Origin of the sequence: Apilactobacillus timberlakei, assembly GCF_002993965.1 — a bacterium.
GTDB classification, from domain to species: Bacteria; Bacillota; Bacilli; order Lactobacillales; family Lactobacillaceae; genus Apilactobacillus; species Apilactobacillus timberlakei.
On the sequence record NZ_POST01000003.1, the window covers coordinates 115343 to 173013 of the forward strand.

60 protein-coding genes and 2 tRNA genes (2 of these 62 running past the window's edge) are annotated in these 57671 nt (G+C 29.7%); 20 read left to right on the forward strand and 42 right to left on the reverse strand.

Features of this window, described 5'->3' with window-relative positions; all coding sequences use genetic code 11:
* The 13 genes from C7N71_RS04415 to C7N71_RS04465 form a co-directional block, all read right to left on the reverse strand.
* Positions 1–1036, reverse strand: partial view of a sucrose-6-phosphate hydrolase gene (locus tag C7N71_RS04415; RefSeq protein WP_105987928.1) — the 5' portion only. 413 nt of this gene lie to the left of the window's left edge; only the first 1036 of its 1449 coding nucleotides appear in the window; its start codon is at positions 1034–1036; the stop codon falls past the left edge of the window.
* Between the two features lie 96 nt (positions 1037–1132).
* Entirely contained in the window at positions 1133–2125 is a 993-nt protein-coding gene (locus C7N71_RS04420; RefSeq protein WP_105987929.1) for a DUF4097 family beta strand repeat-containing protein, read from the reverse strand.
* Positions 2125–2694 carry a DUF1700 domain-containing protein gene (locus C7N71_RS04425; RefSeq protein WP_105987930.1) on the reverse strand — a complete coding sequence of 190 codons (570 nt, stop codon included), beginning with the start codon at positions 2692–2694 and terminating at the stop codon, positions 2125–2127. The genes C7N71_RS04420 and C7N71_RS04425 overlap by 1 nt, the downstream gene beginning before the upstream one ends.
* Positions 2695–2696: 2 nt before the next feature.
* Positions 2697–3005 carry a PadR family transcriptional regulator gene (locus C7N71_RS04430; protein ID WP_105964198.1) on the reverse strand — a complete coding sequence of 103 codons (309 nt, stop codon included), beginning with the start codon at positions 3003–3005 and terminating at the stop codon, positions 2697–2699.
* A 143-nt stretch (positions 3006–3148) separates the two neighbouring features.
* On the reverse strand, positions 3149–3289 hold the full coding sequence (locus C7N71_RS08035; RefSeq protein ID WP_157944353.1) for a hypothetical protein: 141 nt from the start codon (positions 3287–3289) through the stop codon (positions 3149–3151).
* A gap of 275 nt (positions 3290–3564) precedes the next feature.
* Positions 3565–3723, reverse strand: a complete 159-nt coding sequence (locus C7N71_RS08040; protein WP_157944354.1) for a hypothetical protein — start codon at positions 3721–3723, stop codon at positions 3565–3567.
* A 124-nt stretch (positions 3724–3847) separates the two neighbouring features.
* Positions 3848–4834 carry a D-alanyl-D-alanine carboxypeptidase family protein gene (locus C7N71_RS04435; protein ID WP_105987931.1) on the reverse strand — a complete coding sequence of 329 codons (987 nt, stop codon included), beginning with the start codon at positions 4832–4834 and terminating at the stop codon, positions 3848–3850.
* 85 nt (positions 4835–4919) lie between these two features.
* Positions 4920–6005, reverse strand: coding sequence for an Ldh family oxidoreductase (locus tag C7N71_RS04440; protein WP_105987932.1), 1086 nt, complete (start codon positions 6003–6005; stop codon positions 4920–4922).
* A gap of 127 nt (positions 6006–6132) precedes the next feature.
* Positions 6133–8655: a M1 family metallopeptidase gene (locus C7N71_RS04445; RefSeq protein WP_105987933.1), complete on the reverse strand. Its 2523-nt coding sequence runs from the start codon at positions 8653–8655 to the stop codon at positions 6133–6135.
* A 161-nt stretch (positions 8656–8816) separates the two neighbouring features.
* Positions 8817–9782 carry a hypothetical protein gene (locus C7N71_RS04450; protein WP_105987934.1) on the reverse strand — a complete coding sequence of 322 codons (966 nt, stop codon included), beginning with the start codon at positions 9780–9782 and terminating at the stop codon, positions 8817–8819.
* A gap of 22 nt (positions 9783–9804) precedes the next feature.
* Positions 9805–10110 carry a hypothetical protein gene (locus C7N71_RS04455; RefSeq protein WP_105987935.1) on the reverse strand — a complete coding sequence of 102 codons (306 nt, stop codon included), beginning with the start codon at positions 10108–10110 and terminating at the stop codon, positions 9805–9807.
* Between the two features lie 11 nt (positions 10111–10121).
* Positions 10122–10490, reverse strand: a complete 369-nt coding sequence (locus C7N71_RS04460) for a hypothetical protein (protein WP_140922056.1) — start codon at positions 10488–10490, stop codon at positions 10122–10124.
* A 110-nt stretch (positions 10491–10600) separates the two neighbouring features.
* Positions 10601–11155: a TetR/AcrR family transcriptional regulator gene (locus C7N71_RS04465; protein ID WP_105987937.1), complete on the reverse strand. Its 555-nt coding sequence runs from the start codon at positions 11153–11155 to the stop codon at positions 10601–10603.
* A gap of 184 nt (positions 11156–11339) precedes the next feature.
* On the opposite strand from C7N71_RS04465, the gene C7N71_RS04470 reads away from it, so the two are divergent.
* On the forward strand, positions 11340–13082 hold the full coding sequence (locus C7N71_RS04470) for an MFS transporter (protein ID WP_105987938.1): 1743 nt from the start codon (positions 11340–11342) through the stop codon (positions 13080–13082).
* 48 nt (positions 13083–13130) lie between these two features.
* Here the strand turns inward: C7N71_RS04470 and C7N71_RS04475 are convergent, their stop codons facing one another.
* The 3 genes from C7N71_RS04475 to C7N71_RS04485 all read right to left on the reverse strand — a co-directional run bounded on the left by C7N71_RS04475 (position 13131) and on the right by C7N71_RS04485 (position 16156).
* The gene (locus C7N71_RS04475) at positions 13131–13760 is read right to left on the reverse strand and encodes a zinc metalloprotease (RefSeq protein WP_105987939.1); all 630 of its coding nucleotides are present in this window, start codon (positions 13758–13760) and stop codon (positions 13131–13133) included.
* Between the two features lie 152 nt (positions 13761–13912).
* A complete protein-coding gene (locus C7N71_RS04480) occupies positions 13913–15247 on the reverse strand; it encodes a glucose-6-phosphate isomerase (protein WP_105987940.1) in 1335 nt (444 codons plus the stop codon).
* Positions 15248–15262: 15 nt separating this feature from the next.
* Complete coding sequence (locus C7N71_RS04485; RefSeq protein ID WP_105987941.1) at positions 15263–16156, reverse strand: ROK family protein; 894 nt, start codon at positions 16154–16156, stop codon at positions 15263–15265.
* Positions 16157–16346: 190 nt separating this feature from the next.
* On the opposite strand from C7N71_RS04485, the gene C7N71_RS04490 reads away from it, so the two are divergent.
* A complete protein-coding gene (locus tag C7N71_RS04490) occupies positions 16347–17240 on the forward strand; it encodes an ROK family protein (RefSeq protein ID WP_157944355.1) in 894 nt (297 codons plus the stop codon).
* 313 nt (positions 17241–17553) lie between these two features.
* Here the strand turns inward: C7N71_RS04490 and C7N71_RS08045 are convergent, their stop codons facing one another.
* The 5 genes from C7N71_RS08045 to C7N71_RS04500 all read right to left on the reverse strand — a co-directional run bounded on the left by C7N71_RS08045 (position 17554) and on the right by C7N71_RS04500 (position 20332).
* The gene (locus C7N71_RS08045; protein ID WP_157944356.1) at positions 17554–17694 is read right to left on the reverse strand and encodes a hypothetical protein; all 141 of its coding nucleotides are present in this window, start codon (positions 17692–17694) and stop codon (positions 17554–17556) included.
* A gap of 124 nt (positions 17695–17818) precedes the next feature.
* Complete coding sequence (locus tag C7N71_RS08265; protein ID WP_263850908.1) at positions 17819–17950, reverse strand: hypothetical protein; 132 nt, start codon at positions 17948–17950, stop codon at positions 17819–17821.
* A 32-nt stretch (positions 17951–17982) separates the two neighbouring features.
* Positions 17983–18141: a hypothetical protein gene (locus C7N71_RS08050; RefSeq protein ID WP_157944357.1), complete on the reverse strand. Its 159-nt coding sequence runs from the start codon at positions 18139–18141 to the stop codon at positions 17983–17985.
* Between the two features lie 252 nt (positions 18142–18393).
* Positions 18394–18873 carry a 23S rRNA (pseudouridine(1915)-N(3))-methyltransferase RlmH gene (gene rlmH, locus C7N71_RS04495; protein ID WP_105987943.1) on the reverse strand — a complete coding sequence of 160 codons (480 nt, stop codon included), beginning with the start codon at positions 18871–18873 and terminating at the stop codon, positions 18394–18396.
* Between the two features lie 508 nt (positions 18874–19381).
* The gene (locus tag C7N71_RS04500; RefSeq protein ID WP_105987944.1) at positions 19382–20332 is read right to left on the reverse strand and encodes a Dyp-type peroxidase; all 951 of its coding nucleotides are present in this window, start codon (positions 20330–20332) and stop codon (positions 19382–19384) included.
* Between the two features lie 162 nt (positions 20333–20494).
* Here C7N71_RS04500 and C7N71_RS04505 point away from each other — a divergent pair, with 162 nt between their 5' ends.
* The 3 genes from C7N71_RS04505 to C7N71_RS04515 all read left to right on the forward strand — a co-directional run bounded on the left by C7N71_RS04505 (position 20495) and on the right by C7N71_RS04515 (position 23070).
* Complete coding sequence (locus C7N71_RS04505; RefSeq protein ID WP_105987945.1) at positions 20495–21946, forward strand: catalase; 1452 nt, start codon at positions 20495–20497, stop codon at positions 21944–21946.
* A 216-nt stretch (positions 21947–22162) separates the two neighbouring features.
* Positions 22163–22537 carry an aggregation-promoting factor C-terminal-like domain-containing protein gene (locus C7N71_RS04510; protein WP_105987946.1) on the forward strand — a complete coding sequence of 125 codons (375 nt, stop codon included), beginning with the start codon at positions 22163–22165 and terminating at the stop codon, positions 22535–22537.
* Between the two features lie 101 nt (positions 22538–22638).
* Entirely contained in the window at positions 22639–23070 is a 432-nt protein-coding gene (locus C7N71_RS04515) for an ACT domain-containing protein (RefSeq protein ID WP_105988093.1), read from the forward strand.
* 34 nt (positions 23071–23104) lie between these two features.
* On the opposite strand, the gene C7N71_RS04520 is transcribed toward C7N71_RS04515, so the two are convergent.
* Positions 23105–23797, reverse strand: coding sequence for a GPP34 family phosphoprotein (locus tag C7N71_RS04520; RefSeq protein WP_105987947.1), 693 nt, complete (start codon positions 23795–23797; stop codon positions 23105–23107).
* Between the two features lie 67 nt (positions 23798–23864).
* Positions 23865–24551: a glycerophosphodiester phosphodiesterase family protein gene (locus tag C7N71_RS04525; protein ID WP_404799019.1), complete on the reverse strand. Its 687-nt coding sequence runs from the start codon at positions 24549–24551 to the stop codon at positions 23865–23867.
* A gap of 120 nt (positions 24552–24671) precedes the next feature.
* Between C7N71_RS04525 and C7N71_RS04530 the strand changes: the two genes are divergently transcribed.
* The 4 genes from C7N71_RS04530 (at position 24672) to C7N71_RS04545 (ending at position 26980) form a co-directional block, all read left to right on the forward strand.
* Positions 24672–25163, forward strand: coding sequence for a hypothetical protein (locus C7N71_RS04530; RefSeq protein ID WP_105987949.1), 492 nt, complete (start codon positions 24672–24674; stop codon positions 25161–25163).
* Between the two features lie 17 nt (positions 25164–25180).
* Positions 25181–25462, forward strand: coding sequence for an ArsR/SmtB family transcription factor (locus C7N71_RS04535; protein WP_140930582.1), 282 nt, complete (start codon positions 25181–25183; stop codon positions 25460–25462).
* 90 nt (positions 25463–25552) lie between these two features.
* The gene (locus C7N71_RS04540; RefSeq protein WP_105987951.1) at positions 25553–26452 is read left to right on the forward strand and encodes a metal ABC transporter solute-binding protein, Zn/Mn family; all 900 of its coding nucleotides are present in this window, start codon (positions 25553–25555) and stop codon (positions 26450–26452) included.
* A 72-nt stretch (positions 26453–26524) separates the two neighbouring features.
* Entirely contained in the window at positions 26525–26980 is a 456-nt protein-coding gene (locus tag C7N71_RS04545; RefSeq protein ID WP_105987952.1) for a hypothetical protein, read from the forward strand.
* A 36-nt stretch (positions 26981–27016) separates the two neighbouring features.
* On the opposite strand, the gene C7N71_RS04550 is transcribed toward C7N71_RS04545, so the two are convergent.
* The 4 genes from C7N71_RS04550 to C7N71_RS04565 all read right to left on the reverse strand — a co-directional run bounded on the left by C7N71_RS04550 (position 27017) and on the right by C7N71_RS04565 (position 32115).
* Positions 27017–27967 carry a Ppx/GppA family phosphatase gene (locus tag C7N71_RS04550; protein ID WP_105987953.1) on the reverse strand — a complete coding sequence of 317 codons (951 nt, stop codon included), beginning with the start codon at positions 27965–27967 and terminating at the stop codon, positions 27017–27019.
* A 2-nt stretch (positions 27968–27969) separates the two neighbouring features.
* Entirely contained in the window at positions 27970–30105 is a 2136-nt protein-coding gene (locus C7N71_RS04555) for an RNA degradosome polyphosphate kinase (RefSeq protein WP_105987954.1), read from the reverse strand.
* The gene (locus C7N71_RS04560; protein WP_105987955.1) at positions 30102–31640 is read right to left on the reverse strand and encodes a Ppx/GppA phosphatase family protein; all 1539 of its coding nucleotides are present in this window, start codon (positions 31638–31640) and stop codon (positions 30102–30104) included. The genes C7N71_RS04555 and C7N71_RS04560 overlap by 4 nt, the downstream gene beginning before the upstream one ends.
* A gap of 109 nt (positions 31641–31749) precedes the next feature.
* A complete protein-coding gene (locus tag C7N71_RS04565; RefSeq protein ID WP_105987956.1) occupies positions 31750–32115 on the reverse strand; it encodes a nuclear transport factor 2 family protein in 366 nt (121 codons plus the stop codon).
* 181 nt (positions 32116–32296) lie between these two features.
* Here C7N71_RS04565 and C7N71_RS04570 point away from each other — a divergent pair, with 181 nt between their 5' ends.
* From C7N71_RS04570 to C7N71_RS04585, 4 genes are all read left to right on the forward strand, one after another.
* Positions 32297–33046 carry an SGNH/GDSL hydrolase family protein gene (locus C7N71_RS04570; RefSeq protein WP_105987957.1) on the forward strand — a complete coding sequence of 250 codons (750 nt, stop codon included), beginning with the start codon at positions 32297–32299 and terminating at the stop codon, positions 33044–33046.
* A gap of 131 nt (positions 33047–33177) precedes the next feature.
* Positions 33178–33249 (forward strand) — tRNA-Asn (locus C7N71_RS04575).
* A gap of 37 nt (positions 33250–33286) precedes the next feature.
* A tRNA-Asn gene (locus tag C7N71_RS04580) sits at positions 33287–33358 on the forward strand.
* A 195-nt stretch (positions 33359–33553) separates the two neighbouring features.
* Positions 33554–34276 carry a hypothetical protein gene (locus tag C7N71_RS04585; protein WP_105987958.1) on the forward strand — a complete coding sequence of 241 codons (723 nt, stop codon included), beginning with the start codon at positions 33554–33556 and terminating at the stop codon, positions 34274–34276.
* Positions 34277–34376: 100 nt separating this feature from the next.
* On the opposite strand, the gene C7N71_RS04590 is transcribed toward C7N71_RS04585, so the two are convergent.
* Positions 34377–35621: a GH25 family lysozyme gene (locus tag C7N71_RS04590; RefSeq protein ID WP_105987959.1), complete on the reverse strand. Its 1245-nt coding sequence runs from the start codon at positions 35619–35621 to the stop codon at positions 34377–34379.
* Between the two features lie 311 nt (positions 35622–35932).
* Between C7N71_RS04590 and C7N71_RS04595 the strand changes: the two genes are divergently transcribed.
* Positions 35933–37846 carry an ABC transporter ATP-binding protein/permease gene (locus C7N71_RS04595; RefSeq protein ID WP_105987960.1) on the forward strand — a complete coding sequence of 638 codons (1914 nt, stop codon included), beginning with the start codon at positions 35933–35935 and terminating at the stop codon, positions 37844–37846.
* Positions 37847–37878: 32 nt separating this feature from the next.
* Here C7N71_RS04595 and C7N71_RS04600 read toward each other — a convergent pair whose 3' ends face one another.
* From C7N71_RS04600 to C7N71_RS04615, 4 genes are read right to left on the reverse strand one after another with little or no spacing between them, the layout of a single operon-like run.
* Complete coding sequence (locus C7N71_RS04600) at positions 37879–38451, reverse strand: TetR/AcrR family transcriptional regulator (RefSeq protein ID WP_105987961.1); 573 nt, start codon at positions 38449–38451, stop codon at positions 37879–37881.
* A 15-nt stretch (positions 38452–38466) separates the two neighbouring features.
* Entirely contained in the window at positions 38467–39294 is an 828-nt protein-coding gene (locus C7N71_RS04605; RefSeq protein ID WP_105987962.1) for an energy-coupling factor transporter transmembrane component T family protein, read from the reverse strand.
* On the reverse strand, positions 39287–40990 hold the full coding sequence (locus C7N71_RS04610) for an ABC transporter ATP-binding protein (RefSeq protein ID WP_105987963.1): 1704 nt from the start codon (positions 40988–40990) through the stop codon (positions 39287–39289). The genes C7N71_RS04605 and C7N71_RS04610 overlap by 8 nt, the downstream gene beginning before the upstream one ends.
* A gap of 3 nt (positions 40991–40993) precedes the next feature.
* Positions 40994–41548: an ECF-type riboflavin transporter substrate-binding protein gene (locus tag C7N71_RS04615; RefSeq protein ID WP_105956771.1), complete on the reverse strand. Its 555-nt coding sequence runs from the start codon at positions 41546–41548 to the stop codon at positions 40994–40996.
* A gap of 179 nt (positions 41549–41727) precedes the next feature.
* On the opposite strand from C7N71_RS04615, the gene C7N71_RS04620 reads away from it, so the two are divergent.
* Positions 41728–42597 (forward strand): mechanosensitive ion channel family protein, encoded by an 870-nt coding sequence (locus C7N71_RS04620; RefSeq protein WP_105987964.1) that lies wholly within the window; start codon positions 41728–41730, stop codon positions 42595–42597.
* A gap of 43 nt (positions 42598–42640) precedes the next feature.
* Here C7N71_RS04620 and C7N71_RS04625 read toward each other — a convergent pair whose 3' ends face one another.
* Positions 42641–43519 carry a LysR substrate-binding domain-containing protein gene (locus tag C7N71_RS04625; RefSeq protein WP_105987965.1) on the reverse strand — a complete coding sequence of 293 codons (879 nt, stop codon included), beginning with the start codon at positions 43517–43519 and terminating at the stop codon, positions 42641–42643.
* A 136-nt stretch (positions 43520–43655) separates the two neighbouring features.
* On the opposite strand from C7N71_RS04625, the gene C7N71_RS04630 reads away from it, so the two are divergent.
* Positions 43656–45284 (forward strand): malolactic enzyme, encoded by a 1629-nt coding sequence (locus C7N71_RS04630; RefSeq protein ID WP_181399357.1) that lies wholly within the window; start codon positions 43656–43658, stop codon positions 45282–45284.
* A 46-nt stretch (positions 45285–45330) separates the two neighbouring features.
* Here the strand turns inward: C7N71_RS04630 and C7N71_RS04635 are convergent, their stop codons facing one another.
* Complete coding sequence (locus C7N71_RS04635) at positions 45331–45732, reverse strand: hypothetical protein (protein WP_105987966.1); 402 nt, start codon at positions 45730–45732, stop codon at positions 45331–45333.
* 128 nt (positions 45733–45860) lie between these two features.
* On the opposite strand from C7N71_RS04635, the gene C7N71_RS04640 reads away from it, so the two are divergent.
* Positions 45861–46784 (forward strand): lysylphosphatidylglycerol synthase domain-containing protein, encoded by a 924-nt coding sequence (locus tag C7N71_RS04640; protein WP_105987967.1) that lies wholly within the window; start codon positions 45861–45863, stop codon positions 46782–46784.
* A 19-nt stretch (positions 46785–46803) separates the two neighbouring features.
* On the opposite strand, the gene C7N71_RS04645 is transcribed toward C7N71_RS04640, so the two are convergent.
* The 3 genes from C7N71_RS04645 to C7N71_RS04655 form a co-directional block, all read right to left on the reverse strand.
* Positions 46804–47568 carry a M57 family metalloprotease gene (locus tag C7N71_RS04645; protein WP_105987968.1) on the reverse strand — a complete coding sequence of 255 codons (765 nt, stop codon included), beginning with the start codon at positions 47566–47568 and terminating at the stop codon, positions 46804–46806.
* A 345-nt stretch (positions 47569–47913) separates the two neighbouring features.
* Complete coding sequence (locus C7N71_RS04650; protein ID WP_105987969.1) at positions 47914–48432, reverse strand: hypothetical protein; 519 nt, start codon at positions 48430–48432, stop codon at positions 47914–47916.
* 127 nt (positions 48433–48559) lie between these two features.
* Positions 48560–50665, reverse strand: coding sequence for an AAA family ATPase (locus tag C7N71_RS04655; RefSeq protein WP_105987970.1), 2106 nt, complete (start codon positions 50663–50665; stop codon positions 48560–48562).
* A 390-nt stretch (positions 50666–51055) separates the two neighbouring features.
* On the opposite strand from C7N71_RS04655, the gene C7N71_RS04660 reads away from it, so the two are divergent.
* Complete coding sequence (locus tag C7N71_RS04660) at positions 51056–52462, forward strand: amino acid ABC transporter substrate-binding protein/permease (protein WP_225361885.1); 1407 nt, start codon at positions 51056–51058, stop codon at positions 52460–52462.
* Positions 52459–53193 carry an amino acid ABC transporter ATP-binding protein gene (locus tag C7N71_RS04665; RefSeq protein WP_105987972.1) on the forward strand — a complete coding sequence of 245 codons (735 nt, stop codon included), beginning with the start codon at positions 52459–52461 and terminating at the stop codon, positions 53191–53193. Before C7N71_RS04660 ends, C7N71_RS04665 begins: the two co-directional genes overlap by 4 nt.
* 67 nt (positions 53194–53260) lie before the next feature.
* On the opposite strand, the gene C7N71_RS04670 is transcribed toward C7N71_RS04665, so the two are convergent.
* The 5 genes from C7N71_RS04670 to C7N71_RS04690 form a co-directional block, all read right to left on the reverse strand.
* The gene (locus C7N71_RS04670; RefSeq protein WP_105987973.1) at positions 53261–54304 is read right to left on the reverse strand and encodes a DUF916 and DUF3324 domain-containing protein; all 1044 of its coding nucleotides are present in this window, start codon (positions 54302–54304) and stop codon (positions 53261–53263) included.
* Between the two features lie 7 nt (positions 54305–54311).
* Entirely contained in the window at positions 54312–54905 is a 594-nt protein-coding gene (locus tag C7N71_RS04675; RefSeq protein ID WP_105987974.1) for a hypothetical protein, read from the reverse strand.
* A gap of 341 nt (positions 54906–55246) precedes the next feature.
* Complete coding sequence (locus C7N71_RS04680; RefSeq protein ID WP_105987975.1) at positions 55247–55486, reverse strand: hypothetical protein; 240 nt, start codon at positions 55484–55486, stop codon at positions 55247–55249.
* A gap of 76 nt (positions 55487–55562) precedes the next feature.
* The gene (locus tag C7N71_RS04685) at positions 55563–55931 is read right to left on the reverse strand and encodes a hypothetical protein (protein ID WP_140929698.1); all 369 of its coding nucleotides are present in this window, start codon (positions 55929–55931) and stop codon (positions 55563–55565) included.
* A 201-nt stretch (positions 55932–56132) separates the two neighbouring features.
* On the reverse strand, positions 56133–56390 hold the full coding sequence (locus C7N71_RS04690) for a hypothetical protein (RefSeq protein WP_105987977.1): 258 nt from the start codon (positions 56388–56390) through the stop codon (positions 56133–56135).
* Positions 56391–57443: 1053 nt separating this feature from the next.
* On the opposite strand from C7N71_RS04690, the gene C7N71_RS04700 reads away from it, so the two are divergent.
* A protein-coding gene (locus C7N71_RS04700; RefSeq protein WP_105987979.1) for a replication initiator protein A crosses the window boundary here: on the forward strand, positions 57444–57671 show its 5' portion. Its footprint extends 198 nt past the window's final position; 228 of the gene's 426 nt are visible here — the first part of the coding sequence; its start codon is at positions 57444–57446; the stop codon falls past the right edge of the window.

Genomic DNA, 57671 nt, shown 5'->3' on the forward strand with positions numbered 1-57671 from the left:
CTGGAGTTTGAATTAATCGGTCATCTTTGATGTGTAGTTCACGAACCATTGTTAGTGCACCTTCCCATCCTTCATTATCTGAAAGATATTCAGTATCTGGCAAACCAATCCATGCTGATTCTAATAATCTACCATCGGGTGCATTAAATAGTTGAGTAGCATAGAAGTCAAAACCCTCATCAACCAAATGCATTGATGATGGATTAATTAATTTCATGTTTTCCCAATCAAAATCATCAGCAATAATATAAGCATTAGGATGAACATTATCATAACTAAATTTAGTATCATCAGCACCTTGAGGACAGAAAATCAATACAACTTTTCCATCAACAAAGCCTAAATTAGGACATTCAGCCATATAGCCTAAATTATCATGACCCAAATCCATTACTTTATAAAATTCCCAATCCTTGTCAACATGCTTAGAACGATAAGTTAGGATTTCACCTTCATTATCAATATTTTGTGCACCCAAAATAGCATAATAGTAATCTCCATGTTTTAGAATTTGTGGATCTCTAAAATGACCAGTAATGCCAGATGGCGCATCATCAATTAATGGATTTGGTAGTTTTTCAATATTATTATCTTTATCCATCCAAGCACCGTTTTGGTATGGATGACGACGATATTCATCATCATCTTCAAAAACGTTACCAGTATACATTAAGAATAGCTTATCATCAACATTAATAGCACTTCCTGAATAACAGCCGTGACGATCATAATAGCGATCTGGGACCATAGGCTTATTAATATTTTTCCAATTTACTAAGTCGGAAGACACCATATGAGTCCAACTCTTTAAACCATGTACACCACCATATGGAAATGCCTGGAAAAATAAGTGCCATTGATTATTAAAATATGAAAAACCATTAGGATCATTTAATAAACCAGTTTTGGTTTGGATATGATAACCCAAACGCCAATTTGATTTTGCAATTTTAGCTTTCAAATCAGCTAATACTTTAGGATCCCAATCTTTGTATAATCGATTTAATCTTTCCATTGTCCAATATTTTTTGTCCATAATAATGACCTCACTTTATTAAAAATGAATCTAAAATATTCACTACTTAAATTTTAACAAAGTGAGGTCATATTAGCTTTTATTTTGACTGATACACTAATTAATTGTAATATCGCCATCCGAACTGGTAAAATTATAAATTTTATTTGATTGTGAATGATTCAAACTAGAATCAACATTGTTATCTCCATCTGAAGCATCAGAATAAATTTTAGCATTATCACTATTATAAACGTCACCATTAATATCGCCATCTGAAACATTTGCTTTCAAACTATGCTTAATATCTTGATGATCAAAACTAATATCCCCATCTGAGCTAGACAAACTCAAAGCATGCCAACTATTGTGTCCCAAGCTAACATCACCATCTGAACTTTCAATTTTACTTAATCCATTATGAATAACGTTGTCATTAATTGAAACATCCCCATCATCACTAGATGCATTTAATGAATAAAATTCATTACTATGAAGTTCAACATCACCATCTGAGCCGGATAATTCACTATGATTTTTATCAAATTTACTGTTTGCAATATATACATCATCATCACCAGAATCTGCTTTTAAGCTACCAGCATGAATATTTTTAGCTTTTACACCACCATCAATATTAATATCATTAGTAACGTTTAAATCACTAATATTAAAATCTGTAAGATCATTTTTGGCTGAAATTGATGATAATTTCATTCCCTTTTTAACATAAATAGTTATTGAAGAATTGTTGTGGTCTAAATAACCTACTCTTAGTAAATTAGATAAAGCAGAAACATTTTTATTCTTAATATTTAATTGACCATTACTAATTGAATATTTTAATTGTTGTTTTTTGGATAATTTAGCTTCAATTTTTGATTCATTTCCGCTTTTAATAGTAACCGGCATTCCCATTGAACCAACATTGGAAACATTAAGATTAATTGAATGAAAGTTACCTAAATTTTTAGAAATCGTATGAGTTATTTTATTGTTAGGATTATTTTGTCCATTGGGTAATTGAAAATCATTTTTAGCAAAACCAATTACAAATAATATAAAACCTAAGATTATAGTTATTCCTGATATTTGCATAATTCTTTTCATTATTTATCACCCTTTCTTTTACCAATTTTGCCATAAGCCCATATACATAACTTTTTAATGCCTGTAATTGTTTTAGAAGAAATCCAGAATAATCCACAAAACAACATAGTTGAAACGGAAATTGCTACTAAACCAGCACCTATAAACATTAAGATAGTTTGCAAATCAAATCTCAAACCGCCAATAATAAAAGCAATTCCTGAGAGAAATACTGATAACAAGACTGCAAATACTGAAATAAAAACAACTAGTGGCATAATAACAAAGAAAACAAAAAACATAACTGCTAGTGGAATTGTAATCGGGGTAGAACAAATTCCTAGTATTACTAACCAAATGGTTTTCATATTTTCACGAGACTTTTTACTATCCTTATTCTTTTTTATTGAATATTCAGCCATGATCTTTCTCGTTAAGAATTTAGGTGTTCCCAAATCATTAACACAATCTTCATAAGTACTAAATGGACCATCAGTTAAGTAGTCAGTATAGAATTCTAATGCACTTTCAGCATCTTCACTGTTGTATTTTGATAAATATTTACGCAATTTCTCTAAATATTGATCCATTTCTATTCATCTCCCATTAATTTATTAATATTGTTTTGAAATTCTTTCCAGTTAAAGATAATTTGTTTTAGTTCATTCTTACCATCGTCAGTAATTTTATAGTATCTACGATTTCGACCTTGATAAGGAGAATCATAAACTGTGACTAATCCTTGTTTTTTTAGTCTACGCATAACTGGATAAATAGTAGAACTTGATACAGAAATACTTTCTTGAATTTTTTGTGTCAAAGCATATCCATAGTAATCATCATTGCTCAAAACACCTAGTACACATCCATCTAATAACTCAGTTGTTACTTTAAGTGCCATTAATTAACACCTTCTTTTTTATGTATTATTTAATATTATATTTAATATAATATATTATACATCGCAATATATTTTTTTCAATAATTATGTTTATAACAATTAAAAAAGGTGTCATTCGTATATCACGAACGACACCTTTCGATTTAAGTTGGGGGTAATTCTACTTTAATAGAATCAGTAATGTAATTATTAAATGAATCGATAAATACATTACCCTTACCATCCTTGTAAACTCCTAGAGGTAAAGCATACTTATTTGAATTTAAGTTTAAATTTTTAATCATATTAATCATCCCCTAATAACGTAACTCATCACAATTAAGTTAACGCTTTAGACGATCACGTCTTTTCATAACTACTTTTGAAATAACTGATAAACTTTTAATTTTAGCTGTAAAATTAAAATCTGTTCTACTCATATTAACCATCTCCTAAATGATTTTATATAAAACTAACGCTTTAAGCGATCCAAACGTTTACTAGGCATTTCAATATTAATACATAAATTTAAAAAATTTTTAGTTTTCATAGTAACATCCCCTTTAGTAATTAAAAATAATTAGTTAAAGGAACGCTTCAATTTATCCAATCGATCAGTCGAGACATTAATATAATTAAAAATACTTCTTGCATCATCTTTGTAAATACCAGTAGGTAATTTAAATTTTTTAACTACCAATTGAAACAACTTTAAACGATTTTTATTATTCTTAATCATATTTATCTCCTCCTATCGATTAAGATTATCCTCATAATACTCTCATTATTTTCTAATGCAATAGTTATGCTCAATTTTTTTATAAAAAAAGAGCTGATTTATTATCAGCTCTTAATCATAAATTTTATTGGGCCATTGCAGGCGTTCTATCACTAGTTCTTTGTCTATTTGTATCAGTTTGATTAAAGTATGGTGAGTACTTATAAATGGCCTTATACATCTTTGATTGACTGTAAGCACTAAAACGATCATTTAGAGTCACAATAATTACTCGATCTTTTCCAGGTAATTGGCTAGTACTTACTAAAGTATTACCAGCTAATGGTGTATAACCAGTTTTTAAGCCATCAACGTGTAATTCAGGATAATATCTTAATCCACCCTTTAATAATTCATTAGTATTATGCATCCATTGACCGTTTTGTTTAGCTCGATAAAGTTTGGATGTATTTACAACATCTGGATATATTTTCAAAACATTTGAGGCAATGATACCTAATGCTTTAGCACTAACTTTGTTGTAAGCATAGTATCCACCATATCTAACTCCATATCCGTATAAATCTGAGTTTTCTAGACCAGATGCTGACACGAAAGTAGCTTGACGACCTAGTCCCCAGTCTCTAGCTTGATGGTTCATTTTTTTAATAAAATTAGTATTAGAACCAGCTACCCATTGGCCTAAAGCAATTGCTGCACTATTTGAAGAAGCAATCACCGTTGCACGATATAAATTATAAACCGTGTATTGTTTACCAGCAGTTAATTTATAACTCCCTAAAGAACGATTTTGACTCATTCTAGCCAAATTATTAGGCATAGTAATCTTTTGATTCCAACCATTTCTTGTACTCTGTGCCTTTTGAATTGCCAAATATAAAGTCATTAATTTAGCAGTTGAGGCTACTGGCATACGCTTATAAGCATTTTTACGATAAAAAACATGTCCATCATTCATATCAAAAGCATACGCCGCTTTTGCAGTTTTCGCATTATCATTCATTTGAATATTATAAGAACTAGCACTGGCAGTAATCCCATTAGCAGTAGCACCTAAAGTTACCAAACTCAATGTAACTAATACTGTTTTTTTCATCCATTTAAACTTCATTAATATTACACCTCTCCAAAATCAATACTAACTACATAGTACTATTTTTAAAGGGGGAATGCGTTTACAAATTGTTACATTTAGATTATGAAAAGATATCTGGCATATTAACATTAAATGTTTTTGAAATATCTTCCATTTGCTTTAAAGTAACGTTATCTATAGATACCCCATTTTTTAGGTTATCATCATAAAATTTATATTCACGGTCTCCTGGTACTATAATTTTTTTACCGGATAAATGTTTTAACCTTCTTAATCGATTAAACATGTCTGAAGCATTATTAGATAAAACATCTAAATTACCAAAAAATGATGGATCTATAACCATAAGGAATTGACTAAAATCATGTTTTCCTTTATTCGTATCAGCAGAAATTGAACCTTGTGCTAATATACCAGTTAATAACTCAACAATAATTGAGTTTCCAAAACCTTTATAGTTAGAATTATTTTCTGAAATTCCGCCCAAAGTAAGTAAGCCTCCACCTTTTTGTTTTTCTGTCAAAGCAGCATTATAAAGACTTTCTTCTGCTTCTTTAGGATCTTTAACAACATTTCTGTTTTTATCTACAACCCATTCACCAGGTAATTGCTCACCTTTTTTATCATGAACTTGAATTTTACCACCAGCAACTACAGAAGTAGCCCCATCGAATACAAATGGATGTGGTTTAGCCGGAAATGTAAAAGAAAAAGCGTTTGATCCCAAAAATGCATCAAAAGCATTAATAGGTACTACTAGTGGCCTAGTATTAGTCATTGAAATTCCAATTAATCCTTTTTGAGATGCTTTTCTTGACCAATATCCTGCAGTTCCAAAATGATTTGAATTTTTTATAACGGCCATTGAAATTGTAAATTTTTTAGCTTTATCAATCAATTTATTCATAGCATTATCGCATGCAATTTGGCCCATATTACCATTAGCATCAATCAATAGACTATTTTGGCTTTCTTTTATTATCTTAAATTTATTTTTTGGTTTAATCGTTTCTTCCTTAACTAATGACAGGTACCATTTCAATCTTTGAATTCCATGAGAAGATATTCCTCTCAGGTCAGCATCAGTCAACGTTTTAGATAACAATTGACTGTTTTCTTTAGAAAAACCGACTTTTCCAAATACACTCTTTAAATATGAAATTTCATCTTTATAGTTAATTTTCAAAAGTATCACTGCCTAACATTAAAATAATCAAATTTTATTATAATTTGTTTTTAATGATACTACGTGGTATCAACTAGTCAATAAAAAATAGAGAAGTTATTAAAAAATAACTTCTCTATTTTTTATATTAAGCTAATTTATCATTAACTGCTTGTTTTTCAGCTTCAACTAAATCAACACGTGTATCAATAGCTTTGGTATCCATCTTAATTTCACGAGTTAAGCCTGGATTATCAACCTTAGGACCAAAGAACTCAGTAAATTCGTCAAAACGAGCACGCGTATGGAAAATACCTGCAGTAACAGTAATAAATGATGCAAATTCCATGTCACCACCAACAGTATCTTCTAACCATTGCCATTCATTACGAATCCAATCCCAGGCAAATTGTTGTCCATCATTATTAGCAAGGACTCCTCTAAACCATGAACGTAAGTCTTGAGGCTTAATTGTATTGCTATCTTCAAAGTTAGCAACAATGATTGCCAATAATTTAGGATCTTTGGTTGAAGTTAGTGCTGCAGCAATATCAGACTTGTAACTTGGATCAGCGGTGTGACGATAATCATCTAATAAATCTTCAAATAAGTCCATATCATTAAAGTTTCTAATCTCATTGGATAATATCAAAACACGAGTATCTGCTGGTAAACCAATTAAATCATCTTTATTATCTTCAAAAATTGCATGGGCTTTATCCATGGTATCTTCATTTTCAGCATATAGTGATGCATGCAGAATCAATGGACGAGTTAATTGGTCATCATTAGATTCACCATCTTTACTATCCCATCCTAAACGTTGAACTTGATCAACACTTAGTTGGTCCATAAAGTGTTTTAAGTTCTTTTCTTCTTTGGATGCTGGTTTAACAAATTTTCTTAAGTTAAATGCTAAACGATATAATGCATCATTCACTACATTAGAATGACTATCAGCAAATTTAGATAGTACTGGAATAACTGATGCATATGAAATTTGACGACTTTCAGCTAACAAACGCAAATCTTGTAAGATTTGCATCTTATCAATTGAACTTAATTCATCAGAGTGATCTAAAATATCGTTCAATAATGATTCATCATATTTAACGATAAAATGAGAATTATTGCCGACGTTAACACGAAATGGTTTACCATTCTTTTGACGTAATTCATCATAATCACCTAAATCAACATGATTATCTTTGAAGATTTCAGGAGCTTCATCATAATTACTATTTAATGGAATTTGCCAGATACGACCTTTATCTTCACCTTCACCAATGAAGAATTGTTTTTGAGTTAATTTCAAATGTCCTTCATCAACCATGGCTGAAACAACTGGGTAACCAGGTTGTTCTAACCATGAGTTCATAATATTTGCCAAATCAATACCTGATGCAGCACCTAATGCATCCCATAAATCATTACCAGTAGCATTATTATATTTATGTGCAGCAAAGTAATTCTTTAATCCTGTTCTTAACGCATCATCACCGATTAAAGCTCTTACCATAACTAACATCCGAGCACCTTTAGCATAAACAATAGCTGGATCAAACAATGCATCAATTTCAGCTGGGTGGTTAACTTGGACATGAACGGATTGAACACCATCAATAGCATCACGTTGTAAAGCAGCTGGTGCTTCTGAAGTTTGGAAAGTTTCCCAAATGTGCCAATCTGGTTCTAATGCATCAACTGATACATATTCCATCATGTTGGCAAAACTTTCATTTAACCATAAATCATCCCACCATTTCATCGTTACTAAATCACCAAACCATTGATGGGCTAGCTCATGAGTAACCACAGTAGCAACTAATTGCTTGGTTGATAATGAAGTATTATCAGGATCAATCAATAGTAAAGCTTCACGATAAGTTACTAAGCCCCAGTTTTCCATTGCACCAGCTGAAAAGTCAGGTAGTGCTAATTGCCAAGAATGTGGTAGTGGATATGGAGTTTGATAAAAATCTTCATAAAATTCGATTGCACGTTTTGCTATATCTAATGCAAAATCCAATTCATTGGATTTATGAGCCTTAGTAGCAAACACGCCTACTTTAACTCCACTCTTAGTTTTAGTCATTTTACTTTGCATATCGCCAAAAGCAAATGCAACTAAATAAGTAGACATGCGAACAGTTTCATCAAAGTAATGGACACCATCTTCAACTCTATTTTCAGGCATGTTAGAAATTGCCATTTCGCCTGGTTTTTCATCAAATTTAATGGCCAAATTAAATTTTGCTTTAGCTTCTGGTTCATCAACACATGGGAAAGCTTGGCGAGCAAAATTAGTTTCAAATTGAGTACCAACTAATTCTTTTCTTTCACCATTAACTTCATAATATGAAGGATAAATACCCATCATTGAATCAGTTAAAGCTGCAGTATATTCAATTGAAACTTCAACTGCTCCTGAACCAGGTAGCTGAATATTAATCATTTCATTATTATCATCGACATCATAAGCTAGATCATCAGCATCTGCTTTAACAGCATTTACTTTTAAACCTTTTTGATGCACCGAAATATTTTTATCAGATGCATTCCCTTGAATTGTAGTTTTACCAGAAATTGTTTTGTCTTCACGATTAACATCTAAGTAGACATCGTAATGTTCTGGTTGGAATCGACTATATAATCTTTGAATTTGTTCCATAGTACCCTCCTAATTTTAATCTTATTTTAACTTATTTTTAATTATATACTATTTTATAGCCCTATGCCATTAATTATATTGTATAAGATGTATTTATTGAATGCTATTAATTTGAATGTACATAGATATTTGTCATTTATAAAAATATATTACATTGTTTTTTAATATAATATCTTATTGTTTTTTATCCAGTGATTACCATTATAATAAAACTTATTTTTTGAACCTATCCACTTCATCCCCTTATATAGAAACAAACGTGACCCTTTTGGTGTCAATATTTTATTATATTCTTTAGGATCAAAGTTGGACTGAATTGTTTTACCTTCTAGTGAGGTATTATCAGGACCAATTTCGTTGCCGGAATCTAAATAATATATTTTATTACTATGATCAAGTTTAGCTAGATAATTTCCCTTAATTTTTTTAATATAAACAATTCTTTTTGTCTTACTAGAAATTTCTAATGCGGACTTTTTAGCTTTTTTAAGATTATCAGTAAATTTAGCAAGCTCTTTAGCTTCTGGATCACCGTCTTCGTAGTCACCCAAAGCTTCATCTGCATTATCATATTTATTCATAGATTTTAATGTAGGAAATAATAAGATAGAACTACCAAAATTACCACTGACTGCACTATTATTAAATTGACCACGATACCAAATTTTATCATTAAAATCGTTTATTTTTGCTTGCTTATAATATACTTCTTTAACTGGTAAATTATATTTATAGTCATTAAGTAATTGGATTTTGGGAACTCCATGAATCTTTGCATACATTTCAGTTTGATGATGCATATCAGTGCTATTACTATCAGGTTTATTAGTTAAAACAGTAAAGGTGTTAAATAGTGCAGTTACATAAGCCTTGCTTCCAGCCTTTAAAGTTTGTCTTTTAATAACTTTTCTTTGCCAAGCATTATCAGCATCTTTGTAGTCTTTAATCCAATCAATTTTCATTGGGGAAGTTAATTGAACATGACGCCAATTTTCCCAATAAGAATTCATCATAGTTGGAATATCACTTTTCATAATCTTACTTTTATGCTTTGCTGACACTGATATTGTTGGTAATATAAACAATATTAATGTAAATATACTAATTAATAACTTCTTATTTCTCATAATTTTCCTTCTTTATTTAAATTTACATACATCCTGGAGAACCCATCATCGCCATTAAAACTAAATATAAAAATAGCATCGCAATTCCTTGTCCTGATAAAAATATATAATAAGATGGTGTTTTATTATTTTTATCTAAAGCATCATGAACAATATAAGATCCTACTACATATATATTGGAAACTAACCAAATAATTGAAATTGTAGTTCCAAATAATTCACTGGTATCATATAAAAAAACTAGTTGGATTAATAAATCAATGATAAAAGACCATGAAATTAATGTGCATATCCACATTTCCCATCTTTTGTTCCTTATTCTATACATAAAATTCATCTCTAATTTTTCTTATAAATTTTTAGTTTATCAATATGAAAGCTACCATTAACTGATTTAACTGTAATATCAGCAACCTTATTATTAACACGAAAAGCTCCAGCAAAATTTTTATTATAATAATCAACTTCACCATCGATTTTAGCCTTAAATTTTTTATGATCAGCTAAATATTGTCTAGTGTATGTATCATTTAACGCACGTTTATTTACCTTACCAGTATTAAGCTCTTGATTAACAGTTGATTCGGCTTGATATTGTACAATTTGAAATGAGCCGACAATATACATTACGTAAGATGCAAATAAAGTACAAATTAAAAGTAATGTTCCTAAAACAAAATGATGACCTTTATACAAAAAACACACCATTAAAAAAAGAAACAATAATACAATTGTTACACATGAAACAAAAATAATATAATCAATAATTTATCACCTCTTGGGTATTACAATAATTTAAATATAAATATTGGTCAAAATTACATTTTCTTAATAGCATCGTAAACTATTTTACTAATTGCTTTTGAGCTTTCTGGTTCTTCTTTCATTAACCAACGACTAATAATATTCATATAGCCACCAATAAAGAAGTTCAGTACATATTGTATTTTTTCATCATCGTTATTAATATGCCAAGGCATAGCAACATTTTTATAAACACTTTTCAGATTAGATGAAGATTTTAGGAATAGATTAAAAAATAAACCTTGTTTGATTAAAGTTCTAGTTTCATCCCTTTTATTCCAAAAAAATTCAAAGAATGTTTGTAAAACCATATCGAATGATATTTTCTTATTACTAGTTATCAAATTATTTAACTCAGCAAAATATTCATTGATTGTCTCATTATAGTAATAATCTAATAAATCATTTTTATTTTTAAAATATCGGTAAAAAGTTCTGCGAGCTAAATCAGCGTTATCAGAAATATTGGTAACTGTAATGTCATCATAATTTCCTTCATTCATTAGTTGAAATAACGATTTTATTAACCATTTTTTAGACATTTTTGAAATTCTTTCTTTTCCATTCATATGTTTTTTCTCCTTATTATGTCACACAAATCACTAGATTGTAGCACTTATGCTGATTATATTGACTTAATTTATTAACGACATTATAGTTAAAAATGAATTGATACACAAGTGTGACATTGATGCGCATCTGAGTTTTTACACCTGTATAAATTCAAAATGAATTAAAAAAGAGGTTATCAATATGATAAAGAAAAAATTCATTTTGCCAGTTTTAATGTTAGCCACCATATTATGTATGATGGATGTTTCAATAATGACTATTTTGTTACCAGATATTCAAACCGCTTTTAATCAAATTTTAGAAAATTTATCATGGACTATCAATGTATATACCATTGTCTTTGCAACATTAATCATTCCTTTTGGTAGGTTAGCAGAAAAAATTGGACAAAATAAATTTGTATTTATTGGTTTAATTGTATTTGGAACTGGATCTTTTCTATCAGGTTTTTCATCAAATTTACCAATCATGTTATGTGCTAGATTCATTCAAAGTGTTGGTGCTGCAGCTATTATTCCGACTAGCATGGTTATTGGTATTTCACATTTTAGTGTTAAAAATAGAAATAAAGTGGTTGCTGCACTTGCTGGTTCCCAAGGACTAGCAGTAGCAATTGGACCAAGTTTTGGTGGTACTATTGCCCAATATTTAAGTTGGCGTTGGGCATTTTACATCAATGTACCACTAGTACTAATTGCTTTAATTATTTTTGCATGCATCTTACCAATGCATAATGAAAAAACCAATAATGCAAAAATTGATTATATTGGTTCAATTTTAAGTATGATAACTCTATTTGCATTGTCACTTGGCTTAGTGCAAGGAAACAATTGGGGCTGGTCGTCCTTATTAACTATTTCTCTATTCATAGGATCAGCTGGAGCATTTATTTTATTCCTTATTGTTGAACTAAAGAGTTCCCATCCTATGATTGATATGTATTTGTTTAAAAGTAGAAACTTTAATGGTGCAAGTTTAGCTTTAATTTTAGCTAACTTCTTATTAGGTGGCTTTGCCGCACTAATTCCTACTTTTTTAACTAGAATTCATGGTCAAAGTGAACTAAATGCTGCCTTAATTATTACTCCTTACTCAATTGCAGTAATGTTTTCCACCATCACTTCATCATTATTAGTTAAAAAATTAAATAAAAAGTTATTTATTGGTGCTGGATTTATTATTATGGCTATTGGATATTATTTCCTATCTATAATGAATGTAAGCAAAAACTACCATCAATTATTAATTGGTGCGATTGCCCTTGGGTTAGGTTATGGAATGGTTGCAGCAACTGCAAATATCTTGGCAGTTTCAGATTTTAAAGGAAGTTTATTGACTGATTCACAAAGTGTATCCAACGTTTTAAGACAGGTCGGAATTGTCATTGCTATAGCTACATTTATGACTTTATTATCAGGAAATGTTAGAAATGCCAAGCAAAATACTCTTAATTATGCTAAAAGTCGGGTCGCTAATTTAAATTTATCTACTTCTGTTAAAAGAAAAATTAATAATAAGTTAGATCATAAATTAAATCCTAATAGTAATAATGTCACTAACGTTAAAAATTCAGTATCTTTTGATGGAGAAAAAATATCACAAAAGCAACGTGAAACAAAAATTAATGATGTTTATAATGATAAATTAACATTGCTTGCATTCAAAAATAATGTCTCTGAAAGTAAGATTCCTCAAGCAATGAAAACAAAATTAAAAGGAATAATTATGCAAAAAGTTAATAACAAAATTAATGATACCTTGCGAAAGGATAATTATAAAATAAATAATTTATTGCACGATATTAAGCATCATGCAAAACATCAATTGAATAAATCTTTCTTAGATATTTATAAAGTTATGTTATTGATTCCTATCATAGCTTTGCTAGTATTGCCCATATTTAAATTTGATAAAAAAATATAACAAGACAAACAAAAGGCGGAAAGGATTTAAACCTTTCCGCCTTTTATTTTATAATTGATCACTATAATAATGCTGTAATGTTCTTTTTTCGTAGGATCCAAGTCCATATTCATGGCTATGAATACTGTCAGCGTGCATAATAAAATAACGATTATGTAACTTACGGCTATCATGAGCAAAACCTAGGGCATGTCCTAATTCGTGAGTAGCAATTTGTGCATTAATACGAGGAGAATTAAAGAAGGTTCCACCTGTCAAATAACATGTTACAGAATGATTTTGATTATTAAATTGATTTACCGTTAATCCATCGACATCTTGACTGTCTGTTTCAGATAAATCACCTTTAGCATTATCTTGAGGACTATCAACATGTAAATTAATTGTCATTGCCTTATTATCATGACGATCAGGAACTATTTTCACAACTCCCAAGCGATTCCAATTGGTAATCGCTTTTTTCCACATTTTCTTTTGGGCTGCGTAATGAAATCCAGAATATTTATAATAAACCTCATGTTCAGCGTTCAACTTTAATTCAGTTGGTTTAGCTTCTGAATTTTCTGATGTTTTTTCTTGACTCCATGGTGCCAACTTAGTTTTAGCTTGCACATCCTGGTTAGATAAAACAAACCCACCACTAACCATAATAAACAATGCTATTAACAATTTTTTCATAGCGTATATCTATCTCCTTCACATAAAAAACAAATTACTTATAACAATATAATTAATATTATCACAAGTCATTTTACTTGACAATATGGTCTTTATATGAGGTTGGACTCAAAAATACCGATGTTTAATATTAAACATCGGTATTTTATATATTATTTTTCAATTTTCTTTTTTAATTCTTCATAACCAGGCTTACCTAGCAAAGCAAACATATTCTGCTTATAGTCTTCAACTCCTGGTTGATTGAATGGATTAATGCCATTCAAATAACCTGAAACTGCAATAGCAAATTCAAAAAAGTAAATTAATTCACCTAAACTATATTCACTTTGATTCTTTAAGTTCACAACCATATTAGGTACGCCACCATTAGTGTGTGCAATAATTACACTTTGAAAAGCCTTATTATTAACATCATTCATTGACTTACCTTCAAGATATTGAATTCCATCATTATTGTTGCCAGTAACCGGTATTTTAAAATCTGATTTAGGTTCATCAATCCTAACAACTGTTTCCATTAAATTACGCATTCCTTGTTGAATGTATTGACCCAAAGAGTGTAAATCAGTAGAAAAATTAGCAGAACTTGGGTAAATTCCTTTATTATCTTTTCCTTCTGTTTCACCAGCCAATTGTTTCCACCATTCAGCTAAAAAGCGTAAGTTTGGTTCATAGTTTTCCAAAATTTCATTAGTGTAACCCTTGCGATATAGTATATTACGATAAGCGGCATATTGTAATGCTCCATTATCTTCTAGTTCAGCATTCATATAATGTTCCTGCCCATTGGCAGCACCCTGCATTAAGTTATCAATGTTAGCACCAGATGCAGCAATAGGGAGTAACCCAACTGCCGATAATACTGAATAACGTCCACCAATTCCATTAGGAATGATAAATGATTCATAACCATTCTCATTAACTTCTTGTCTTAAAGCACCATTTTTAGCATCAGTTGTTACATAAATACGTTGATTAGCTTCATCTTTACCATATTTATTAATCAATAATTGTCTAAAAATTCTAAAAGCAATTGATGGTTCAGTCGTAGTTCCTGATTTAGAAATAACATTAACTGAGAAATCTTTGTCCCCAATTAATTTAATCAAATCATTAACATAGGATCCACTAATTGAATTACCAGCAAAAATCACTTTTGGATATTTATTACTATCTGCTGATTCGTAAAAATTATCATGAAGGAAATCAAGTGCCATTTTAGCGCCTAAATATGAACCACCAATGCCAATCACAACTAAAATTTTAGAATCCGATTGAATCTTTTTAGCAGCTTGCTTAATGCGATTAAATTCTTCTTTATCATAATCAGTTGGTAAAGTCATCCATTGACGCATCTCATTTTCAACGCCATTCCCATTCAGCAATTCATCACGAGCGGTATTAAGCATCGGTTTAATTTCATTGATTTCATTTTCATTTACAAATTTTTTTAATGCAGAAATATCAAATTTTATATTTGTCATTAGTTGCACCTCCAACTAAATTTTAACAATGTTTTCCTTATAATATTGTTTTAATGCAAGCGAAAAGTTTCCAACGGTAGCAGATCCATTATGTGGAACATGTGGCATTTGAATATATTCGTTCAAATCGTCTACTGCCAAATAATCATTAAAAATTTGTTTAAAATTTTTTCTCACCATCTGCAAAAATGGTTCACTAACAACTCCACCACCAAAAATTATTTTTTCTGGTCTTACAAAGAGTGTAGCTTGAACTGCCGCTTGAGCCACATAATATGCAATGTAATCCCAAGCTGGATCACTTAATGGTACATCTTTTCCATTCTTACCTGTTCTTGCATTAAATGTAGGCCCAGAAGCCAATCCTTCCAAGCAATCGCCATGATATGGACAGATACCTTTAAAGTCTTTATCACCTTCAGCTCTTTTTAAACGAACATGCCCAGCTTCTGGATGTCCAACATGGCCTAAAAAATGACCATTATCAACAATTCCAGCTCCAACACCAGTCCCAATAGTGTAATAAACAAGTGAATGGATTGGTTTGTGATTCTTAATCGAGGTAATATATTCGCCATAAGCAGATCCATTCACGTCGGTTGTCCAATACATTGGAATATCAAAATATTTTTTCATAGTGCCTAAGAAATTAGTATTGGACCAATTTTTCTTAGGAGTATCTGTTATATATCCATATTTAGGATTATCAATTCTGACTTCAATTGGCCCAAATGATGCAATGCCAATTGCTTTAATGTCATCAAACTTTTTAAAATATTCTACACATTTTCCAATTGTTTCTTCTGGAGTAGTGGTTGGAATATGAATACTATCTTTAATGTTGTAATTTTCATCACCAATCGCACAAACAAATTTAGTGCCACCAGCTTCAATGCTACCAAATAACATTAAAATCACCTCGTATGATTATCACAAATAATTGTGAATATTTTGCTTTATTATTTTTCCTACAAGATAAAGATAGCACTTTTTGTAATCGCTTACAATAAATAAAGTTCAAAACTATTGTAAACGTTTTCATAAAGTGGTATTTTTTAATTGATTAAAGTTATTTTTAATCATGAAAAGAGGGATTAATATGTTACTTTTAGGAAGCATTGAACTAAGTGATAATGATGTAACATGTGCTATTAGTGATAGTCAAATGAATATTCAAGATAAAGTTACCTTTCCATTAACTAAGCCCAGCGAAACTTTCGACAAAATTATCAATTACTTTCAAAAGGCACCTACCGTACAAGCGATTGGGATTTCATCTTTTGGTCCGTTAGAACTAAGAACATATTCTGCTAGATATGGATATATTACCGATTCGTCCAGAAAAAATTGGAATAATATTAATTTGCTAGGAACTCTAAAACATTATTTAAAAGTGCCAATGACATTTACAACTGATGTGAACAGCACAGCATACGGGGAATATATTTTTTCTATATTAAATAGTAATCCTGTGATGTCATTAGTATATATGACTATTGGAAAAGGTGTTGGAGCTGGAATTGTTAATGATGGTGAGTTAATTGGATACAAAGGTAGTCCAGAAATTGGACATATTTATCCTAAGCGTCATCCCAAAGATCAAAATTTTAAGGGTACTTGCCCTTATCAAGGAGATTGTTTAGAAGGATTAGTATCAGAAGAAGCCATTAAATCACGTTTCAATAAAAGTTATAAAGAAATTTCAATGTTTAATCCTATCTGGGATATTGTTGCATATTATATTGCCCAATCTGTAATTCAAWCCACACTATTAATTCGTCCGCAAAAAATTATTATTGGCGGTGACATTATAAATAAAATTGAAATTAAAAAAATAAAAACACAGTTTGCAAAATTATTTAATAATTATTTAAATGTTGGTGATAGCAATCAACTAAATGATTATATTGTGTTACCTTCAAATTCAAGCACAAAATTATCAATTATTGGTAACGCTGCATTAGCTAAGAAAGCTTATTATGCTAATAATTAATATCTAAGTTTAGGTATGATTATTAATACTGATATGCAATAAAAATTTTATAATTATAAAAAAAGGATTAAATTATCAAAATAATATATTTCGATAATTTAATCCTTTTTAGACTTATGTTATAGCCCGTTATATATAATTAGAAAATGAATTATTTAGGATGTGTTTTTCACAAATACTAGTCTAGCAACTGATTTAGTAAGTTAATATTTTAGATTGTTGGAAGTCTAATTCGATTAACAATGGTTTCAACGTAATCAATAAATTTAATATTTTTCATAATCACCATCTCCTCTAACTAATAAATTAATCATTAGTAGAAGTAAGGTTTTAGTCGATCCATACGCTTTTTATCAGGGGCAATAAAGACACTGCCTTTTTCATCTTTTTTATTTTCACTTAAAAATTTACTTCTAACAAAAAATCCAAAATTTAATTTTTCATTTGTTTTCATAGACAATGCCCCCTTAAATCTATTGAGTTGTCATTTTTATAAATTAATTTTTCATTCTACCAAAAGTCCATTTGTAAAATTTATTTGTTTGGCTGTTTTTCATATAATCATCCCCTTACAATCATTAATGCTTTAATCGATTCATCAACTTTTTAGGAATGGTAATAAATACACTAGCCTTGCCATCTTTGTAAATACCAATTGAAATGTTTTTACGTTTAAAATTAAATAATGAATTGTTTCTGGTTAATTCCATGTATAACATCTCCTTACTTTAACTAATTAAAATTAGTTTACGAGAGACTTTAATTTATCTAAACGATTTTCGGAAATATTAATATGATTAAATACATTACCTTTTTCATTCTTGTAAATGCCGGTTGGAAGATTCATCTTTTTAGTAACCAAATATAAAAGATTTAATCCTTTTTTGTTATTCTTCATCATAATAATCTCCTCCTAACAATTAAGATTATTTACATTATATTCTCATTTATTTTTAATGCAAGTGCTTTTTGTAAAAAAATAATCTTTTTATTATTTAAATATACAAGCCCTTTGTTAAAAGCGTATATGCAATGATTAATCAAAAAAGCCTCGCAATTATAGTTGCAAGGCTTTTAATCTAATTTTAATTTTAGATTCGTCATTTTTAATATTGCATTTCATAAAATACTTTCTATAATATCAAGAACCGCATCATTTATGGTACGGACTACCTTCATTAATCATAAATGCCCGATAAACTTGTTCGGTTAAGACTAAACGCATTAATTGATGAGGTAAAGTAAATTTACCAAATGAGATTTGGGTATCGGCTCTTTTCAAAACTTTTGGTGATAGTCCTAGTGATCCACCAATCACAAAAGTAATATCTGAATTACCATATGTAGTTAACTTATCTAATTCTTTTGCAAATGCTTCAGAAGTTCTTTCTTTACCTAAAATAGCTAAAGCATAGACGTATTCACGATCTGAAATTTTAGCAAGAATACGATTACCTTCCTTATCCATCACATTATCCATTTGTGACTGGCTAAGCGATTCTGGAGCTTTCTCATCTGGAACTTCAATAATCCGAAATTTACAAAATCGTGATAAACGCTTAGCATATTCAGCAATTCCAGCTTTAAAGTACTTTTCTTTTAATTTTCCTACTACAACTAGTTTAATATTCATTTGTGAAATTTTCCTTTCGAATGTATGTTCGCACCATATTTAGTATTAAATTTTTTTATGTATACCACCATTATGGTTGGTGAAATGTCAAGACTATCCACAGAGTTATCCACAAGCTGTGGCTAATTTATTTTTTGTGTAACAGTTAATAATTCCTTCCATATCAGCAATGATAAATCTATATTTTTACGTGGAACATTTTTATCCACAGAGTTATCCACAAGCAAAATGGTTTTGTTAACATAAAAGAAGCAAAAACTTCTTAATCCCTTTATTAATGGTAATAACTAATCAATACAATATCTTAATTACATATATTTCACATTATATCTTTAATATGTGAAATATATGTACATACAATTTCACAAATTGATTATTTAATATTTATATTAATGTTCGGAATTCTATAAATTAATAATAACATTACATTAATGTTTATTATTGTAACTAAAAAATAAAAAAGTTTCTACTTTAAACTAAATAGAAGCTTTTAATAAGATTATTTTAATTATTTTTCTGGTAATTCACCATCAACTATTTGATTTAATGTTGTAATTGATGGAATAAAAAATACATTCCCAGTTACTGGATCAGAAAAATCTAATAAACGATCAGATTGTCCAAACATATTTTCCAGCATACGTTTAGTAACCGTCCAGTGTCTGGCATATCCAATAAAGTAAGTTCCAGTTACTCCTTCACTAGGGTTAGAAAATGGCACATTCATTCTCACAATTTTATGTTCAATTCCATCATCATTATCTTGTGATGCTACATTGTGTGAATTAGCTAATTTGTCTTCGTCTTCAAGTTCTAAATCATTCATTTTACGGCGACCAACAGCTCTTTCTTGATCTTCAGTCTTTAAATTATTCCAGGCATCCATATCATGAATATATTTTTGCGCAAATGCATATGAACCGTTAACAAAATCAGGGTCTTCGTCTCCAATGATTGCATATGAAGAAGCCTTTTGTACTTCTGGATTTTCTGTTCCATCAACAAACCCAATAATAGAACGTCCTTCAAAGTATCTGAACCCCTTGGTTTCATCAGTAACTTCAGTGAAGTCACGATAATATTGACGAATTAAATCGGCAACTTCATAAACAATGGCTTCAGAATCCGCACGAATATGAATAAAAATATCAGCATCTGTTTCAGGTGCAGTATATTTAGGTCCTTCAATCGCTTCAAAATTTTCTAATTCAGCTGGTTTTTTAGCTTCAGGAAATAAATATTCCCAAACACTATTTGAAAAACCAAAAGTTAATTTTAGATGATCATCAGGATAACGAATATTCATTGAACGCAAAATTGCTTGTTCCCTTGAAACTAAGTTCGCCACCTTAGATTGCTCTAATTTTTGATCTTCACGTTTTAATTTTAATGTTGTAAATAAAACATTTTTACCAGCATCTTTATATACATCTTGAGCATCTGTTGGATCAAATTTCATATTATCAGCCTTCTTTTATTAATTATTACTTTATATTAATTACAAATTAATTGTACAACTATTTAAACATACATATCAACAAAATTTGAAAGCAATTTATTTGTTTATATAAATAATTTAGACGATAATATAGTTTGAATTATGTAATAAGGAGGAACATTTATGACTGATAAATTAACTACTAATGAAGGTCAACCTTGGGCAGATAATAATCATTCTTTAACTGCTGGCAATCGTGGCCCTGTTTTATTACAAGACTATCAATTAATTGAAAAATTAGCTCAATTTAATCGTGAACGTATTCCCGAACGTGTGGTTCATGCTAAAGGGGCTGGTGCTAAGGGTGTATTTAAACTAACTCGTGATATGAGTGACTACACTAAAGCTGATTTATTTAATGGCAAAGGTAAAGAAACTCCAATGATTATCAGATTCTCTGAAGTTGCTGGTGAACAAGGTTATCCTGATACTCTTCGTGATGTCAGAGGATTTTCTATGAAATTCTATACTAATGAAGGTAACTACGATATTGTTGGTAACAATACCCCAATTTTCTTTGTTAATGATCCATTGAAATTTCCAGACTTTATTCATTCACAAAAACGTGATCCTGCCACCCATCTAAGATCACAAGACATGCAATGGGACTTCTGGGCACATTCACCTGAATCACTACACCAAGTAACATACTTAATGGGTGACCGTGGTAATCCTGCTAGTTATGCTAATATGAATGGATATGGTTCACATACATTCAAATGGGTAAATGCAGATGGAAAACCTTGCTGGATTAAATATCATTTTATTTCAGAACAAGGTGTCAAAAATATGACTGAAGAACAAGCTGAAAAAACTTCCATGGAAAATACTGATTATTTAATTCAAGATTTATATGACCGTATTAAAAAAGGTGATTATCCTAAATGGAAAGTTTGTGTTCAAATCATTCCTTATGAAGAAGGATTGAACTATAAATATGATATTTTTGACGTTACTAAAACCGTTTCACATAAAGACTATCCACTTCAAGAAATTGGTGAATTTACTCTAAATGAAAATCCAGCTAATTACTTTGATGATGTTGAAGAAGCTGCCTTTTCACCTGCTAATATGGTTCCTGGAGTTGAACCATCAATGGATAAATTACTTCAAGGTAGACTATTTGCATATAAAGATGCTGAAAGATATCGCTTAGGTGCTAACTACGAAAAATTGCCAATCAATCGTCCTAAGAATGAAGTTCACAATTATTCACGTGACGGTTTCATGTCACAAGGACAAAATGGTGATGTCAACTATGCACCTAATGGTGAAAATGGTCCAACAGAAGATCCACATGCAAAAATTAAGCCTTATAAAGTAGATGGTGAAGCTGGAAATTACAAAACTTACGATGCAGATCCATACTCACAAGTCGGCGCTTTATACAATGTATATTCAGATGATGAAAAAGATCGTTTAATTGAAACCCTTAAAAATACTCTAGGTACAGTTAAGAGTCATGAAAATAAAGTTCTAGAAACTCGTATGTTCTACAAAGCTGACCATGATTATGGAACTCGTGTAGCTAAAGCTCTTGGTTTAGACATGGATGAAATCACTAAAGAAGATTAAAAGAATAAAGATTTTTTAAGATTGTCAATATGGCAATCTTTTTTTTATACATATATATGATAATATTGTACACAATATGTCAGAGCTGTAATATTAAATAATATAACTGTAATTATCTAATAACGTTGCTGATACATTCTCCATGTATAGTTGTAATTACAAATTAGCAAACGAATTAAATTAAACTGATTTAAATACAAGGAGAAATGTTATATTTTGAATAGTCTTAAAAAATCAATTATTAAATACACAGTAATCGCGCTAGGTACATTTGCAATATTATTTGCATTTAACCTATCAACTAACAACCAAAATAATGTTCAAGCTTCTACCAATTGGCAAACAGTTGCTGAAAAAGGTTTATCAAAATCACAAGTTGCTGCTAGACGTTGGGTTTCATTTCATGAATCTACCAACAGATATTATGCAAGAAATGGTAGTTGTTATGGTAAATTCCAATTAAGTATTGGTTATTTACATGGTAATTATTCACACAAAAATCAAGAATTAACTGCTAATCGTTATGTTAAGAATCGTTATGGTACATGGACAAATGCCAAACATTTTTGGCAAATACACCATTGGTATTAAAATAAATAATATCAAAAGCTCATCATTATATTTAAATGATGAGCTTTTTTTTAAATAATGATAAAATAGCTTTAATAAATAAAGAATTCGAGGTGTTAAATATCAACAATTATTATGTAGTTGATAAATCATTACTACCAGAATCTTTTGGTCGTGTAATAGAAGCACGCAAATTATTAAATAATGGAAAAGTTAAAAATGTTAGTGAAGCTGTCAAAATAGTAGGTATTAGTCGTGCCAGTTATTACAAATATAAAGATTTCGTATATGAAGCTGAAAATAGCACACATCGTAAAGCGGTCATTTCTTTTCTATTGAATCATAAAAGTGGCATCTTATCTGAAGTATTAAATGGCATTTCAAAAACTAATGCTAACGTCTTAACTATTAACCAAAACATTCCAATAAATAATATGGCCAATGTTGTAATTTCTTTAGATATTAATCATATGAATATATCAGTAGATGAAATGCTGGATAAAATAAGGAATTTAAAAGACACTAGTAAAGTTAGATTAATAACTATAGAATAAAAAAAATAGAAATCCATAAATGGATTTCTATTTTTTATATAATTGTTTGTGATTTAGTGTTATATGAAGCAGGTGATTCTTTAGAAACTAAATTAGTCACTCTTTGCATATGATCTCCAAAATCACGAATTAATTTTTGAATTTGTAAATATTCATCATGTGCTTCTAAACGATTCATTCTTTTGATAATTGCGCGACGTTCACGATTACGAAAACATAATTTCAATTGACGACTTACATTCAATATTTCAGTTAAACAAAAAACATTAACTGACATAGGTGAAGTCCCTAACATTTGACTAGAAATATGATCAATAATTTCTTGATTGGTTTGATGCTTAGGTACAAAAGTTCTTACTTTGTGTAAAAGTCCCTTTTTCTTTTCAACTACGTGTCCATATTCAGCAAATTGTTCGCCTAATGCCATATAAGTATGCTTCATAACATCTATATTTTGCAATAGTTTGGCAATAACTGTATCAACATCTGAATCCTTATTTCTCTCAATCAAATCCATAAATGAATTTAAAAAGTACAATTGATGTGGCAAATTATTAGAAATTTGTATCTTATTATCCGCACCTATACTAATAACATCTGCAGCTGCTAAATCTATTAAACAGCTATCGACTAGGTATGCACGTGAACGAATATTTTTTAACATTACTCTACTATCTTTTGATTTACTAGTAATCAAAAAATACATTTCAGCAGTTGTAAGTGCCATAATGTAGCCTCCGTGAAAAGAATAGCAATATTTTACCACTTAACAATCAGTTTTGCAGCAATATTAACTAATTTTGTATTTCATTTTTTATTTTGTTAGCACGTTCAAAATCATTGGTAAATAGTCCTTTTATATGTTTTTTTAATAAAAAACGCAAACGTAACATGTGATTAACAGTAAATATTAATTCTTGATTTTCAATATTTTCTTGAAAGAATTTCAAGTGTAAAGCATTAAGATGATGTTTTTGCATAAACATTTGTGGATGTTTAATTTTTCTTACTGATAAAAAACAAAATCGTTGACTACTATCAATCTTTTGAGCAATCTTCAAAGAATCCATATTAAAAGATGAATAAATAACCGGATGACACAAATGATATTCACTCATCATTTTAATAACAATGTGTTCAATGCCACGATAATGGATTTTATTAGTTTTAAATTCTAAATTTAAATAAATATTTTTATTTTCAACTAAATCTAACAGTTCATTTAATGTAGGAATGGGTTCATAGTTATCTAAAGAAAATTTACGAAGCTCATCTAAAGTGTAATCTTTGACAAATCCGCGACCGTTAGTGGTTCGATTAATTTTTTCGTCATGAATTATAACTGGGACATTGTCCTTTGTTAAATGCACATCAAATTCAATTCCATCAATATGATGATTAATAGCATAACGAAATCCCTGCATTGAATTTTCTGGATATTCAGCTGGAAAGCCACGATGTCCAAAAATCAAAGTCTTCAAGATAACCACCCCCTAGAAAAATTCATTAACACTAATGATAAATCTATTTTAAAATTTTGCAAATAATCAATGTATGTAATGTTATACTAATATTAACAAAATTTTTATTAGGAGGATACTATGATTTATGCAATTATCAGCTTTGTAGCTGGATACATAATGTTTGTTTTTTGTTTGTTCCAAGGTGTTTTAGATATGTCGGCTCAAATAAATGAAATTCATAAAGCTGAAAATTCATCCCAAAAATTTAAAGCTATTAGAACTGGATTATGGATGATTCCACCCTTAAAAATTATGCTTGAAAGAAATCGTTTAAGAAATATTGTTAAAAGCAGTGGTAATTCAAAAGAAGATGCTGAACGTTTTAAAAAATTCTATGATATTTCCAATCAATCTACTGCTTGGGCATATATCTCATTTGCATGTATGTTAGATGCTATTGTTTCCATTAAAACTGTTTTTGATGCTTTTGGATGGCATTTAACTTTGCCATTGTTCAGTGTATTATCTTTAATAGTAATAATCGCTGGCTACACACAAGTAATGTATCGTGCTTCAGATGATCGTGAAGAAAAATTAAGTTCTAAGATCAAACGATTAGGTAAGCAATGATTCAATTGGAGGACACAATGAATATTAATGAAAAAAAATTACATATGATTACTAAAGCCCTAGACAATTCAACAAGGATTAAAATTTTATACTATCTAGTAAACAATAATATTAGTAACGTCTCTAATCTAATTAATATTTTTAATATCTCTCAGCCTAACGTTTCCAGACATTTAAAAATATTAGCAGATGCCAACTTAGTTTTTAGTACTAAGGATGGTAAAGAAAGAATCTATCAGCTAAGTGATAAACACGTTTATCAACTATTACTAACCTTAAAAACTCATATTAATGATTAAACATTATTAATTGACATATATCCTTTTTTGTTATATAAATGGTATTGATATATAACGAAAAAGGATTTTTTATTTTTTGAGGAGGAATCTATGAATAAATTCAAAAAGATAAGTGTATTTTTTATTATTAGTAGTATTTTACTAATCATTACTGGATGCTCAAGCAAAACTAATAATCCTAAAAAAAGTATTAATGTAACAACTTCATTAAACTTTTATGGTGAAGTTGCCAAAGACGTTTTAGGAAACCATGGATCAGTTACATCAATTATTAATAGTCCTAATGTGGATCCCCATGATTTTGAACCTAAAAGTAGCGATGCTAAAGATGTTTCTAAAACTAATATAATGGTATACAATGGTTTAGGTTATGATAGTTGGGCTGAAAATTTAACCAGTAATAATAAGAATATTAAAAATATTAATGTTGGAAAATTAATGAACAAAAGTAGCAGTGATAACCCACATATTTGGTATAACATTGATACTATGAAAAAATTAGCATATAAATTGGCTAAGCAATTTGGCCAATTACAGCCACAAAACAAAAAGGCTTTCGAACAAAATGCTAAAAATTATGTTAAAAAATTACAACCTGTTGAACATAAGATTGACAATATCAAAAAGAGTAAAATTAATAAACCAGTAGCTGTTTCAGAACCAGTTTTTGACTATTCATTAGATAAATTAGGCTACTCAGTCGCAGACAAAAGTTTTGAAGAAGCAATTGAAAAAGGTAATGATCCCGCACCTGCTGATATTCGACAATTACAAAATGATATAAAGAATCATAAATTAGCCTTCTTTGTAGTGAATAAACAGGTTAACAGTAAAATTGTAACTAATTTAACTAATCTAGCTAAAAATAATCATCTTCGTATTGTCTATGTTACTGAAACCAAACCAGAAAATATGAAAAATTATATTAAATGGATGGATAGCCAATATGATGAGGTTTTAAAAATTCAAAGAAATAACCGTTTGAAGTAAATAGCTTAAAATATTAGTATATAATATAGGTATATTAATATAAGATATTTTAAGTTAAGAGGTTCGAACAATATGGCAATTGCGTTAATTAAAGAAATGTTCAATGAATTTAATGATCCCGACTTAACCTATATTGAATCCAGAGATGGTAATACAGAGTGGTTTAAGTTATCTTTTCTAGCTGATGATAAATATCACACATATAAAGATGGAAAAAGACAATTTATTGAAAAGTACAATGATGAACTAAATGATGTTATGAGCAATTTTCTAAATAAATATCAAAAAGAATTTGAATCATCATTTATTGATGAAAATGAATTTGAGGTATTAGACCGAACTAAAGAAATCGCAAAGGATTTGAAAAGAACACTTGATAAAGAGTTCTTAATTCCAGATGGAATTGTATTATTTAGTATTGATTTAGTAGGTAGCTGGCAAGCATTTAAGAGTTCTGGTAAATCTAATTTAGAAAAAAGTTTTTATCAAAATATTTCTGAACATGTTAAGGAACAACATGAAAAATAAAAAGAAGCAACTGTAAAAGTTGCTTCTTTTTATTTACTATTTTTGATTTATTTTTCCAGCACTTCTTAAGTTATCTAAATATTCATAAAGAACTCCATATCTTAATCCTTGTTTACCAAAAATCATTCGATCAGAATTTAATCTTCTCATCATTTCCATAGCTGGACAAAGCCCACCAATAATAATATCAGCACGTTCTTTAGAAACTCCTGGAACTAACTTACGTTCTTCTAAATTATCATTTAGTAGCATTAAGAAAATATTCTTGGCTTCACGATTAGACAAATGGAAGCCATGAATATCATCCCAATGTTTACGATCTTTATCACGACGACGCTTAATCTTAGCTAATGTACGATTAGAACCACCTAAACCAATAATTGGTAAATTAGTTCCACGTGATAACCACCAGATATCATTAAAAATTTCATTTAAATAATCAAGTGTTTTAAACATTTGACCAGCAGTTGGCACATCCGGATCAATATTACCTTCTGAAAGGGTTACGGACCCAAATGGCAAACTAATCATGTTAACAGCTTGTCTATTTTGAATTAATACTAATTCAGTACTAGCACCACCAGTATCCATAATGATTCCATTGACGACTGGTAAAGAATTAATAACCCCTAAATAATCATAATAAGCTTCAGTCGTTCCAGTAATAACTTCTAAATCAATATCAGTTTTAGCTTTAACTTCTGCTAAAAATTCTTTTTGATTTTTTGCCATTCTAGTAGCAGCAGTAGCCATTGCTCTTAAATGGACATTTTCTAAATCTTTAAAATCTTCCGTGAATGACTCTAGAGTTCTAATGGTACGATCAATAGCTGGTTGTTTTAAAATCATCTCAGAACCCATATTCTCAGAAAGTCTTACTGGTTCTTTTCTTTCAATAATATTCTTAAATGAACCATCTTCTTTGATTTCTGTAACAGCTAATCGGACTGAATTAGAACCCAAATCAATTACTGCTAAATGTTGCAAAATTAACGCTTCCTTTCATTAGGCTTACGCATTGGGGTAAACTTTGTCTTTTGTTGATTAACATGTTTCTTAGGGAATAATTTTTTAAATAAATTATCTGATATTTTTTTGCGATTATCAATCATATACTTTTGTGAATTCAAAGGTTTCTTATCATTTCTCACATGTGTCCAAGTATCATCAGAATGTAATTGTCTAGATTTAACATTATCGTTCCATAAAATCTTATAAATATTTATTAAATGCTCTCTGATATTATTATTTAATACTGGGAACATTAATTCTACTCGACGACTTAAATTACGATTCATTAAATCAGCACTGGATAAGAATACTTTTTCGTCCCCATCAGAATAGAAATAATAGAAACGACGATGTTCTAATAATTGTCCGACAATTGAATGAACAGTAATATTATCAGAAATTCCTGGAATGCCTACTCGTAAGTTACAAATTCCTCTAACAATTAAATGAATTTCTACTCCAGCCGCACTAGCTTCATATAATTTTTCAATCATTTGAGTATCAGATAAGGAATTCATCTGCATTTGAATTAATCCCTTTTTACCCATTTTAACGTTTTCAATTTCTTTGTCAGTCATATGCATCAAATAATTGCGAATTCCATCCGGAGAAATCGACAAGTCATTGAAATATGGAGGTTGAGAGAATCCAGATAACATATTAAAAATATTAGTAGCATCAACTCCCATTTGTTGATTACAAGTTAATACTCCCATATCAGTATAAAGTTTAGCGGTAACATCGTTATAGTTACCGGTTCCCATATGCATATAACGTTTAATACCGTTTTCTTCTTGTCTAACAACCATTGCCAGTTTACAGTGAACCTTCAATCCCACTAATCCATAAATAACATGGCAGCCAACTCTTTCTAGTTCATCTGCCCAATGTAAATTATTGGCTTCATCAAAACGAGCTTTTAATTCAACTAAAACAGTAACTTGTTTACCATTTTGTGCAGCTTCTTTTAGTGCCTTAATAATTGGTGATTTAGCAGAAACACGATAAATCGTCATTTTAATAGCTAATGTTTGCTTATCATGTGCCGCCTGGCTAATAAAATCCATGACTGGTTGGAAAGAATCATAGGGATGACTAACAAAAATATCATTCTTAGAAATAGCTTCAAACATAGTTTGATTACGTAACACTTTAGGCATGTATGGCGTAAATTTTTCAAATAATAAATCTTTATGACCGTTAACCTGTTTGATCAATTTGTTAACACAATTTAAATCAATTGGGCCATCTACTACATATAGACCTTCTTTATCAATTTTATATTCACTTAATAATAAATCTAAAATTTGATGACTCATGCCAGCTTCAACTTCCAAACGCATTACTGGTCCAAATTCACGTTTCCTTAAGTCATGCTTAATTTCTTTCATTAAATCAGATGTATCTTCATCAGCTTCAACATCCATGTCACGAGTAATTCTAAAACAAGCCATGTCATGAGCTCGATAACCAACGAAAAGTTCATTAATAAAATATTTGATAACTTCTTCTAACAAAATGAAATCATTTTCTGCACCCGGTAGCTTAATAACTCTTGGGCAAGCATCTGGTACTTGAACGGTCGCAAAAGATTCATCCTTAACATTATCATTTTTAGTAATCATTAAGCCAATATTCAAAGTATTATTGGCTAAGAAAGGAAATGGTCTTGATGAATCAACGGCTAGCGGAGTTAAAACTGGATAAAGACTTTGGTGGAAATATTCATCTAAAAAGTTTCTTTGGCGTTGATTAACCTGACTCATTTTTACAATATTAATATTTTCACGTGATAATTTAGGTAGTAAATCATTAAACAAAATTGAGTATTGGTTTCTAACTAATTCATGAACTTTATGTGAAATACCACTTAATTGATCAGCAGCAGTAAGCCCAGCTGAATCAGTACCTTCATATCCTACAGAAATTAGTTTATGAAGAGATGCTACCCTAATATTAAAAAATTCATCAAGATTACTTTGAGTAATCCCCAAAAACCTTAGTCTTTCCAATAATGGGTTAGTGGCATCATTAGCTTCTTCAAGGACTCGTTTATCAAAATCAACCCAACTTAATTCACGACTATTGAAGTATTCTGGTTTGTTGAAACTCATTGTCTAATTTCTCCTTTTAAAATAGGTTTGATTCCGAATACAGATTCAAAGAAAGCACCTTTTCTATTTAAATTAAGGGTTTCTAATGTTAGTTCATCATCAGTAGTTACATAAATAATCAATTTAGTTGGATCATCTAAATTAATATCAATCGTTCTAACTTTTTGTAATCGACTAGCATCTAATGAATCAGCAATCCTTAAAATTGCTGCTAATTTAATAACAACCATTCGATCCGAAATGCTGAGCTTATCTAACATTTTAAATATCGATGAAGTTGCAGAATGACTATGATATCTAGAAATCATCGCAACCATTATTAATTCAATGTTAGATAAACCTAGAATTTCTGAATTCTTAATTACATATTCAGAATGTGCATAGTGATTATAATTATTTACGAAGTTTCCCACATCATCAACAATTGATGAAACTTGTAATAATAATCTTTGACGGTCGTCTAAACCATGAATGTCTTCCAAACTATCAAAAAGTTTTAAGGCAAACTTTTCAACCATTGCTTGATGTTTAGGCTCAACATTATATTGTTTAGCCATGTTTTTAGCTGAAACTAAAGTCTGATTATTTAACATCTGTTGAATATTATTTTCCTGTTTATCTTCAATCAGTTCACAAGTCAAACCATCAATAAATTTCAAACTAGATAACCATATTTTCTGAACAGATAGTCGATCTAATAACTCATGAATAATAGTAACTAATGGAACAACTTGTGATAAGTCATTTTCATCTATTTTATAACGATGAGTTAATTCTTGATCGTTTACTCGACGCATTTTATGGTATAAATTATCAAAATCTTTCATTGTTAGTTTGTTAGTATCTTTATTAGTGCCAAAAAGTAGTTTCAAAATTGTTACTGAAGAACCTAATAAAATAACATTTTTTGTAGATTCAATATTGGGTAATAATCTAACAAATTCTAACAATTGGCTATCAATGTAATCATGCAAAACTTCATTAAAATTTGAAATGTCAGGCTTTACATCGCTCATGGTTTCATAAACTCGTAAAGGACCTAAGCTCAAAGTCTTGGAGTAAATAAAATCACCATTTTTGTAACCCATTAGTTCAATATTTCCTGAACTAATATCAATTAATAATGTATTATCTCTCACAATTTTTTTAAAATCTTTCAAATAAAAATTAGTTGCTAAATTACGATATAAAGATTCTTGGCTTTGACTAATCCAATTAATTTCAAAATTAGTTCGTTTTTGTAGTTGATCACGAACAAATTCAGAGTTACGTGCTTCATGAAATGCATTAGTTGCAAAAAATTGATAATCAGAAACTTGATAATCAAGCAATAAATTTTTTACAACTTCTAATGAAGAAACAATTTCGTTTACTGTATCTCCAGCAATAAATCGATCTGAGAACACATCTTCCCCTAAATCGATGTCATAATGAGCATTTTCAATTAATGATGCATTATTAATATCAACGATTTGCACATAAATGTTTTGCGAACCCATCACAATAACTGCTGAAAAGTTATATTCATTTGGCATCTATAAGCCTCCTGTTATTATCAAATATACAATATATTTTATCATATTATTTTTATAATAATATAAAAAAATAGATTAGGTTTACTTAAAAACCTAATCTAATAATTAATTAAAATAATTGATTTCCACTAGCTGTTTTTACATCTTCAACATTCTTTTCAATAATATCCCAATGTTCAGCTAACTTGTTATTTTCTAAACGATAAACATCGCAAACCTTATTAATATGACCGTTATTTAATGTACATTTAAAAAATACGTAAACGTAATTATGATCAGCGCTAAGATTAATAATATCAATTTTAGGGTCTAATTTTAAAAATAACTTGATAAACTCAACAAATCCTGTTTTTCCATTTTTAACCTCCGGACTATGTTGAATATAATCATCTTTCATCAAATTATCTAAATTAGATAAATCTCCGTTCATAAAAACTTCATTATAGAATTTTTGTACTATTTGTTTGTTATCCATTTAAAGAATTCTCCTTTACATTATTATTACGTAAATAACATAACTGAAAAAAATAATTTATGTAAGTAAAAATATTTTTCATTATCATTAAGGTTTTGTTACATCAATTGCTATTAGTCAATAATGCCGTTATGATAAATCCAATTATTAAAGACGTATAGTATCAGTAAAGGAGTTAAATATGAAAAACGGATTTATTAAAACAGCTATTTTTACATTTGCCAGTGCAATATTATATAAACTTTCCAAGAAAAGTATGCAATTAAGAAAAGCCAACAAAGATATCTACATGCCATCAAAAGAATTCTTTGTTGATAGTAATATTAATGGTAAAAAGATGGTTTTTCTAGGGTCATCAATAACTTATGGCCTAGCTTCCAAAGGAAAATCATTTGTCGATTTTTTAAATATTGAACATGGTGTTAACACTATCAAAGAAGCTGTTAGTGGTACTACTTTAGCTGGCGAAGAAACATCCTCATATGTTTCAAGAATGAAAAACAACTTAAACACTAATGAAAATATTGATTTATTTGCTTGTCAATTATCAACTAATGATCAACGTAAGAAAAAGCCAATTGGAAAAATTAGCGATTCATATAATTTAGAAGACTTCGATATTAATACTACCATTGGTGCAATTGAATATATCATAGAATACGTACAAAACAATTGGGATTGTCCTACCGTATTTTATACTTGCTTAAGAAAACCTGATCCTGGATATGAATTATTGCGTGAAAAACTATTTGAATTGCAAAAGAAGTGGCATTTTGCAATCATTGATGTTTGGAACAACAATGAAATAAAAAAAATGAATCATAATAATCCATATTTTATGGCAGATGATGTCCATCCAACATGTGCTGGTTATCGATATGGATGGACGCCAATTTTTGTTAAAAATTTAGATCAAATGTTTGCATTATAAAAAAGAAAACGATATTAAGCATCGTTTTCTTTTTATTTCCATTAAAAAATAATTAAAAAACACTTGCATTAAAATTAAAATATAGTAATATATTATCCAAGGAGATAAATAAAAATTCTTCTGAAAAATATTGCTCCATAGTTCAATGGTAGAACAGCGCACTGTTAATGCGAAGGTTGCTGGTTCGAGTCCAGCTGGAGCAGTTTGAGATTTATTTCTCTCATTTTTAATGTAATTTATTGCTCCATGGTTCAATGGTAGAACGGCGCACTGTTAATGCGAAGGTTGCTGGTTCGAGTCCAGCTGGAGCAGTTTTATTAATCGAAATATTACTAAGTATTTAACAATACTTGGTTGAAGTTAGATGCAAATTCTTCAAAAGTCTTTGCATCTTTTTTATATTAAATTTATATTCAATAAAAAACATAAAAAAGAGCAAGCGACTTTAAATTAATTGTTTTTAGTTCATAATGAAAAATGAATAAAACTTTTGGGAGAGCGATCATAGTGAATAAGCAAAGTTTTACTTTTTTGGGAATAATAGCAGCTTTAATTTTATGTAATTTTTTAGGGGTTACTCATGCATCAAATAATAATTCTTCTTTAACAACAGTAGCAAAAACTACCCCTGCTAGAAAAATTAAAAACAGTAAAGATGCTTATGAAGTAGTTATGAAATACCATAAAACAAACTCCAAAAATTCTAGTTACAAGAACAATGGTAAAATAAAAAATGGTTATGAAATTAAATACTACAATGATGTAGGTCAATTAATGGTCTATCAAGTTACTTTAGCTCAACATAACACTGTAAAAATTCAAAAGAATAATGATAAGAAAATCATAAATTTAAATCATAAAAAATTACAATCATTTACGGATGCAGTTTCTGCTTTAAGAGATGCGCTACCTTATCAAAATATGAAGTTTAAATTAATAACTAAAAAACCAAACATGTTTGTTGTAAATGTATTTAAAAATGATAAATATTCAGGAACTTATTCCTTAAAAGTGGTAACAAATAAATATAATAGGATTATTGAAGATGATAGCAGATTTGAATTGCCTGCAAATTTACATGAAAAAATTTTAAATAACAAAGAGCGAGAAAAACTAATCGATGCTATTAAAATTGTTAGAAAATATAGAAATAAGAAATTAAGCCATTATGAAAACAAAAAATTTAATACCGCCAAAAAACTAATCGCATACGATAATAAACCAAATTAATTATTTTCCTCTTACATTAAAACTAAAAAAATAGGATTTACGTTGAAAATTAACGTAAATCCTATTTTTTTAGGTAGCTATATCAAAGCTTCTTTATATTTTATTCGAACACGGATTGATAAGTCCATCCCATTGTTTTACCTTCATATTGAACAAGATAATAATGGGTATTCCAACCAACCTTTTTAGCTTCTCCAATGATCTTAACTTTCTTACCAGCTAAATCTTGAACGCTACCTAGTGCTTTATTTTCTGCAAAATGACTACCTTTTACATGTTCATTAAATTCGCCAGTAGCATCTGCTTTTATTGTTTTTTCTTCATCAGCACTTTTATAATCAATGTAATTTTCTACAGAATTAGATTTAATCCAACCCATGCTCTTACCATGACGAGTTACACGATAGTAAACATCACCATTTTTAGTAACTCCCTTTTTATTAGCAAAAAGAGTAACTGCTTTATAATCTTTAACTAAATGTAGTCGTTTTCTAGAACTATAAGTTGTATCTTCACCTAAATGGTTATAAAAATTAAAGTTAGCATTATCTTTAACAGTAAGTTTTAAATTACTATTGTAATATTTTACGCTACCTTGAGTTTTTACAGGTCTACTTTTTTTTTGGCTATCTGGAACTAATGCGTTGGTTGATTTGCTACTCGCATTATCACCTTTATTAGCGACTGGCAGTTCAACATTCCCAATAAACCAATTTTTGCCCTTACCTAGTAAACTAGCATCAATTTTCTTTCCTAATGCATTGGAATAGTGACGATCAGTATATTGCCACATTACACTATTTACGGAAGGTTTTTTGCTTTGATATGCTGCAACCCAGTAACCATCATAATATTTTAATGCTTTTGATGCATGTTGCAACATAAAGTGTTGGTATGAATAGAATAAAATCTTTTTACCGCCAACTAACGGACGTAATGCTTTAACCCAAGCTTTAGTAGCATTATTAGAACTACCATATTTTACTGAAGCCATTTCATAATCGTTAACATAAAATTTGGCATTAGGTGCCAATTTGTATAAATGTTTAGCTTCACTTTTAGCAGCGCCTGCGCTTGAATATCTACTAAATGAGTAAACACCGTAAGGCAATCCATATTTTTCTAATAGTTTACGATTATTGTTAAAAGTCTTATCACGATATGAGCTACCATATTGAACTCTTAAAATCACAAATGGAACTTCATGTTTTAATTTTTTCACTTTTTTAGCAGTGAAATTACCTTGCCATTCGGATAGATCATACACTCGATTATTACTTGCATGTGCTTTATTTGTATTAGCAAAACCTACACAAAATAACAATGCAAATAAAGTTGCCAACATTATAAATATTGACCTCTTTTTAATCAATATAATTCACCCCTATTTATTATTCTCTAATATCAATACTAACTGATAGTATAAAGGATAAATATTGCAAGAATGATATGACAACATTACAAAATATAACAATTTTATTTTCTTAAATTTCAAAAATGTCCTTAAATAATTAACATATCGATAACAATTACTTTAATTATGTTAAAAGCTATAAAATGCAACACTTTAATCAAAGTTGATGATTGTATATTTTTGTATCGTTAATATAATGGTTGTTACAATCTTTTATATAGGAAAATGAAAGGAGTGTTAAGATGTCCTTCTTAGAATTAAAGAACATCCAAAAATCATACTACTTAGGAAAAGATGAATTTAAAGTCTTAAAAGGTATTGATGTAGCGTTTAACAAAGGTGAAATGATTTCCATCCTAGGTGAATCTGGTGGTGGTAAATCAACCCTCATGAATATTATTGGTGGATTAGATAGCAAATATTCTGGTGATGTGTTACTAAATGGTAAATCTTTAAAACATGAAACTGACAAACAATTAGATGAATATCGTCGTAATACCATCGGTTTTATTTTTCAAAGTTTTAATCTAATCAGTCATTTAACACTCCTAGATAATGTAATGGTACCATTAGAAATGACCAAATTATCGAAGAGTGATCAACGTAAAAGAGCAGAAGAATTACTAACCAAAGTTGGTTTAAAGGAACATATGCATAAACATCCTAACCAATTATCAGGTGGACAAAAGCAACGTGTTTCAATTGCTCGTGCATTAGCTGGCGATCCAGAAATGTTAATTGCCGATGAACCAACAGGCGCATTAGACCCACAAAACACTGAAGAAATTCTTCAAATTCTAGAAGATATTGCCAAAGAAGGTAAATTAGTCTTAACTGTTACCCACTCAGATAAAGTTGCAGCATACGGAACTCGTATTGTACACATGACTGACGGTAAAATTGATCAAGACAAAAATCTTCGTGATAAATTTCCAGAACAACAAGATAAAACTTTAGAATCTAAATCCTTATCATTTGGTTCTACATTAAAAATGACTTGGGATAATTTAAAGTATAATTTAAAACGTAATTTATTAATCATCTTTGGTGGAATGATTGGAATTTTCTCCGTTATTTTCATGCTTGGTTTAGGAAATGGAGTTCGTGGTTATATTAATCATGAAATATACTCGCAAGTAAATCCTAATAGTGTGCAAATTCAACATAAAGATTCAAATAATCATTCATCATTTAAGGAATCGGATATTAATCGAATTAAAAATGTTAAAGATATTTCTTCTGCTGAAAAGGGATATGCTTCGAGTGGTATTCAATTTAAATACGGTAAGAAAAATGCACAAAGTCAAATGTTAACAACCAGCGCTTCTACCATTAATAGTAGTAATATCAAAAAAGGTACTACTCCCAAAGATAATGAAGTACTAATTAATAAAACAACCGCACAAAGTTTGAATAAAAAAGACTATAAGTCATTAGTTGGTAAAAAAGTACAAACTACTTTTACTGCACAAAAAGACGGCCGTCCATTCCCAGTAACTAAAGATTTTAAGATTGCTGGAATCTATGATTCACAATCTCCGCTTGTAATTACAACCTATAACACTGTAAAAAAGGCATTGAATGATAATAAAATTAAGATGACCACTACCTTTATTGATGCCAAAATTAAGGGCGGTGTCGGTAACGTTACTCCAGTACAAAACAAGATTAACGCTATGAAAGTTAATAATAAAAAAGCATACAACGTTTCTGGTGCTGGTTCAATTATTTCTACATTGAACACTTACATTAACTTAGCTGTTTATGTATTGGCTGCAATTGCTGGAATTTCATTATTAGTATCAGCAATTATGATTATTGTTGTACTTTACATCAGCGTTGCTGAACGTACTAAAGAAATTGGGATTCTTCGTGCATTAGGTGCAACCAAGGGTAGCATTAGAATGTTATTCGTATCTCAAGCAGTCTTATTAGGAATATTCTCATCAGTACTATCAGTTATAGTTGGTTACCTATTACAATTTGGTATTAACTCTGCTGTTGATGGAGCAATTGGATACTCAATCATTCAAATTACTCCTGGCAATGCAATTTTTGGAATTGTAATCTCAATCATTATTAATTTATTAGCTTCAATTCTACCTGCAAATAAAGGTGCTAAGTTGGATCCTATTGAAAGTTTAAGTGCTGAATAAAAATAAAGGATGCTCAATTATGAGCATCCTTTTTACATTACATACCACATGTCTTTATTTATAAAATTATATATATAGTTTTTGGAATAATCATCAAAATTATGAACCCAAAATGAAATTAATCCAATCGCTTCAACTGCACAATAAAAAGCAAATATTTTCTTTCTTTTGTCATCAAAATTATCTGGATTCTTATTCAAAGATTTTTTAATAATGGATTCAAAAAAATGGACTAATTGAAAATTAAATTCAAAATCACCCTTTTCACTTAATAAAAAAGATAATAATTCATGATTATTCTCAATAATATTTAAGAATGAACGAATAAATATGTCTTGAGGTTTACCTTGTTTTAAATCTTCATTACTACAATTATTGAAAACACTATATTTAATTTTAATTTCATTTAAAATGTTGGATTCAATAAAATTAATTAAAGCAAACTTATCTTCAAAATATCGATAAAAAGTACTGCGATTAATTTGTGATTGCTTAATAATATCACTAACAGTTACTTTCTCTAATCCCTTTTCTTGTGCAATCATAATAGTACTATTGATGATGTTTTGCCTTGTTTGCTGCCTTTTAGCTTCATAATTAGCCATTAATAAATCACTACCTTAAACAAATGGATTATAAAATCTGCCGCCATCAATTTTCATAAATAAAATTCCTAGAACAACAATTAATAATGACAATAATATTGTCACATAATCATCTTTAGTAAATTTACGATTCATATACCAAGTACGGTGCTTGTTTTTGCCAAATCTACGTAATTCCATCGCCTGACTAATCGTCTGAATTTTATCTAAGCTGGATAAAATTAATGGAATTAAAATTTGTGTGGTTCCTTTCAAGCGACTAAATAGTTTTCCTTTTTCAGAAATTTCATAACCACGTGCTTGTTGTGCTAGACTAATTTCTTTAAAATCATTTTGTACATCAGGGATATATCTTAACGATAATGAAAGAGCATAACTTAATCGATAAGAAACCCCAATTTTGTTTAAACTTGAAGAAAATTCACTTGGATTAGTGGTAATTAAAAAAATTAATGAAATTGGTACCGTTACTAAATATTTTAAACCTAAGTTCAGTTCGTAAAATAATTGTTCCTTAGTAATAGTAAAATAACCTAGATTAATTAATACATGCCTAGTTCCATATAATGCAGCTCCATGATTAGGCGAAAATATAAAGACCATTACTAAATTTAATACTGCAAAAATAACAATTAATTTCACTACAAATTTAATCTGTGACCATTTAATTTGTGACTGTTTAAATGCAAAGATAGATAGTAATAATACTAAGAAAATAAAACGGTAATCATAACTAATCATCGCAATAATTGAAACTAAAATAAAAAAGATTAATTTACTAGTGCCAGTTAATCGATGCACCCAAGTATCATTGTGATCATATCCAAATAAATTACTATTCATGTTGATTATCTCGCTCCTTGCTAATTAGGTAATTTGAAAAATCATTATAATTAACATTAAAGCGCTTAGCTAAAATGCTTAAACTTGTTCTTTTTAAGTTGGCCTTAGCAAGTAGTTTTTCATCATCTAGGACTTTTTCAGGTGTATTATCACGCAAAATCTTTTGCTCACCAATAACTAAAGTTCTAGTGGAATATTCAGCCATCAAATGCATATCATGCGTAACAAATATCATGGTTAAGCCTTGTTCTTGATTTAATTCACTTAAAAAATTCATGATTTCAGTATAATGATAGTAATCTTGTCCCGCAGTTGGTTCATCCAAAATTAATAATTTTGGTGATAAAACTAACATACTAGCAATTGTTAACCGCTTCTTTTGCCCATAACTTAATGCTGAAATTGGCCAATTTCTAAATGGATATAAATTACATACTTTTAGTGCATGATCAACTTTTTCTTTGATTTGTTCTTTAGGATAATGTCTTAACTTTAGACCTAATGCTACTTCATCATAAATCATTACCTTACTAATCATTTTATCTGGATCTTGCATAATATAACCTATATCATCGGCACGTTCTTTAATGGATTTGTTCAAAAGGTTGTCACCATTAAAAGTAATTTCTCCAGTATCAGGTTGTAAAAAACCAACAATTAATTTACTTAATGTGGTTTTCCCAACCCCATTTTTACCAACTAAAGAAATCATATCACCTTTTTGGATATCTACATTTAAATTATGGAATATTTCTTTTTTACCATAAGAAAAATTTAATTTCTTAATTGATAAAATATCAGCTGAATCATTGTAACTACTAATTGATTTAGCATTAGCACTAACTTGTTTAATTCGTTCTTCAATTCCTGGACCATTAACCTTTTCAACTGAATCAATATCGGTCAAATTATCTAAATTCATTCCAATACTTCTTAGTGCTTCAATATACAAAGGTTCTCTAATACCATATCTATTTAAAATATTTTGTTTTAAAAGTGATGTAGGATTATAAATTCCAACAATTTCGCCATCATTCATTAAAATAATTTTATCAACGTCTTTAGTTAAAGACTCTTCCAAACGATGTTCAATAATGACGATGGTATTCTTTAATTCATTATGTAAATCTTGCAATAGTTGAATTGATTCACTTCCTGCCATGGGATCTAAAGCAGCCAGTGGTTCATCTAATAATAAGATTGGCGAATCATCGACTAATAATCCAGCCAAACCAGTACGTTGTTTTTGTCCCCCTGACAAACTGTTAGGTGCTTGTTTTAATAAATTATTGATTGATAATTTATTAGACCATTGATTTACCTTGGTCTGCATTGTTTKATTATCAAAGCAATCATTTTCCATCCCAAAAGCAATATCTTCAGCAACCGTTAAACCTACAAATTGATCATTAGCATTTTGTAATAAGGTCCCCACTTTTAATGAAGTATCAAATATCGACATATTATTAGAATTTCGACCATCGATATATATTTCACCAGATAAATCACCACGAAAATTTTCTGGAATTACACCATTAATCAAATTTCCTAGTGTCGATTTACCAGAACCAGAAGGACCTACTATTAATACTTTTTCGCCCTCATTAATTTGCAGATTAATATTTTTCAAAGTAGGCTCTGCTTGGGCATTATAACGAAAAGTAACATTTTTAAACTCAATCATTGTTTTTGTCATAAACTATTCCTTTTTTAAACTACCTTTTTCTACTTTAGTTGAAGCATACATTACTAATAAAATAGTCCCGATTACTCCGGTTGAAATACTATTAGTAATTGCTGAAATAATACCTTGTAAATAAACTTTATTGCTAGGTTCTGAATAAATTAATACGTCTCCAGTAGGCGCAAGTAACACCCAACCAATAATATTAATAAATATTTGATAAATGTTATATACAACTAACTTTTTTAAACCAATTTTACCATCAGCTAGTACAATGTATCTTTTTAATAATCCAATGGCAAAACCAATAAAACCAGTAGTAAATACCCACGTCCACCATGGCGCACCAAACTGAGTGAAATCAGATAATGAATGGCCAAAGAAACCTACAAAGAAGCCTACAATAGGTCCGAACATAATTGATATAAAGCCTAAAAAGCCATATGAGGTATCAATGTTAGTGTTAGGTATCCCTGAAGGAATCGAAACATATCTTTTTAATAAAAATAAAATTGCGGTCCCGATGCCAATCGCAACCACACTTTGAACACTTAATTTTTTTCTGTGCATATTTTAAGCCTCATTTACATATATAATTATGTAATTATTATAACAGCTCTACTTATAAAAAATAATTAATTTTTTTATTTATCATGTTTATAAGTCTTTAATAGCAGCCTATTTACTACCATTATTTAATGTATAAATGTTATTATTATATATAATAAAATATTTAGGGAGTGAATCAAATGCTTGCACAAGCTGATAATCCTAGTGTATTTACTAAATACCTTGAGGGATTTAAGTGGGATGAAATTCTACGTAACATCACAGACATTGTGATTGACTTAGTTTTAATTTCCATTTTCTTCTTAATTATAAGAGCAGTTGGTAAAGCTATTATTAATCGTTTATTTAGTAACTATGCTAATAAAGAAAAAAGTAATATTTCATCTAATCGCATGAAGACTCTACATTCATTATCAATGAATACCTACATATATATGTTAGTATTCTTCTGGATTTATTCTGCATTAACCATTATTGGAGTGCCAATTGGTACTCTATTAGCTGGTGCTGGATTATTCTCAGTAGCTATTGGTCTTGGTGCTCAGGGACTTGCTAGTGATGTTATTAATGGATTTTTCATTTTATTTGAAAAACAAATTAACATTGGTGACTATGTAACAATTGGTGATGTGACTGGTACTGTTTCTGAATTAGGATTAAGAACTACTAAAATTAGAAGTAATAATGATGCTTTGAACTTTATTCCTAATCGTAACATCACCAGCATTAGTAACATGTCTAAGGAACGCATGAAAGCCGAAATCAATATTCGTGTTAACCCAGATACTCCAATTACCAAAGTTATCAATGTCATGAAGGATATTAACAAAGAATATGTGCCAAAAACTAAAGGAATAATTGATGCTCCTCAATTATTAGGCACTGTTGACATGGGTGATGGAACCATCGCAGTTAAGGAATACATTCCAACTACCGACGAAACAAGATTTGATGTTCAATTCGAATTCTTACAATTATATCTAGAAGCTATTAAAGCTGCCGGTATTAAATTACCTAATAATAAAGTTATTTCTGATATTTCAAAATAACAATCAAATAGAAAAGGAATGCCCGTTTTAAGGCATTCCTTTTCTATTTGATTGAATGACGAATATTATCTAAAACTTTTTGTTGTAAATCATTAAAATAATGAGATTTTAAATAAACTAAATTGGTAACAAATTTAGGCATATTATCATCTTCTAGTTTCAATCTAACAACATTTTCAGGATAACTAACAAATGAATTAAAGAATCCTACACCAACGTTATTAGATATTAAATTCATAATGTTATTGGTTTCATTGGAACGTAAAATGATGTTGGGATGCATCCCATTCTTTTTCGTCAATTGACGAAATGATTCATTTTGAACAAAACCTTGTTTAAATAAAATAAAATCTTCATGTTTTAAATCACTAAATTTAATTGATTTTTGGTTAGCTAAGTGGTGCTTTTTTGATACATACACATAAAAAGGAATTTGATCAATTTCCTCAGTTTCAATCCGGGCATCTTCCATCGGATTAATTGACCCCAATAAGGCTAAGTCTAATTCACCGCTCTTTAATGCATCTAAAGTAGTTTCAGATCCATATTCAAAGGTAATAATATTGTTTAATAAGTTTTCTTCTTTTAAATGTTGAGCAATTTTAGGAAAATATCTTGTTTCAATAATGGGTGGTAAACCAATTGAAATCTTGTTTGATTTGAGATTGTCAATATTTTGCTTGGCCACTTCAAAATGACGAATAATAGCTTTGGCATGTTTTAACAATTGTTTTCCACTGTCGGTAACAATTAATTCACCATGCGTACGATGTCTGATAATAAGTTTAGCATCCATTTCTTTTTCTAACCTTTTAAGCGCAAAAGTAATGGTTGGTTGACTCACATTAAATTCTTCTGCTACTTTCGAAAAAATTTTTATTTCTGTTAAGCTTATAAAATATTCAAGGTCTCTTGTATTCATATTAACCACCTTTAATTGTTGTTATCACAGCATCTATTTTTGACATATAAATTATTTTTATTATAACACTAAGTTTTGACTATCAAAAAACTATGTATTATTATCAATGTATTAATTAAGAAAAGAGGTATGTACTATGACTATGGGATACAATATTTTAAATGACCCATTCAAGAATAAGGGTACTGCATTTACTAAAGAAGAACGTAAATCTTTAGGATTAGAAGGATTACTTCCTCCATATGTACAAACTTTACAAGAACAAGTAGATCAAACATACGCACAATTTCAATCAAAATCATCTGATTTAGAAAAACGTGTTTTCTTAATGCAAATTTTTAATGAAAACCGAGTATTATTCTACAAATTATTTTCACAACATGTTGTAGAATTTATGCCAATTGTTTATGATCCAACAATTGCTGAAACTATTGAAAATTATAGCGAACTATTCGTTCAACCACAAAACGCAACTTTCTTATCAATTGATGATGATTTAGATACTATTAAAACTTCATTAAAGAACGCTTCAGCTGGTCGTGACATTCGTTTAATCGTTGTTACCGATGCTGAGGGTATTTTAGGAATTGGTGACTGGGCTACTAATGGTGTTGATATCGCTGTTGGTAAACTAATGGTTTACACTGCCGCTGCTGGGATTGATCCTAGCCAAGTACTTCCAGTTGTTTTAGATGCTGGTACTAACAATAAGGAACTATTAAATGATCCTATGTATCTAGGTAATCGTCATGAAAGAGTTTATGGTGAAAAATACCATAAATTCGTAGATACTTTTGTTGAAGATGCTGAGGAATTATTCCCAGAAATGTACTTACATTTTGAAGACTTTGGTCGTGGAAACGCTGCTGAAATTCTAGATCGTTACAAAGACAAATACACTGTCTTTAATGATGATATTCAAGGAACTGGAATTATTGTTTTAGCTGGTATTTTAGGTGCGTTAAATATTTCTGGTGAAAAGATGACTGACCAGATTTACCTTTCATTTGGTGCTGGTACTGCTGGAACTGGAATTGTTTCTCGTGTTTATGATGAATTCATTCAGCAAGGGATGGATCCAGAAGAAGCTAAAAAACACTTCTACTTGGTAGATAAGCAAGGTCTACTATTTGATGATGACGAAACATTAACTCCTCAACAAAAACCATTCGCTCACAAACGTGATGAATTTGGAAACCCAGATGAATTAACAAATCTTGAAGCAGTTGTTAAGGCTATCCACCCTACTATTTTAGTTGGTACATCCACTCAACCTGGTAGCTTTACTCAAGATATTATTAAAGAAATGGCTGCTCACACTGAACGTCCAATTATCTTCCCAATTTCTAACCCAACTAAGTTGGCAGAAGCTAAAGCTGAAGATTTACTAAAATGGACTGATGGAAAAGCATTAATCGGTACTGGTATTCCAGTTAAAGATGTTGAATACAATGGCACCACCTACCAAATTGGTCAAGCTAATAATGCATTAGTTTACCCAGGTCTAGGTTTAGGTGCAATTGCATCCACTGCAACTGTACTAGACGATGAAATGATTTCTGCAGCTGCTCACTCACTTGGTGGTATTGTCGATACTGACAAACCAGGTGCTGCTGTCTTACCTCCAGTATCCAAGTTGGATCAATTCTCAACTACTGTAGCTAAGGCTGTTGCCGATAGTGCTGTAAAACGTGATTTAACTCGTGAAAAGATTGATGACGTTGATAAAGCTATCGAAAATACTAAGTGGGATCCTGAATACTAGTAAGTATCGATTCTAAGGTGATAATAAAAAATCCGCTGATTATAAATTAATCAGCGGATTTTTTATTTTTTAAAGTTAAAACTGGATAACGATATTTATAACCTAGATTGGTTTTCAAAGTTTTATACTTTTCGATTTTGCATAATAAAGAAGTTGTCCCATTAGGTAATTTATTATGATTTAAAATGACGAAGTATAAACGATTCCGATTATCTGAAACCGTTGCTTGTTTTATGTTATTTTTAGTAAAACGTTGATTAACATAGACATTTTTTAAATAATAATTTTGCCCAACATATTTATTATTGGTTAAATCTTTATATGTAATGTTTTTAGTCGTATTAACTTTATTCTTATTTTGAGCCTGATTATGTATGAAAACTCCTGTAAGCATAGTTAAAACAACTAGTATTAAAGATATAAATATAATTTTGACAGATTTTATCAAAATTACCCCCCTTCTAAAATTACTTTACTATTTCAATCATACAATATTTTGCTACATACGAAACATTAGAAATATTGTATAATGTACATAAATTATTTTAAGCATTAGAAAAGAGAACAAATTATTATATGAAAATCAGTCAAAAAATAACCGACTTTTTTAATAAGCATAGTCGGGTTCTAAAAAGTATCTATGTCATCGCAATTGTGATTTTAGTTGCGATTGCCTTTAATTCAATTCGAAAACAAGTTGAATGGAATCAAATACTACACTCATTCGGTAGTTTAACAACCACCAAAATCGTTATGCTAATTGCATTGGGATTATTATCAGTTGTCCCAATGGCTATCTATGACTATGAATATGTTAAACAAAGTCATAAAGATTTTAAAGTATCAACCATTTTGGTTAACAGTTATGTAATTAATACTGTCACCAACTTAGCCGGTGGTGGTGGCCTAATTGGTGGCAGTTTGAGAACTTACCTATTTGGTAAAGTTAAAGATGTTAAGCAAACAATTGTGCAAGTTTCGCAAATCGCTTTATTTACCCTTACTGGATTATCGATGAATGCGATTATTGTGATTATCATGCATTTTTTCTTTCAAATTAAATTAAATTTATTTTATTGGTTAGTCTTAATTGGCTTTATTGCTTATCTAATCATTTTAGTATTTTTCAGAGCTAAATCTTTAAGTCATCATGATACTATTTTGTTACTAACCGGCTCATTCTTTGAATGGATTTGTTGTTTATCATTCTTCGTATCCATTGGTTTATTTCTAGATTATCATTTCAGTATTCCATCAATTTATGCATTAGTTGCGATTGCCGGAATGATTGGAATTATTAGTTTTATCCCTGGTGGATTAGGTAGTTTTGATTCAATCATGGTTGCTGGAATGTCAATGAATGGATTAAATATAAACCAAGCATTAACTTGGCTAATTATTTATCGAGTAACTTACTATATTTTGCCATTCTTGGTAGGAATTACATTATATTTTGCAAAAGTGATTCATAATCAGTATATAAAAAAGGTCAGATCATAAAGATCTGGCCTTTTTATTATTAGTAGTAATGTTGTAATGAAATTTTTTCGCATGCTCCTAAATTATTCAAAAGGATTGAGCCAACTTGAGATGTTGAGAACATTACTAATCCACGATCCTTCTGACCATATAGATCATCAAATCCTAATGCATGGCCTAATTCATGAATAATAACGTGGTCTTTGTTGTTATCTGAAGCTTTGGCTATTCCTGAATATAGTACGATGTCACTTTTTGAAATATAGTTCATCTTAGTGCCATCTGCTAATGCAGTTGATGAATCATAATCAACATAGTTATTAGTATCACCTAAATTACCTTTTTCGTAATCTGGATTGTTAGCATCTTCTTTTGCGTTAGCATTTCCATGAACATCAACTGTTGCTGATGCATCATCGACAATTTTAAATTTAATTACGCCTAATTTATTCCAAGCTGCAACTGCATTTTGAAAGTTATCGTTTAAACTAGGATTGCCATCATATTTTACATGAATAGTTCCGTCATCGTTAATTTTTTGTTTAATGTTTAAACCTGTATTGTTGTCCTTTATAAAAGGTAAAAGATGAGTCTTTGGGTACTTAGCATTAACTTCACTAACAAAGTTTACTGATCCATCTTTTTTTACAAATTCATAATAGTTAAAATTTTTATCCTTACCAGCAGATATCTTTTTAACAATTGATTGTTGTTTAGAACTAGCTAGTGTATTTTGTGTAATGCTGTAAATTGATGTAAAAGTCAAAAGTACGATACCTAATAGTGCTAATAAGTTTTTCTTCATATATTCCTCCATATAGCTAATAGTTACAATAATTATTTAGTTATCAATATTTGAAATATACTACACTATTAATTTATATAGCACAAGACTTTTTTGCAATAAAATATTTTTAACAAGATATACTTCTATTAAACATTAAAGCTATACAAGTAAAAACACTTGTATAGCTTTAATGTTTGGAGATATTCTAATTTATTATATGTATGATAAAAAATATATTATGTATTAATTAAAGTGACAAAATCAAACAACAATTTCAAATCATACTAGCCAAAAATTTTATGTGCAAATTCTAATAAAAAAAGAGAAGCTACAATTAAGTAGCTTCTCTTTTTTGAATAAGTATTATTTCATTGCTGGTAAATGAATTGTAGTTTTTCCATCATTTACTTGTAATAAAACTAAAGTCCAACGTTTTGCTAAAGATGAAATCTTAGTCAAGTCAGAAAGTTTAACATTTTTTAAAGATTTTGTTGATTCACTAATCATTTTATTACGTTCCTTAGCAGAAGTTTTCTTAAACTCAGGATTATTTTTCATTGATTTTTCAAATACTTTTCTGAATTGCTTTTTACTCATCTTATTATCTAATACTGCAAGTAATTCCTTTTTAGTTGATTTGCCAGGCTTAGTTGTTGCTTTATAATTTTTGATTGTTGGTAATAAATCTTTCTTAAAGAAATTACTAAAATTATACATTTCATCAGCAAACTTATCAGTAGCATTATTATGATTAACAACCTTAACAGCATGTGTTTTCTTTGTGCTTGCATTAGCATTATTAATGCTATTTGAACTAAACGCAATTGGTAATAGTAGTGATACTACTGCTAATCCTTTAAATAACTTTGACTTAATACTCATATGTAATCACCTCATAATTGATATATTTATAGATTAACATAAATGATTAAAATTCCAATAGTATATTAACATTAGTTTTTAATAATAAAAAAATAGTTATCTGAATAACTCAGATAACTATTTTTTATTAAGCTTCACTTTTATCGGCACTAATTACTACTTTACCATCTTGCATATCAGCATCTAAGTGCTTAATATCTTCATGGTCTAAGTAGAAGTCAGTAATCTTATCTCTGATTTCTTGTTCAACAACTCGACGTAATGGACGAGCACCCATTGCTTCATCGTATCCTTGATCAATTAAGTAATCCTTAACCGGTTCAGATACTTTAACATCCATATTCTTCTTAGCCAATGTCTTGTTAACATCATCTAACATCAAGTTAATAATTTCTTTCAAATTATCTTTAGATAGATGTGAGAATTCAACAATTGCATTGAAACGGTTTAAGAATTCAGGACGGAAGTATGGAGCCAAACGATCAATTAACTTCTTATCTTTATCGTCATCACCAGTAACGCTTTCATTACCAAATCCAGCGTTAGAAGTAGCAATTACAACTGTGTTCTTAAAGTTAACAACATTACCTTGACCATCGGTTAAACGACCATCATCTAAAACTTGTAGTAACAATGTTAATACTTGTGGGTTAGCCTTTTCAATTTCATCTAATAGAACAATTGAATAAGGATTACGACGTACTTTTTCAGTTAAAGTATTGTTGTTATCGTTGTATCCAACATAACCAGCGGATGCACCAATTAACTTAGATACAGCAGTTGGGTCGGAATATTCAGACATGTCTAATCTAATAATATTATCTTTATTACCAAACATGTCTAAAGCTAATTGTTTTGCCAATTCAGTTTTACCGACACCAGTTGGTCCAACAAATAAGAAGGAACCAATTGGACGATTGCCTTCATCAAAACCAGCACGGTTACGACGAATAGCACGAGAAACAGCAGCAACTGCTTCATTTTGACCAATAACTTTACCCTTTAGACGACTGCCCATGTTCTTCAAGTGTTCAATATCATTATTGCTCATCTTGGAAACTGGAACTCCAGTTAATCTTTCAACTGATTGAGCGACATCATTAATAGTTGCAGTGACTTTCTTAGCATCACTCTTGTTGTCTAATTGTTTATTCAACTCATCAATCTTATTCTTATGATTCAAAGCAGCTTCATAGTCTTCTTTATCTGCAGCAGCTTGTTGAGCTTTCTTTTCAGTTTCAATTTGGTCTTCTACTTGTTTCTGATCTAAAACTGGATGTTGAGCTGCCAAGTGTGCAGCAGTCATATCAACTAAATCAATAGCTTTATCAGGTAAGCTACGTTGTGGAATATATTGAACTGAATAATCCACAGCTGCTTTCAATACATCATCAGGTAATACTACATTGTGATGCGTTTCGTAAAGCTTACGAACGCCCTTCAAGATAGCTAATGTCGTTTCGGCTGAAGGAGCGTTGATTTTTACTTCATTAAAACGACGTGATAATGCAGCATCTTTCATGATGGTATTACGATATTCATCTTGAGTAGTGGCACCGATAACGGTAAAGTCACCACGAGATAATGCTGGTTTAATAATATCAGCTAATCCTTTAGAACCACTTTCATCACCGGAATTACCAGCTCCTAAGATTTGATGAATTTCATCAAAGAATAGGATTACATTTTTCTTTGCTTTTACTTCTTTAATTAAGTTTTGAATATTTTCTTCAAAACTACCACGGTATTGAGTACCAGCTTCAAGTCCAGAAATATCAATACTGATAATTTCCTTATTCTTGATTGCTGCTGGTACATCACCCTTAGCAATTGCTTGAGCTAAGCCCTCAACAACAGCAGTTTTACCAACACCAGCATCACCAACTAGCACTGGATTATTTTTAATTCTCCTGGATAATACTTCAGCAGCTTCTTGAATTTCTTTATCTCTGCCAATAACAGGATCTAATTTCCCATCACGAGCTTCTTTAGTTAAGTTACGACCTAACTTATCAAGAATGCTCTTACCATTATTACCTTGCTTTTGTTGTGGATTCATCTGACCATTTTGTAATTGACCAGATTTTCTTAATTGTTCTAATTGCTCTGGGGTGACTTCCTGACCGTTAACCATGTAGCGACGTTGTGGGTTTGAACTCCCAGTATCACCTAAGAATTGATTGAAAATTTTATCAAAATCATCATTGAATGGATTGAATGGATCTCTAGCCATAGTACATCCCTCGCTTTTCTTTATTATTTAGTTTTTATTAATGGAGAAAGTTTCTTTATTTATTCATTCCCTTTCTTCATTACAACTATACTATAGCACCTATTTTACATAATACAAGTTATTTGTTGACCTTTTTTGACCTTTGTTTTAAAAAATCCTTATCATTCCTTTCATATCAAGGAATAAAAAGATCAAATTTTTTTCAAAAAGGTTTGACTATGTGAACAATGATTACATTTCAAGTTAATTAAACGTTTTTATAATAGATAAAATATACTTTTAAATAATTTTCTGTTATTATATCTAATATAAGATGTTATAAAACATCACATATTAAAGGGGATTATGCAGATGAAAAGACATTCATTCACAAGCCATTGTGTTTTAGCAATGGCTTGTGGTCTTATCATTGCGTTAAGTTTGTTTGCGGCACCTACTAAAACACATGCTGCTGAAAAAACTTATGAAATTGGTACGGATGTGACTTTCCCGCCATTTGAATACGCAAATGATAACAACAAATATGTAGGGATTGATATGGATCTAATTAGAGCTATCGCTAAGGATCAGCACTTTAATGTTGATATTAAGCCATTAGGTTTCAATGCTGCAATTCAGGCAGTTCAAGCTGGCCAAGCTGATGGGGTATTAGCTGGGATGTCAGTAACACCTGAGCGTAAAGGTACCTTCGACTTCTCGAATCCATATTATAATTCTGGAGTTGTAATGGGAGTTGCTCAAAATAATAACAGCACTAAGAGCCTTAACGACTTAAAGGGTAAAACCGTGGCTGTTAAAACTGGAACCACCGGTGCTCAATATGCCCAATCAATACAAAAAAAATATGGTTTTAAAATTTCCACTTTTGATGATTCAAATAATGTTTATGAAGACGTTATGACTGGTAATTCCGTTGCTTGTTTTGATGATCAACCAGTTCTTAAATATGGTATTAATCAAGGAACTCAGTTAAAAATTGTCACTAAACCTGCTGCTGGCACACCAATTGGCTTTGGAGTAAAAAAAGGACAAAACCAAGAATTATTGAAAAAATTCAACACCGGTTTAGCCAACTTAAAGAAAAATGGCCAATATCAAAAGATTCTAGACAAATATTTAAATGCTAAAAAGAGTACCACTGACAATCATTCATTCTTTGGTATTTTAAATCAAAATAAAGTTTTCTTATGGCAAGGATTCTTACAAACGTTATGGTTAACCATTGTTTCAATCGTCTTTGCTACTATTATTGGAGTGTTCTTTGGATTACTAGGAGTGCTTCCAATGAAGTTCTTCCAAGGATTATCAACTACTTTCATTTATGTATTTAGAGGACTTCCATTAATTGTTTTAGCACTATTCATTTATACTGGAATTCCTACATTAATTGGTACTAAGATTCCTGCTTTCACTGCCGGAGTTATTACGTTAATGTTAGATGAAGGTGCTTATATTGCAGCCTTTGTTAAAGGTGGTATTCAGTCCGTTGAAAAGGGTCAAATGGAAGCTGCTCGTAGTTTAGGACTACCATTTGGTAAAGCTATGCGTAAAGTTGTCTTACCACAAGGAATTAAATTAATCGTGCCATCATTCATTAACCAATTCATTATTACATTGAAAGATACTTCGATTCTTTCTGTAATTGGTATTATTGAACTTACCCAAACTGGTAAAATTATTATCGCTAGAAACCTAGAAGGCTTTAAAGTATGGGCAATGGTTGCATTAATTTACTTAATTGTCATCACCCTACTTACTTGGCTTTCTAATTGGGGTAAAAGGAGGACTAAAATTTGAGTAAAATAAAAGTAACTGACCTATATAAACAATATGGTGATAACCATGTTTTAAAAGGCGTTAATCTAGAAGTTAAAGATAACGAAGTGGTCGTAGTAATTGGTCCTTCTGGTTCTGGTAAAAGTACCCTTTTGCGTTCACTAAATAAATTAGAAGAACCGACTTCTGGTTCTATCGTTGTCCACGGTGAAGATATTGCCAAGAAAGATGCTAATATCGATAAGATTCGTGAACAAATTGGGATGGTATTCCAACATTTTAATTTATTTCATAATTTAGATGTTGGTAAAAATATCATGTTAGCGCCAGTCGAATTAGGTAAACTAAATAAACAAGATGCTGAAAAACAAGCTAAAAAACTGCTTAAAGTTGTGGGTCTAGAAAATAAATTCAATGCTTCTGTTGATTCATTATCTGGTGGTCAACAACAAAGAATTGCGATTGCTCGTGCTTTAGCAATGAATCCAGATATTATGTTGTTTGATGAACCGACTTCTGCCCTTGATCCAGAAATGGTTGGGGATGTACTGCAAGTTATGAAAGACTTAGCAAAAGAAGGAATGACAATGGTTGTTGTTACCCATGAAATGGGCTTTGCCAAAGAAGTTGCTGACCGTGTCGTCTTTGTTGATGAAGGTAAAATCATGGAATCAGGTACCCCTGATGATATTTTCAATCATCCAAAGAATCCGAGATTAAAGGAATTTTTATCTAAGATCTTAGCGGTTTAATTAAATAAATTAATCAAAAAGAGTTCGATAATTAAATATCGAACTCTTTTTTTGCGTTTAAATTGGTTTATTTACGATTATGTTTATTCTTAATATATAAAGTAATAACTGTGACAATGAGTGCAATGATAATTAAAATTGCCACTAATAATAGCCAAAGCCATGTGTAATCACTCTTTACACCAGTTGCTTCATTATTATCCTTATATGCTTTTGCAAAGCTCATATGGAAATCTTTATTATATGCCCAATCATGTTTACCCCAATTAACATCACCAACAAATTTGTAATCACCAGACTTAAAAGCTTGTCCATTAGTTGGCATTAGATAATTAAAATTACTATTAGGTGCAATGGATGCATCCTTTTTGTCTACTTTATACAATGGTTTTTCATGATTATCATATCCCTTTTTTGTATAAATAGCACCAGTCATATGTACACCCGTCATTAAGGCCGGTTGATCATTTTGAAAATGTGCATAAAAGTTATTAGTCCCATTTATTACCTTGCCACCAGCTTGTAAAAGTTTTAGGTTAGGTTGTTGATTTACACCTTCATTAAGAATTATAGGAATAACATATGAATAATCATTATTAATCTTTACATTACCACTACCTGAATTGTTTTTTGAAGGTTCACTAGTGAAAGATAAACTACCTAAAATACTGCCATTAAAATCATCATTAGGCAATTTGATATTAAAAACACTAGTTACAGAACTTTTGGCTGGAACTGATAACTTGTTTTTAGGACTTTCAACGGTTAACTTGCTTAAGGGGTGCTGCAAACTTTTATCGAATTTATTTAAATTATTTTCATCATAATTAATTTGAGTATTATCGTTAGTAAAAGCAGTATTAATACTGGCCTTAATAGTTGTATTTTCATCGCCAGCATTATTAACTCGTACTTTTAATGGATAAGTCTGACCTGGTTTAACATTTAAATCAAAATAACTGGATTGATTTTTATCTTGACCTGATGAGAAAACAGGATCAACTGAGAAATTAACACCAGATGCGTTTGCATCATAAGTAGAAATAGTAAACAAAAATAAGAATGAAAAAAATAAGGTAAAACCAATAATTATGTTTTTAATTATCTTCATTAATTATTTATTTTTGTCCATTCGAAGAAGGGGTTCCTTGTGTTAAGGTCCAAGTTAATTGGGTATTAAATTCTACATTTTTAGTATTACCTTGAGGCATATTATATTCTAATGGTATTCTTAATTTAAGATCTTTTAAGTCTGACAAACTTTGATTTGATCCTTTAGAAATTGTAGCATTGTTAATAATATTTAATGATGAAGAATTGTCTAAATTGGCACTTTCATTATTTGAATTAATAATCCGAGCATTCTTAACAGTTGCTGGTTTATCGTCACCCAATTTTGCAGACAAATTTGTCCCCTTTACAGATAAGGAAGCATTTGACCAATCAGAACCAGTATTATTATTAACAGTTATATTATGATTACCATTAATCCCAACAGTTCTAAGTTGTTGACTATCACCATTATTTAAATCAATGCTATTAAAAGAAAAATCATTAACACTATTTAATGATAAATTTCCTTCAGTAGTACTTTGATTAACATTTGATTTTGTACTTGGTGTTGTATCATCAGCATTAGCACTCACACCACTCATAGATATACCTAACAACAAAGTTAGCGCTGAAACACCTAAAACATTTCTTAACTTCATAAAAAAATTCCTCCAAATATAATATATTTTAAAAGGTAATTTAGTTTATTCATGACATTAAAAAATTAACGTCAAACAAGCCAATTAGGATTTAACAAATATATTGTATAACTAATAATTTATTATTTATAGTTATATAAACAATGAATTATTACAAATAAGAAATATTATTATCTCATTTTAATTTTTAAGGCTTAAAAATAGGCCTTAAATACAATTTTACTAATTAAAAAAAATGTAACATTAAACTTTTATATAATTTCAATAATAATTATATAATTTTCCTAAAAAAATAGTCCCAGCAAGCCAAATGGCTTACTGGGACTCCAAAATATTTACGATTAATTTATCTTTTGCACAAATGCAAATACATCGGTAGCAACTGCATTATTAAGATCAAAGTCATCTTTAATCTTATCAACAGCATCTTTATCATCAGATTGGTCTTGAATGATCTTATTGACCTTCAAAACATTCTCCTTGTTATTAAGGAAATCAGTCAAAATACGACGTTCTCTGACCTCTTTAACAATTCCATATATAACAGATACAACTAGTAAAATAGAAAGTAAATTCCACATATTATTAAATAATCACTCCTATATTAATTATTATACGTTATATCAAAAGATAATTAAAGTGAGTAGTTTGAATAACCTATGGTTTTATTCGATGAATTTTACCCAAGACAGATAAACCAGAAATTAACAACATAATAAATGAAGAAAACACAAATAAGGTCAAAATGCCCAATATATCAGGAGCATTAGAATAAAATTCTACGAATATAAAACAACTTAATGGCAGTAATCCACCAATAACTCCGATAAATAAACCAGCATTAAAGAAAAAATGATTTTTATGATATCGATAGGTTAAAACTGCATCCAAAATAGAACAAGCGATGCTAGTTAATATTAAAATCCAAGCAATTGTCAGTAAAATAACGTCACCTAAATCTTGATTAATATTATACAATGAAAGGCCAATCATAAATGAAACTGGAATTGCAATAATCATTGCCAATCCAGTAAGTATATTTAGTAAACCAATACCAGTAAAATATTTGTTAATAATAAAAAACTCCTTAAAATTTTAAGCTTTGATATTTAAAAAAATTAGTTTCATGATCATTATGGGATGGATGACCCTATCATGATAATTCTGCATTAAAGTATTGTTGCCTCTCAATGTAAAACCTTTGATATGTGTCATCTCCATAAATAGTTAAATTTCATGTTGTTTATATTTACCTAATATATCCAAACTTTCACCTAATTTTAGGTGAAACTGTTTTCTTAAATTTTTCACTTTTTCTACATCTTCTTGATCAGTCGATAATATTTGAATAATTAATTTTTTATTTTTATCGCTTCTTAAAATATCTTCAATTAACCTTTTTGATTTCTTCTCATTCCTAAAATAAACAAATGTATTGATTATCGTAAAAACGAAAACACAAATATTAAAAATATGCCAAAACATTTAAACCCCTCTTTTTTAATAAATAAGTATCATATTTACATATAATAGTGTATACTATATATTCAACATTGATTTAATAGCGCCATATATGGTCGCTGTAGCAAATTTAACTTAATAAAAATATTCTAACTTAATTAAAAGTTTGGACCGGAATACCCTGAATAGAGCTATCCGTGAACGCATAATAGCGTGATAACTATTTTGGTCTATATTACTGGAACAGCTTAAATAAAAGAAAAATAAATAATAAAAAAGATAAAAATCTAAAAAGCTATAATGATCATAATAAGATAAAAGACTTGCTGATAAAGCAAGTCTTTTTATTTGTCTTTATTTTTGTTGGAATAGTGAATACCTACGCAGCAACCAATGAAGATGACAATAAGTAATGTATATTGACCAACCGTATCCCAATCGACATCATCACCACCCAATAGGTTAAATAAGGCAATACAACATAAAATAAACAAGATGAATTTCCACGTTCTAAATATTATGCCAATGCTATTGCCAAATAGTGATAGTAATTTTAAAAAGTCCATATGTATCCTCCATGATTAATATACTAATAATTATATTAGAATCAGCTTTTATTGGCAAAGCAAATATAATTATTTTTATGTATAGAATCACTCCCGCGAATGCGGGATATACATTAAAGGATCCGCGGCAAATCAACAATCTAAAATTATAGATAAAGTATTTTCATTCACTTTTATTATGATAGCATATTCTCAAATCAATTAATATAAAGTTATAAACATATAAAAATTAAGTTTAATTTCTATACTTAATTTTCTTATTTACACCCCACCTAAAAACCGCTATACTTATAAACATACAAAAATAAAACATAGAAAAAGAGCGTTGATCGACAATTATTGGCAGTAATTATCGACCAGCTAACAAAGTAATCGCACTTACTTGTTAACCGTTAACGCTCCTTAGTTATTATATAAGAGCTAAGGAGTAGTTGCAATATATCTAATACATATATGAGGGGACAAGTTTATTACTTGTGCCCTCTTTTTCTATCCAAAAGGATGGATAATAATGAACCAATTTATTAAATTTGATATTGAACTACGTAAAGATGACCGTTTAAACAATGATGCACGCTTAGCATATGCTTACTTATACGATCGGATGCATTCGTCAATTAAGCGTCATGAATTTTTTGATTCTAAAATGAATAATTATTATGTTATTTACACTGTAGAAGAAATGATTAAAGATTTAGGTGTTAGTCGTAATACCGTAATTAATGTTTATAAAAAGTTA

Bases quoted from the DNA above. Each gene is read 5' to 3' on its own strand.
- C7N71_RS04420 (WP_105987929.1), bottom strand. From the start codon at position 2,125: ATGAAAAGAATTATGCAAATATCAGGAATAACTATAATCTTAGGTTTT.
- C7N71_RS04425 (WP_105987930.1), bottom strand. From the start codon at position 2,694: ATGGATCAATATTTAGAGAAATTGCGTAAATATTTATCAAAATACAAC.
- C7N71_RS04430 (WP_105964198.1), bottom strand. From the start codon at position 3,005: ATGGCACTTAAAGTAACAACTGAGTTATTAGATGGATGTGTACTAGGT.
- C7N71_RS08035 (WP_157944353.1), bottom strand. From the start codon at position 3,289: ATGATTAAAAATTTAAACTTAAATTCAAATAAGTATGCTTTACCTCTA.
- C7N71_RS08040 (WP_157944354.1), bottom strand. From the start codon at position 3,723: ATGATTAAGAATAATAAAAATCGTTTAAAGTTGTTTCAATTGGTAGTT.
- C7N71_RS04435 (WP_105987931.1), bottom strand. From the start codon at position 4,834: ATGAAGTTTAAATGGATGAAAAAAACAGTATTAGTTACATTGAGTTTG.
- C7N71_RS04445 (WP_105987933.1), bottom strand. From the start codon at position 8,655: ATGGAACAAATTCAAAGATTATATAGTCGATTCCAACCAGAACATTAC.
- C7N71_RS04450 (WP_105987934.1), bottom strand. From the start codon at position 9,782: ATGAGAAATAAGAAGTTATTAATTAGTATATTTACATTAATATTGTTT.
- C7N71_RS04455 (WP_105987935.1), bottom strand. From the start codon at position 10,110: ATGTATAGAATAAGGAACAAAAGATGGGAAATGTGGATATGCACATTA.
- C7N71_RS04460 (WP_140922056.1), bottom strand. From the start codon at position 10,490: ATGGTGTGTTTTTTGTATAAAGGTCATCATTTTGTTTTAGGAACATTA.
- C7N71_RS04465 (WP_105987937.1), bottom strand. From the start codon at position 11,155: ATGAATGGAAAAGAAAGAATTTCAAAAATGTCTAAAAAATGGTTAATA.
- C7N71_RS04470 (WP_105987938.1), top strand. From the start codon at position 11,340: ATGATAAAGAAAAAATTCATTTTGCCAGTTTTAATGTTAGCCACCATA.
- C7N71_RS04475 (WP_105987939.1), bottom strand. From the start codon at position 13,760: ATGAAAAAATTGTTAATAGCATTGTTTATTATGGTTAGTGGTGGGTTT.
- C7N71_RS04480 (WP_105987940.1), bottom strand. From the start codon at position 15,247: ATGACAAATATAAAATTTGATATTTCTGCATTAAAAAAATTTGTAAAT.
- C7N71_RS04485 (WP_105987941.1), bottom strand. From the start codon at position 16,156: ATGTTATTTGGTAGCATTGAAGCTGGTGGCACTAAATTTGTTTGTGCG.
- C7N71_RS08045 (WP_157944356.1), bottom strand. From the start codon at position 17,694: ATGAAAACAAATGAAAAATTAAATTTTGGATTTTTTGTTAGAAGTAAA.
- C7N71_RS08265 (WP_263850908.1), bottom strand. From the start codon at position 17,950: ATGGAATTAACCAGAAACAATTCATTATTTAATTTTAAACGTAAAAAC.
- C7N71_RS08050 (WP_157944357.1), bottom strand. From the start codon at position 18,141: ATGATGAAGAATAACAAAAAAGGATTAAATCTTTTATATTTGGTTACT.
- rlmH (WP_105987943.1), bottom strand. From the start codon at position 18,873: ATGAATATTAAACTAGTTGTAGTAGGAAAATTAAAAGAAAAGTACTTT.
- C7N71_RS04500 (WP_105987944.1), bottom strand. From the start codon at position 20,332: ATGAAATTTGATCCAACAGATGCTCAAGATGTATATAAAGATGCTGGT.
- C7N71_RS04505 (WP_105987945.1), top strand. From the start codon at position 20,495: ATGACTGATAAATTAACTACTAATGAAGGTCAACCTTGGGCAGATAAT.
- C7N71_RS04520 (WP_105987947.1), bottom strand. From the start codon at position 23,797: ATGGCACTTACAACTGCTGAAATGTATTTTTTGATTACTAGTAAATCA.
- C7N71_RS04530 (WP_105987949.1), top strand. From the start codon at position 24,672: ATGATTTATGCAATTATCAGCTTTGTAGCTGGATACATAATGTTTGTT.
- C7N71_RS04535 (WP_140930582.1), top strand. From the start codon at position 25,181: ATGAATATTAATGAAAAAAAATTACATATGATTACTAAAGCCCTAGAC.
- C7N71_RS04540 (WP_105987951.1), top strand. From the start codon at position 25,553: ATGAATAAATTCAAAAAGATAAGTGTATTTTTTATTATTAGTAGTATT.
- C7N71_RS04545 (WP_105987952.1), top strand. From the start codon at position 26,525: ATGGCAATTGCGTTAATTAAAGAAATGTTCAATGAATTTAATGATCCC.
- C7N71_RS04555 (WP_105987954.1), bottom strand. From the start codon at position 30,105: ATGAGTTTCAACAAACCAGAATACTTCAATAGTCGTGAATTAAGTTGG.
- C7N71_RS04560 (WP_105987955.1), bottom strand. From the start codon at position 31,640: ATGCCAAATGAATATAACTTTTCAGCAGTTATTGTGATGGGTTCGCAA.
- C7N71_RS04565 (WP_105987956.1), bottom strand. From the start codon at position 32,115: ATGGATAACAAACAAATAGTACAAAAATTCTATAATGAAGTTTTTATG.
- C7N71_RS04570 (WP_105987957.1), top strand. From the start codon at position 32,297: ATGAAAAACGGATTTATTAAAACAGCTATTTTTACATTTGCCAGTGCA.
- C7N71_RS04590 (WP_105987959.1), bottom strand. From the start codon at position 35,621: ATGTTGGCAACTTTATTTGCATTGTTATTTTGTGTAGGTTTTGCTAAT.
- C7N71_RS04595 (WP_105987960.1), top strand. From the start codon at position 35,933: ATGTCCTTCTTAGAATTAAAGAACATCCAAAAATCATACTACTTAGGA.
- C7N71_RS04600 (WP_105987961.1), bottom strand. From the start codon at position 38,451: ATGGCTAATTATGAAGCTAAAAGGCAGCAAACAAGGCAAAACATCATC.
- C7N71_RS04605 (WP_105987962.1), bottom strand. From the start codon at position 39,294: ATGAATAGTAATTTATTTGGATATGATCACAATGATACTTGGGTGCAT.
- C7N71_RS04615 (WP_105956771.1), bottom strand. From the start codon at position 41,548: ATGCACAGAAAAAAATTAAGTGTTCAAAGTGTGGTTGCGATTGGCATC.
- C7N71_RS04620 (WP_105987964.1), top strand. From the start codon at position 41,728: ATGCTTGCACAAGCTGATAATCCTAGTGTATTTACTAAATACCTTGAG.
- C7N71_RS04625 (WP_105987965.1), bottom strand. From the start codon at position 43,519: ATGAATACAAGAGACCTTGAATATTTTATAAGCTTAACAGAAATAAAA.
- C7N71_RS04630 (WP_181399357.1), top strand. From the start codon at position 43,656: ATGACTATGGGATACAATATTTTAAATGACCCATTCAAGAATAAGGGT.
- C7N71_RS04640 (WP_105987967.1), top strand. From the start codon at position 45,861: ATGAAAATCAGTCAAAAAATAACCGACTTTTTTAATAAGCATAGTCGG.
- C7N71_RS04645 (WP_105987968.1), bottom strand. From the start codon at position 47,568: ATGAAGAAAAACTTATTAGCACTATTAGGTATCGTACTTTTGACTTTT.
- C7N71_RS04650 (WP_105987969.1), bottom strand. From the start codon at position 48,432: ATGAGTATTAAGTCAAAGTTATTTAAAGGATTAGCAGTAGTATCACTA.
- C7N71_RS04655 (WP_105987970.1), bottom strand. From the start codon at position 50,665: ATGGCTAGAGATCCATTCAATCCATTCAATGATGATTTTGATAAAATT.
- C7N71_RS04660 (WP_225361885.1), top strand. From the start codon at position 51,056: ATGGCTTGTGGTCTTATCATTGCGTTAAGTTTGTTTGCGGCACCTACT.
- C7N71_RS04670 (WP_105987973.1), bottom strand. From the start codon at position 54,304: ATGAAGATAATTAAAAACATAATTATTGGTTTTACCTTATTTTTTTCA.
- C7N71_RS04675 (WP_105987974.1), bottom strand. From the start codon at position 54,905: ATGAAGTTAAGAAATGTTTTAGGTGTTTCAGCGCTAACTTTGTTGTTA.
- C7N71_RS04680 (WP_105987975.1), bottom strand. From the start codon at position 55,486: ATGTGGAATTTACTTTCTATTTTACTAGTTGTATCTGTTATATATGGA.
- C7N71_RS04690 (WP_105987977.1), bottom strand. From the start codon at position 56,390: ATGTTTTGGCATATTTTTAATATTTGTGTTTTCGTTTTTACGATAATC.